The following is a 57,671-nucleotide window of genomic DNA, read 5'->3' on the forward strand; positions in this document are numbered from 1 at the left end:
AGCGCATACAAGAGAAATTAGGCTACCATTCACCAATAGAGTTTGGTCAAATGGCAGCCTAAGAGGGTGTTTTATTCGTGTCTCAAATCACTAGGTCAGTCTACTTCCATGGCTTTTTTTTATGCCTGATATTTTTTCGGCATTTTCTTCCTTACACCAATCATAATTCCAGCAATCACAATGAACACAACCCCAAAAATCGCATAGAGAATTGTGAAATTTTCTTTGTTCGATGTTTGAGAATGAGCGATTTTATTAGCAGAATCGTACTTCTTTGCAACAGTTTTTAGCTGCTTTAATTGTAATGGAACCTTTTGGACTTCTTTACCATTTGTATTCTTAATTAAAAGAATTCCGTTGTTGTCCACTTCTTTTGTTGTCCCCTTAACATCTTCTGTAATAAGCGTATCTTTATCTAAAAAATATTGTTTCTGATCTTTTCTATATACTTCCCCTTGCTTCAGAAGGGCATTTTGAAAGTGATTAAATCCGAAATCAAACAAAGTAGCCGTATCTTTATATTTATCATTTTTCAACTCAGATTTTAAAACGATTGCTGTTAATTTTAATTTGCCATTATTAGCAGTTGTGGCCAAAGTTTGCTTTGAATCGGTCGTATAGCCTGTTTTCCCACCAGTAACCCCAGGGTACGGGAGCTCCCCTTTTAACATGCGATGATGTGTAAGCAGTTTCGTACTCCATGATTGACCTACCCACATAAGCTCTTTTGTCCCAAAAATTTCTGCAAAGGTTGGATTTTTCATTGCATAATTGGTTATTAATGCTAAATCCATAGCCGTCGTATAATGATTCACATCATGCAATCCACTTGGATTCGTAAAATGAGTATTTTTCACACCGATGGTGGTTTTTAAATATTCATTCAAATTTCCGGCAAATTGTTCAACACTTCCATCAATATGCTCCGCAATAGCAACAGCGGCATCATTTCCAGAGTTGATCAGCATCCCTTGAATTAACTTTTTTAAAGGAACCTGCTCTCCTTCATTTAAATAAACCCTTGTTCCATCTTGTCTAACAGCATTAGCACTAACCGTTGCAATGCTATTTAAATCCCCTTTTTCAATCGCATAAATAGCTGTAGCAATCTTTGTAACACTTGCAGGATACATTTTTTCTTCAGCATTTTTCGCATATAAAACGGCATTGGTCTCAGAATCTAACAGGCAGGCTGCCTCACTTTTAAGTTCTAATTGCGGCTCGTCGGCTGCAAAGGCTTTCATTTGAAATGAAAAAAGGACCAATAAGGTAATGCAATAAGAAATGATTTTTTTCAATATAAAACACCCTTACATAAACTATTTCCTATTTGATTTTAACAGATTCTCTTAAAAAAATAATAGTATTTCCAAAAATTTGATATAAAAAAATAACCCGTCAGGTATCCTGACGGGTTATTAAAAATATCTCTGTTAAACTGGTCTGTTGATTTCCGCTCCAATCAACGAACTTCAAAAATCAACAATGTTCTTTAACATAGCTAAAAAGTTAAGCTCTTTTCTTCGAAATTAACAAGGTTATTTGTGCCATAGTAAAAGGTAAAGAAGTTTTTCTCCTGTAGGCTAAATACTTTGGCTCCCATACACTTGTATATTTTTCTTTAAATTTTCTTAGGCCCTGAAAATGGTAAATAAAGTGTCCATGCAGAAAAATTTGCGCAGCAATTTTTTCACTTAAAAAAGCAAATTTCGATAATCCAACATTAGCCAGAGGTGCCATTCCCATATTAAAGCGGTGATATCCCTTTTCTTTTGCCCAATCTATTAAAGAAAGAAATAGAAAATCAATCGTGCCAGGTTCTGTCTCTGGTTTAAATCTCATTAAATCTACTGAAATAGTTTGTTGGTCATCATATACATACATAATACTCATAAAGCCGTGAATTTGCTTATTTTCATCTCTTACTATCGCCAGAGGTGCCCTACTTAAATAATCTTCATCAAAGAAGCCAAGTGAAAAGCCCTTCTCTGTCCTCCCTTGAAGCCAATCATTTGAGACTTCTCTTAATTCATCGAAAAATTCATTTGAAAATGGAGGTTCCACTAATTCAAATGAGTATTGGTCTTGATTGAATTTATTTCGAAGAACCCTTAAGTCTCTCATTTTAGCCCCCGATAATGAGAAGGTCTTGAGATCAACAAAGGCTTCCTCCCCTAATTTAAAGAAGGTGAAACCGTGCCCTTGTAGAAACGGGAGCATCTGATCACTTACTTGATAGAAAACTGGCGTAAACCCATGGAGGTCGGCAATTTCCTGGAATTCTTCAATCGCACTAGATAATTCACTTTTTTCACCTATTGGATCACCAAGTACTACTAACTTATCAGCGTATTGTTGAAAAGGAATTAAAACATTTCTTTTTTTATTCCAAAAGATGTATTTATCATGTAAAAATATCAAATGAGTTAAAACCTTTCCATGATATCTTTTCAAATGTTGGATAATTTCATCTTCATAATCAGAGGACTTATCCAATTTCCATTTTTTCGGCAGGCTAATCAAATATCCTGATAAAAGAATTAATAACGCGATCACAAGGCCAATTATGGCACTCTTAAATAAATCACGGTAATCTAAAATCACGAATGGCAAGAATTTTGTTGGTATGGCTAACTTCGCTTCAGGTAAATTCAAATAACCGATTATGAGATAGGTGGAAGTGATGATTAAAATAATCGTTATATCAAAAATCGTTTTTCCCCAAGTGAGAACATAACTTTCCCGATAAAACTGTTCTTTTGATGTCCTAAGTAATAAAGCAACAATAATTAAAAAAATCGCTTCCTCGTAATCAATCCCTTTAAAAATAGAGAAAAGGGCCGCTAAAATGAGCGCAAACATTGTCAAATCGTAAGTCCTTTTCACACTGTATTCAATCCCACGCGATAAACCTAACAACAAAAACCCTGCAGCCACTGAAAGTTGATGGGATACATTAATTATCGGAAAAGATAATAATTCCTGTGCAATTCTTAACCTTGACATAATACCAGGTACACTTGCGGATAAAAGCAAGATTAACCCTGATAAAAAAACCAGCATCGTTAAGATAATATGACTTACTCCCTGAAGGATAGCCTTTGGCAAATAATTCCACGATTTGTTCCACTTTTCCCAGTACAATTTTACAAAGAAGATCAAACTGGTTAAAAATGGGATAAAGTAATAACCAATTCGATAAAACAGAAGGAGTACCAAGATTTTTTCTTCAGGGATGTGTAATTCCTGCATTCCCCATAAAAAAATTAAATCAAAGGAGCCTAGACCCCCAGGTATCATACTAATAATCCCAGCACAGGCCGCCACAATATACACTGGGAAAAGCTCTTCAATCGAAATAGTTATCCCCATTATTTTACACAAAATCAAAATTGCGATAAAAACGGCAAACCATTCGATAATCGATACAATAATAAGTTCAAAAGCAATATTTGGTGTAAAGAGAGACTGATGGTCTTTTTTTGATTTTAAAATATGTATGGTTAAAAATATCGGCAGGTATAATCCTACACCCAATACAGCAAAATAGAGCCACTTTGTATGAATAAATAATGGGAAATGATGGTATCCAATGGCTACGATCCAAGATAAAAAGGATATTCCAGTTAAATAAAATAGGGAAACTGAAGCAATCACACCCAAAAGACGCCGTTTATCCTGTTCAAACTTATGAAAGAAATAAGTTCTTAACATGGCCCCGACCAACCCGCCAAAACCAATTAAATTGGAAAAGGAATTAGCAATAAACGATTGTTCTAAAAGCTCCCTTTTTGGAACTTTAATCTTTAAGACCCGCACCAGGATAACATCATACAAAAGCATAGGTAAAACGGCACAAAAGGTTACAGCTATAATTAATAATAATTTAAAAATATTAAGTTGACTTAGTTCATTTTTTAGTAAATGTATGTTTAAATCCCCAGTAAATTTTTTCATTTCTATGATGGCAAAGATTAATAAAAATAATGGGAAGATAAACTTTATTACTTTTAGGACTTTTTCTTTTTTAATCCCCAACAAAATTACCACCTATTTTTTTCATTCCTATTTTTACTATAAACTTTTCGACAGGAAAAATAAAAGAAAATAAATTCAACTACCCTCATTGTTGACATTTTAATGGCCATTCAACCATTAATAATCATTGTTAATAATGTAAAAAAAGAGACAAGTTTTCCTACCTACTCCGCATAAGTATTAAGTAGGACAAATTATGAGGGGGTTTTCAGTTGAAATTTCTAGTATTAAAGAAAGAAACACTTCTATTCTTTCTTGCAGTGGGAGTTGTACTTGCCACCATATCTGCATGGTTTATGTTAAAGGCAGGTGATGCGGCAGTGTTTAATCAACAATCAAATAATGAAATCCGAGAAATCCATATGGTTACAGCAGAATTTAAATCAACAATGAAAAATGGAAAAGAAATTGAGGCCTACCGCTGGGATCCCGGAACCATCTCATTGGAAAAAGGTGAAACGGTAAAATTATATATTAGTGGAATAAATGGTGAAGCCCATCCTTTTTATATAGAAGGAACGAAAATTAAGGGAACCGTAAAAAAAGGTGAGGAAACGGTTGTCACACTCAAATTTAATAAAGAGGGAACTTATAGGCTTATCTGCGAGACACATTCTGATCGGTCACACAATGGTCCGATGATTGCATATATTAACGTTGATTAGAACAGGAGGCTTCCTCCTGTTTTTTTATGCTGTTTCACTAGTTTTTCCTATTAACAGGTTGATATTATTGGTTTTGTTTTATATAACAGTTTTGATGTTATAGTATATTTTTGTAGTACAGTTTTATATCTTGTTCATTAGCTGTTCAAATTTACCCCTGAAATTACTTTATAAATATTGATTTCACAATTTATTAACATTTGCTCATTGTTACACAAAATATAGCTGTTATACTTAAATTGTGATTAGAGATTCAATCTGTTATATAAATTTGTTACTAAATTTTAGAGGTGAAAAATGATGGAACAATGGAAAGAATTTACAAAAGGAACTTGGACGAAAGAAGTTAATGTACGTGACTTTATCTTGAAAAACTACACACAATTTGAAGGAGATGACTCCTTTCTAGCTGGTGCAACTGAAGCAACTAATCAATTATGGGACCAGGTAATGGAACTTACTAAGCAAGAACGTGAAAACGGCGGAGTCCTTGAAATGGACACAGAAACTGTTTCTACGATTACTTCACATGGGCCAGGTTATTTGGATGAAGAATTTGAAAAAGTGGTTGGAGTCCAAACAGATAAACCTTTTAATCGTTCTATGCAGCCTTTCGGTGGCATTCGCATGGCAAAAGCTGCCTGTGAAGCGTATGGTTACCAATTAAATCCTGAAATTGAAAGAATCTTTACTGATTTCCGCAAAACACACAATCAAGGCGTGTTCGATGCTTATACTGATGAAATGATGCTTGCACGTAAAGCAGCCATCATCACTGGCCTGCCAGATGCTTATGGCCGTGGTCGGATTATTGGAGACTATCGCCGTGTTGCACTTTATGGTGTTGATTTCCTTATTAAAGAAAAGCAATTAGACAAGAAAAATACTAGCAAGGTCATGACTGAAGACAATATGCGTCTTCGCGAAGAGATTGCTGAACAAATCCGTGCCTTAAATGAACTTAAAGAACTTGGTACTAGCTATGGTTTCGATCTTTCTCGTCCGGCTGAAAATGCACAAGAAGCATTCCAATGGTTATATCTTGGATACCTTGCAGCTATTAAAGAACAAAACGGAGCTGCGATGAGCCTTGGCCGTGTTTCTACTTTCTTAGATATTTACATTGAAAGAGATTTAGAAAATGGAACTCTTACTGAAGTGGAAGCTCAAGAAATTGTCGACCACTTTATCATGAAACTTCGTTTAGTAAAATTTGCTCGTACTCCTGATTATAATGAATTATTTAGCGGAGACCCAACTTGGGTAACGGAATCTATTGGAGGAATGGCTCAAGACGGACGTTCATTTGTAACGAAAAACTCTTTCCGTTTCCTTCATTCATTAGATAATTTAGGACCAGCTCCTGAACCAAACTTAACTGTTTTATGGTCACCGCAACTGCCTGAAAACTTTAAGAAATATTGCGCAAAAATGTCAATCAAAACTAGCTCCATTCAATATGAAAACGATGATATTATGCGCCCTGAATATGGCGATGACTATGGTATTGCCTGCTGTGTATCCGCTATGGAAATCGGTAAACAAATGCAGTTTTTCGGAGCACGTGCGAATCTAGCAAAGGCTCTCCTCTACTCCATTAACGGCGGTGTGGATGAAAAACTAAAAATCCAAGTAGGGCCTCAATACCAACCGATTACTTCAGATGTATTGGACTATAAAGAGGTAATGCAACGATTTGATCAAATGATGGAATGGCTTGCAGGTCTATATATTAATACCTTGAATGTCATTCACTATATGCATGACAAGTACAGCTATGAAAGAATTGAAATGGCTTTACATGACACGAAAATCCTTCGTACGATGGCAACAGGAATCGCTGGTTTGAGTGTTGTGGCTGACTCATTAAGCGCCATTAAATATGGTGAAGTTAAAGTTATTCGCGATGAAAATGGTATAGCAGTAGATTTTGAAATAAATGGTGACTTCCCTAAATATGGTAACAATGATGATCGTGTAGATAGCATTGCTGTTGAGATTGTGGAAACATTTATGAAAAAGCTGCGCAAGCATGAAACATATCGTGATTCACTTCATACTTTATCCGTTTTAACTATTACATCAAATGTAGTATATGGTAAGAAAACAGGTAACACACCTGATGGACGTCGTGCTGGTGAACCATTTGCACCTGGTGCAAACCCAATGCATGGCCGTGATACAAAAGGCACTTTAGCTTCACTTTCATCTGTAGCTAAAATTCCTTATAGCTATGCAATGGATGGAATCTCTAACACCTTCTCTATCGTACCAAAAGCACTTGGAAAAGAAGAAGAAAATCAGATTCGCAATTTAGTTTCAATCCTGGATGGCTATGCAATGAAAACAGGTCACCATCTAAATGTTAACGTCTTTAATAGAGAAACACTTTTAGATGCCATGGAACACCCAGAACTATATCCGCAATTAACCATTCGTGTTTCAGGATATGCGGTAAACTTTATTAAATTAACAAAAGAACAACAGCTAGACGTTATTAATCGTACATTCCATGAGTCTTTGTAATTAGAATTTTAAGGACTCCCCTTTTTAAGAGGAGTCCTGGCTTATAAATGAAAGGGGATCATCATCATGATAGGAAATATTCATTCAATTGAAACATTGGGGACTGTCGACGGACCAGGGATTAGGTATGTTGTTTTTACACAAGGCTGCCTGCTTCGCTGTCAGTTTTGCCATAATGCCGATACGTGGGAAATCGGCACTGGTAAGCAATTGACCGTTTCTGAAATCATGGATGATTTGATGAGTTATCTTCCTTTCATTCAAGCTTCCGGTGGCGGCATTACTGTCAGCGGCGGCGAACCATTATTACAGATTCCTTTTCTCACTGAGTTATTTAAAGAATGTAAAAAGAAAGGGATTCACACCACCATCGATTCATCTGGTGGATGCTTCTCCCATTCAAAGCTTTTTATCGAGCAGCTTGAAGAATTATTACAATATACTGACCTAGTATTACTGGACTTAAAACATATCAATCGAAAAAAACATATTCAATTAACTGGCATGGCCAATGATCACATACTTGAATTCGCAAAATTTTTATCAGATCGGAATGTACCCATTTGGGTGCGACATGTCCTTGTTCCAACGGTTACAGACGATGAAGAAGACTTGCAAAAGCTTGGTGAATTCATCGGCACCCTAGAAAATGTTAAAAAGATTGAGATTCTTCCTTATCATAAACTGGGTGTTTACAAATGGGAAGCGCTTGGACACGAATATCCATTAAAGCACGTGGAGCCACCGACAGAAGAAAAAGTAGCCTTCGCCTATCAAATGCTAACAGCTCATTGGAACTAAAAAAGCGGATGAATTCCGCTTTTTTTACTTTGAACGAAAGTTCAAGGTCAATGTTGATTGGAGCGTAAATCAACATTCAAATTTAAACACACCCCTACTCTAAAAAACTATTAGCAATGTCTTCATCTTTTGGTATTTAAGCAAGGATTAAATTGATTATTTAACCATTCTCCTATATACTCTTATCATTGGCTATTTAAGCGAGGTGAAAATTTTTGTTTCAATTACTGATGGATCATTCAGATATAAATGCCTTAAACGCGCTTTATGTTAGCATTTATTTAGGAATGATACTGAAATACCTTTGGGCTTGGAGCGTGGAATATTCCTTTATTGACTCACAAACAAACCCTGCGAACACAAAGATTATTCACCCTACGTTTTTTTATAAGAAAAAAAGCTGTTTAAATGTCAGTTTCATTCTAATTAGAATTGTTAAATATATTCGTAGAAAAGAATGTTCTCAGGATGAATCCGAGGAACCTATTTCCTTCTTAGTTACTCAACATTCTTAACCACATTTTTTAGGAGGAAATATGAAAACTAAACGATCTTCACTTTTAATCGTCGCTTTATTAGCCTTTACTACCCTACTATTATCTGCTTGTTCGTCAAAAGCACAGAGCAGTAATAACAATGGATTTTTCCATACTTATTTAGTGAATCCATTCTCGACTATCATCCATTCTGTTGCAGATTTTTTTGGCGGAAATTATGGGTTGGCAATTATTCTTGTAACCCTTATTATCAGACTTGCATTGATGCCATTAATGTTAAGACAATATAAGAATCAAATGGCTATGAAGGAAAAAATGGACGTCTTAAAGCCTGAAATGGACGCCATTCAAAAGAAAATGAAGACTGAAAAGGATCCAAAGAAAAAGCAGGAGCTGCAAGCAGAAATGATGGGGCTTTATCAAAAGCACGGTGTCAATCCTTTAAATATGGGGTGTCTGCCAATCCTCATTCAAATGCCGATCTTGACAGGCTTTTATTATGCAATTCGCGGATCACAGGAAATTGCCCACCATAAGTTTTTATGGTTTAGCCTTGGGCACCCCGATATCATTATCACGATTATTGCTGGGGTTATTTATTACTTCCAGTTTAAGGTATCTCAATCTAATATGCCTACTGCCCAGCAGCAACAAATGAAATACATGGGATTAATGTCACCTCTTATGATTGTCATGTTCTCATTCAGTGCACCTGCTGCACTTCCGCTTTATTGGGTAGTAGGTGGAACATTCCTAATTATCCAAACTATGATTAGCCGCAGCCTATATCAATCGAAAAAAACCGAAGTAGCCGTTAAACAAAAATAAATTTACTTAAAAAGAAGCATCGATAATCGATGCTTCTTTTTAAATTCCTTTTCCTACTATTATTCCGCAAAATGTAAAAATAAGTCCTAACCCATAAGTGAAAAATAAATATCTATAAAAAACCGAAACCTTTTTTGCTTCCCGAAGTTGTTCTGCCTCAAGCTTAAGTGTTGAAAAAGTAGTAAATGCCCCCATAAAACCAACACCAAATAAGGCATTCAGTTGTCCATTTATTTGGATACCAAATAATAAACCTAATAAAAAAGCACCTGATAAATTGACAATAAATGTACCAAAAGGAAAGCTCGTTTTGTTTCGACTTTGGATCAGCTTACTTAAAGCGAAACGGCAAATTGCTCCAAAAAAACCGCCAATTGAAACTAAGAGTAATTCGATCATGATATCTTCCTCGCTTCTTTAGTTCCCCGTTCACCCAAACCAAAGCCTAATCTAACAAACAAAAGCCCACCAATCAAACTGAGAGTTATGTATAAAAAAGCAATTAAATAATGATTTGTTTTTAATAATTTAATCGTTTCGAGGCAAAAGGTTGAAAAGGTTGTATAAGAACCAATAACACCCGTTGAAAGGGCTGTTAAAAGATATGGATGACCCTTTTTTGGCAGGATATACTTGCTTGACATCCATCCCAGCAAAAATGATCCTGTAACATTAATTAACAAGGTTCCAACCGGAAACTCCGGTCCCCACAATTGTATAGCTAAAATGGACAGAACATAACGTAGCAAGCTGCCAGCGATTCCACCCAATCCTACGTACATATAAATCATGATAACACTCCAAACTATTATGAACTTGCTTTAGGATATTTTTTTTTGATTTAGGAATCCTATTCTTGTACAGCTAAGATAAGGGAGTGCTAAAACAAATGAAAAAAGGTTTATTCCTAACAACCACCCTACTTTTTAGTCTTTATTTAACTGGTTGTGCAAATAAAAATGTAAATAATGACGTGGCTTACCGGAACAGAAATAATATAGAACCAACAAGGGTCCAAAATAATAATCTCAACCAGGGAGGCCCAGCGATAACCAGTTTGGACACAAGTGACACTGAACTGGATCGAAATAGGAATCGTACCAGTGTTGGTACAAATCGAGCAAAAATGAGGATTGCTGACAAAGCCGCCGATAAAGTAACGGACCTACCTGAAGTTGATAGCGCCAATATCATTGTAACAGACAATAATGCCTTCGTTGCTGCAAAGCTGGACAATTCAGCACGAAATAAGTTAACAGATGGTATTGAGAATAAAATTTCACGGAAAGTAAAATCAGTTGACCCTAATATCGACAATGTCTATGTTTCCGTTAATCCAGATTTTTATGACCGAATGAACAGCTATGCAGGTGATATCCGTAATGGAAGACCTATCACAGGATTAATGGATGAGTTTTCTAAAACCATTCGAAGAGTTTTCCCAGATGCACGATAACAATAAAGGACTGTAGGCTCACGCCTTACAGTCCTTTTCCTTATGCATCCTGGAAATATTCCTTGTAAAAGCCGCCTACTTTACCAGAATTATCAATAATGTAATAAAATTCTTCTGTTTCATTTTTTACATCATAAATTTTTCCTGCGGTTAAAGCGTTATTGACAAGGTATTTTTTTGCATCCGTATGAACACACTTTACCTTTTTCAACGTGTCACGATCACGCCAAGATAAATGAATCATTGCTGCCACCGTCCCTTTTCGTCATTGTCCATTTTCTAGTATAATCAAACAGGCAAGGGAAGTGCAACCACTCATGTCTTCAAATAAGGTATTAATTTTTTACCACTTCAATAGCTTTTTCTTTCAAACGATATTTTTGAATTTTTCCTGATGCCGTCATTGGATAGGAATCTGTGAATTCAATGTAGCGAGGGATTTTATGTTTAGAAATTTTTCCGATACAATATTCCCTGATTTCTTCTACATTTGCCTCCTCTCCCTCTTTTAAAATAATCCAGGCCATCACCTCTTCCCCATATACTTCATCAGGAATACCGATGACTTGGACATCTAATATTTTAGGATTGGAATAAAGGAATTCTTCAATTTCACGAGGATAAATATTTTCTCCACCTCTAATAATCATATCCTTTAAACGGCCAGTTATCATGCAATACCCATTTTCATCCATAACAGCTAAATCCCCCGTATGAAGCCAGCCATCAGCATCGATCGCCTCATTAGTAGCTGGAAGATTTTTATAATAACCTTTCATTACATGATACCCTCTAGTACAAAGTTCTCCCTGGACACCTCTTGGAACTTCTCTTGATGTACCTGGTTCCACTATTTTAACTTCAACATTCGGCAGGGCTTTCCCGACAGTTTCGACACGTAATTCAATCGGGTCATCCGTTCTTGTCTGGGTGATCACTGGTGAAGATTCTGTTTGACCATATGCAATCGTAATTTCAGTTGCCCCCATTTTCTCAATGACAGCCTTCATTACTTCAATTGGACAGTTGGAGCCAGCCATTATTCCAGTTCTTAATGTAGATAAATTATATTTTTCAAAGTCAGGATCGTTCAATTCAGCAATAAACATCGTTGGAACGCCATGAAGTCCTGTACACATCTCATCTTGAACCGTCTGTAATACTCTTTTCGGACTGAATTCCTGGACTGGAACCATTGTAGCACCCACTGTCACACAAGCCATGGTTCCGAGTACACATCCAAAGCAATGGAAAAACGGGACAGGTATACACAGCCTATCCGTCAAGGTTAACTTCATACAGTTTGCGATATTAAAACCATTATTAACGATATTATTATGGGTCAACATAACACCTTTCGGGAAACCAGTAGTTCCTGAAGTGTACTGCATATTGATGACATCATCCGGCTCAAGTGAGACCATTCTCTGATTTAATTCCTCATCCGAAACTTCATTACCAAGCTTAATTATATCCTCCCAGGAAAAAGTTCCTGGATATCGCTTGTCACCAAGGACTATGACATTTTTAAGGTAAGGGAGCCGACTGCTTCTTAGCTTGCCAGGTTCCGAAATCTTTAATTCAGGAGCAATTTCGTAGAGCATATCAATATAGGAGGATTCCTTCCAAGCATCCATTAAAATAATGGTGGTGGAGTCAGATTGTTGCAAAAGATACTCAAGTTCAGCTGTACGGTAGTTGGTGTTTACCGTTACAAGTACTGCCCCCATCTTCCCTGTTGCAAATTGCGTAATCAGCCATTCAGGAGTATTTGTCGACCAAGCAGCAAGCTGTTCGCCCTTGTCAATTCCAAGTTTGATGAATCCCTTTGCAGCCTGACGGCAAATTTCATCAAATTCTCGATAAGTCCATCTCAAATTACGATCTGAATAAATTACCGCTTGATTGTCTGGGTGTTTTTCCGCTTTCTCTTCCAAAAGCTTCCCAATGGTAACATTTAATAATGTCGTCATTCGTTCATCCCCCCTATGTACATGAAAACAAACCAATAAAACGCTTTCAAAAGTATGTTACCATATTTATAAGAATATTCAATATTTTTAAAATATAATCCCCTTTTGTGAACAAAATATGAACCTTTTATATTTTATGAATAAGGGGTTCTCAAATCAGAGCAAAACCATTACAATAATAAAAACTGAATATTCAATCCATTTTTCCAAGGAGGCATACTCACATTGAAAATTATGAGTAATGAGCAGTTGGTAGTGACGTATCGGGACGCTTTAAAGACTGGTAAGGAAAAGGAATGGATTAAGATATTAAAGGATGAAATTCAACGTCGTGGGTTAAGGCCGTTTAAGAATCGATCATAACTTATGAAATGCCAAAAACCGCTGAAATTATTTCTCAGCGGTTTTCAAATTGTAGCTAACCTTCAAGAAGCAGGCTTTCAGGATCTTCGAGCATCTCTTTGATTTTACTTAAAAAGCTCACCGCCTCTTTACCATCTACAATTCGATGGTCATAAGAAAGGGCTACATACATCATCGGACGATTCTCCATTTTCTCTTTATCAATCGCTACTGGTCGGAGCTGTATTTTGTGCATCCCGAGAATGCCAACCTGTGGGCCGTTTAATATCGGCGTTGACAGTAATGATCCAAACACGCCGCCATTTGTAATCGAAAATGTTCCTCCCTGTAAATCCATTAAGGATAGCTTATTTGTTCTTGCTTTTTCAGCAAGCTGCATAATGTCCAGTTCAATTTCTGCAAATGTTTTCCGGTCCGCATCTCTAACTACTGGAACAACAAGTCCCTCCTCTGCTGCAACCGCAATACCAATGTCATAAAATTTTTTAATTAATAAATCATTCCCTTGAATCTCGGCATTTAAATAGGGGAATTTCTTTAATGCTGCTACAACTGCCTTTGTAAAAAAGGACATAAAACCCAACCTAACATCGTGTTCTTCGTAAAACTTATCCTTTCGTCTTTTTCGAAGATCCATTACCGCTGTCATATCAATTTCGTTAAAAGTCGTAAGCATTGCGGCAGTTTGCTGTACCTCCACGAGTCTTTTGGCTATCGTCTGGCGCCGTCTAGACATCCGCTCTATGATTATAGGCTTAGAATCTTCGGACTTACGCGTGCTTTCTCCAACTGCATCAATTTTCGGAATACTATTATTTTGAGATGGTTGATAGGAAGAAACATCCTGCTTTCGAATTCTTCCTAATGGGTCCCCCGCAGGAATTTCACTTAGGTTCAGACCTTTTTCTCTCGCAAGTTTACGTGCTGCTGGGGATGCAAGTGGCCGTGCTCCACTATCTACCTTTTGTTCTTGAACTTGTGATATAGCGTTTGTTGGTTGGTTGGTTGGTTGTACGGTTGTCTCAGTTGGTTTTTGTTCAGAAACCACCTGGTTACTTTGGATGCTTTCATCAACACTAGCAATCGTTTCTCCAACTTTTACCGTTTCGCCCTCAGCAAATTTCTGCTCTGATAGTGTACCGGAAAAATCAGAAATAATTTCAATATTGACCTTATCTGTTTCGAGTTCAACCAGATAATCGCCTTTCTCTACGTGCTCACCTATATTCTTTAGCCATTTGGCAATGGTGCCTTCTGTTATCGATTCAGCTAATTCTGGTACTTTAATTTCAGCCATGGTGTAAACCTCCTTCTTCCACCCTAGTTAATGCAGCATGAAGAATTTTTGCTTGAGCTAGTTTATGAACATTCGGTTCGCCTTCCGCAGGGCTTGAGCGGCGTCGGCGTCCGATATAGTTGACCTTGATTCCTGTTGGAACAATTTCATTTATTCTTGGCTCTACAAAATTCCAGGCCCCCATATTTTTCGGTTCCTCCTGAACCCAGGCCACCTCTTTTACATTCTCGTATTTTTCAAACATTTCTTTAAGTTCTCCAGTTGGAAAGGGGTAAATTTCCTCGATTCTAATAACCTGGAGCCATTCATGACTGTTCGAATCTTTTAATTGCTCTGCAATATCTATCGATATTTTTCCTGTACATAGAACAATTCTTTCTACTTTTTTATTGTCCCTCTCGACTTGGAATTGCTCCCATACAGGTTTAAATTCTCCTTCACTTAGTTCAGTGCCTGTAGATGAAACTAGAGGATTTCTCAGGAGGCTCTTTGGCGACATAATAATGAGCGGCCGTACCTCTTCTTTCATTAGCATAGCCGCTTGTCGTCTAAGTAAATGAAAGTATTGGGCAGCATTTGAAAGGTTTGCCACTGTCCAGTTTTTTTCAGCGGCGGATTGTAAAAACCTTTCCATCCTGCCGCTCGAATGTTCTGGGCCTTGTCCTTCATAACCATGAGGAAGCAGTAACACAAGCCCTGACTTTTGTCCCCATTTTGCCCTTCCGGCTGCGATGAATTGATCAAAGATTACTTGGGCAGCATTGGCAAAATCACCATATTGCGCTTCCCAAATAACTAAGGTTTCTGGTGAAAACACATTATAACCATATTCAAAGCCTACTACAGCCGCTTCCGTTAATGGGCTATTATATACCGAAAATGATGCTTTGGCTGACGAAAAATGATGAAGTGGCGAGTAGGTTTCCCCTGTTTGACTATCGTGCAGTACTAGGTGGCGATGGGCAAAAGTACCTCGCTCTGAATCCTGTCCGGTAAGTCTAATTGGTGTGCCATCAGCTAATATCGCAGCAAAGGCAAGTGTTTCAGCTAAAGCCCATTCAATCTTCCCAGTTTCACCTAGTGCCTCTTCCCGTCTCTTTAAAATTTTTTCAAGTTTGTGAAATACAGTAAACTCTTTTGGCCATTGAAGTAATTCGCTGTTCAAACTTTGAAGAGTTGCTAAAGGAACTTTTGTATTGATTGATTCATGTTCCTTTTTAAATTTTGGAGGATCAGGGACAATTACTTCCTCATCCTTTTTGATCATCGAAACCTTTTGATTAGCAGTTTCTAATCGTTGATGAATTTGATTTTCAATTTCTACTAGTTCTTCTTGATTTATTATGCCTTGGTCAATCAAACTTTTTGCATAGATTTCTTTGACCGTAGGATGTTTATGAATCAGTGTATACATTTGTGGACTTGTGGTCATTGGCTCATCCATTTCATTATGGCCAAACCTTCTATATCCAACTAAATCGATTAGAAAATCCTTTTGAAAAACATAGCGATATTCAGCAGCGAAAATTGCTGCTGCTATACACGCCTCCGGATCATCGGCATTCACATGGAGGATGGGAATTTCAAATCCTTTTGCTAAATCACTTGCATACCTGGTTGATCTTGAATCAGCTGATTCCGTCGTAAAACCAATCGTATTATTCGAAATAATATGAACGGTTCCTCCTGTACGATACCCCTTTAATTTGCTTAAATTTAAGGTTTCTGCAACAATCCCTTCACCAGGAAAAGCAGCATCACCATGGATTAATATAGCCAGCGCCGATTTACTGTTATCTTCTGCATACCCAGGTTTTGTACGATCATCCTGTGCCGCCCGAGTAAACCCTTCCACTACTGCCCCAACATATTCAAGGTGGCTCGGATTATTTGCAAGTGAAACCCTTGCTTTGACCGAGTGTTCACCATCCAGTTCTCTGTTAAGTCCTAAGTGATATTTGACATCGCCAGTCCAGCCAAAGTTTATTCCAATCGACCCTTCCGATGGGACAAGTTCTTTATTTGGAGCATGTTGAAATTCGGCAAAAATCATTTCATATGGTTTATTTAAAACATGTGCCAGGACATTTAATCTGCCACGATGGGCCATGCCAATATTAATATTTTCGGCGCCATCTACAACAGCCTCAGAAATTATTTCATCAATAAGCGGCACCATGGCATCTAGTCCTTCAATCGAAAACCGCTTTTGGCCAACAAAGGTTTTATGGAGGAACTTTTCAAATTCTTCTACTTCAACAAGTCTTTTTAATATTTTCATTCGTTTTTCTCTAGTAAAATTTGTGCGAAACCGGCTGTTTTCAATTCTTTCAATTAACCAGTTTTTCTCTCCTACGTCATGAACATGATCAAATTCAAAGGCAATCGATTTTGTGTAAACTTCTTTTAAATATTCATATGCTTCGAGTGCGGAATGGTAATTTGCCGGGCAATTTTTTGTGAGGATTTCTGCTGGTAATTTCTTTAAATCATCCTCACTGATGCCATGACTTTTAAGTTCTAAATGGGTGACATCTCGCTTTTTATTCCCTAATGGATAAATATTTGCTGCAAGATGGCCGTAAGTGCGAATATTTTCTGCAAGCTTTACAGCAGCTACGATCTTTTCACTCTCCATTTGTGGCGCATATTGATTAAGTACGGGAACAGGAATGCCCGCCTCGATAAAGTCAGCCTCATTTAGTTGCTCAAAAATCACTTTCATATCCTGTTCAACAGACGAAGGGTTCATTTTATATTTTTCAAATTGATCCATTAAATAACCTAGATTGGGACCAAGAAAGTTATTTAGAAAATCTTTTTTATCAGCATTTGGCCTATTCATTCATCAATCCCCCTTTATCGTATGTATGATTTTCACTTCAATGTAATCTCTATATCTTTACGTAACGAACCATGTTTAGTGTGTGTAATTTTGAGCAAATAATTTCATGTTAAAAACAAAAAAGACCGAAAACGGTCTTTAAAGGAATATTTTTTTTATGGATATGTGCTGTGAGTTGTTATGTTTTATAATTCGTTTTTCCATTACATTAGGAGGATCCAATATTTCTTTTACTTCGGGTGTCAATTCCGTATGTCCGCAATTTAAACATGTTTGATTATTTATATTCACTACAAACATATTGATCCCATCTTCAAAGATAAAAGCACCATGTTCTTGGCGATCAACTAACCGACGATAACTTATCTTCGATTCCCTCATTGCTCACAACCCTTTCTAAATCTTGTTCTTATGTCTATTATAATAAGAAATCGATAAAAATATTTGTGTTAAAATTTAGAATTTTCTATGGATTGGAAGAATGATGTTGACTTTTGTTCCGGCCCCTTCTTTACTATCAATCGAAATGGATCCATTATATTTCATGATTAAACGCTTGGCAATCGACAAGCCCAAACCCGTTCCTCCATTTTCCCGGCCACGCGCTTTATCAACTCGATAAAAACGGTTAAATACTTCTGGAATATGTTCATTGGAAATACCGATACCGCTATCAGTAACCGATAATAGGATTTCATTTCCAATTTGTTTTGCAGAAATCCATATCTTTTTATTTTCCGAAGAATACTTGATTGAATTATCAATGAGTATGATTAATATTTGTTCTAAATGTTGTTCAGATATTCTAGCCAAGGGAAGTTGGCTTTCTAAATCAAGTCTAAATTGGTAATCTGGATGAACAATCTCGATATTTTTTATCAATGGCGGCAATATATGATGGATATTAGCCTTGTCCTCTATCTTTATCCTTGGATTCTCAGCCCGTGTTAATAAGAGTAAATCATTTATTAGCTTTTTTAATCTTGATACTTCTTGTAAGGAAGCATCCAGTGATTCATCAAGAATCGCAGGATCTTTTTTCCCCCAGCGGTTTAATAGTGATAGATGTCCTTCCAGGATTGAAACAGGAGTCCTGAGCTCATGTGATGCATCCTCCACAAATTGTTTCTGTTTCATAAATGACTTCTCAATTTCATCCATCATTTCATTAAAGACATTGGTAAGGTCTGTTAATTCGTCTTTTTGGGCATAAAGCTCCATTCTCCCTTGAAATCCATTTTCTTTTATCCTTTTCATGGCACGAGCTAAATCCCTTACAGGCTTTAACAACTGTTTCGACAGAAAAAAACCGCTAATCGCACTAAAGAGGATAGCTGCTGAGCCAAATATAGTCATGACCCAAAAAAGGTTGCTCATCATTTTGTGATAGTTATTTAGTTGTCGGACAATCTCTAGTGTTCCTTTAAACTTTTGACCAATTAAAGGGTATCTCGAAACGATCGCTTCATTACCTTCTATCGAAACCTTTTCAGTCGTTCTAATTTTTGCAGGAGTTGGCTCTAGAACTGAAAAATCACCATTTTTATCGGAAACAAGCAGTTCCCCATTTTGATTGTATACCCGTATTAACTGATCTTTATCATTCATTTTTCTTAAAAAATATTCACTATTTTCAATATCCTGCTGGGTCAATGGGCCTGGTTTTACCTTATAGAAGGCAGCAATATCGGTAATAGTCCTGTTTACAGCAATTTCTTCGCGATTCATCATCCATTTTGAAACTGTATGATATTCTAAAAAGCTAAACAAAAAAAAGGTTAGGAAAATAGCTGTTGAACTACTTAAAACCAATTTTGTCTGCCATGGAAGCCGTTTTAAAAAATTGCCTATTTTCCTTGTCATCTCATTACATATCCTGTTCCACGGACTGTTTGAATGTAGCTGATGTCATTTTGATCATCAATTTTATTTCTTAAATAACGAACATATACATCCACAACATTCGTTTCAACACCGGTGCTGTATCCCCAGACTTTATTTAACAGGACTTCTCTTGTTAGAACAATATTAATGTTACTCATAAAAATGACTAAGAGGTCATACTCGCGCTTGGTAAGGGCGATCACTTTTTCTCCTTTTTTAACAACACAGGATTCAAGTTCAACCACAATGTCTTTATAAGTTATCGTTGTTAATTCCGATGTTCCTAAAGCCTCTACCCTTCGAAACAAAGATCTTAATCTTGCTAATAATTCCTCGATTGCAAAAGGCTTCACAATATAGTCATCGGCCCCGCTGTCAAGACCGGAAACACGATCAAGAACATCATCTCTTGCTGTAATCATAATAATTGGTATCGTTTTATTTGACTGTCTGATCCTTCTGCAAACTTCTATCCCATTTAATTCTGGCAGCATTAAATCAAGGAGAATGGCGTCCCACGCTTCAGAAAGAGCTAATTGTAACCCGCTTCTACCATCAGAAGCAATTTTTGTTTCATACCCTTCATAATTCAATTCCAGCTCAATAAATCTAGCTAAATTTTTTTCATCTTCAATAATTAATAATTTTGGCATACATCCACGCTCACAATATATTTTACTTTTATTTTAACTGATGTTTGTCATGAAAAAAATTAATGACTGCATGAAAAATTTCTATGGACTGGTACGACATTAGTGAAAGTGCAGTTAGTGAAAAGAAGCCAACAATGACAAAACGGACCCAAGGCATGTTGCATTCCTCCTATTTCAGCAGAATGAGCACTTATGAAATGAATACACTCATTATAGCCGCACAAAAGGAAATCACGATGAAAACCAGATGAGAAACTGGTTAAAATAAGTAAAAAAGAAAAAGCACACGCTTTGAAGACGTGTGCTAATGTCCTGAGAACCTTCATCATGGTTAGGCTTGTTCCTAGCAGCAAGAAAGAAGCAATCCTAAGCAAAATGAACTCAAATAATCTCCATTATTATTAAGCTGGTTCTCCAAAATATTATTCATACAAGCCAATCATACAAGAGAAAGAAAAAAGATAAATGAAAATATCATTAGAAATAGATTAGAAATTATTATTTACTGCCACATTAGGGCTTATCGACAACTCCTCAAGCTTTGCTGCAATCTTATTAGCAGCATCAATCGGATGCTCTGCATGGATATCAAAAAATTCTCCTACATACTCTTGTCTGGCATGATCATAACGAGGGTCATAGTAGTGTTCGAGTAAAAGCTGAATCATGTCAGGATAATTTCGTTCAATAAGAAATTGATTAAGTTTATTTCTCACTTCATTATCTTTAACTCGCCGTAACACTTTTTCAAGCCCCAATGAAATCTTTTCAATATACCATGATTCTTCCTTATATGGCTCCACATATTCAGTTACAAGTTGTTGGACCCTTTGTTCTATAGGTGTGTGAAGATGAATATTGATGCCCGTAAACTTACTAATCATTAATTCCTCAGGCTGAACAGCTTTACCGATTCGTTTACTTTCTGCCTCGACAAGAAAATAGTCGGAGCCTTGTATTTCTTGAAGCCCTTTAAACAAAAGACCGTCAAAAGTTTTTTGGTTATGACCTTCACCAAGACCAATCGTTCCAAAAATCGAGCCCCTGTGGCCCGCCATTTCTTCAAGGTCTAAAATAGAAAAGCCTTTCTTTTTCAAAATCTTTAATACTTCTGTTTTACCAACGCCGGTCAATCCGTGTAAGACAACAGCTTTGTTTGGGAGCATCGTCGGAAGCTTTTCGAGGATATAATTTCGAAATGCCTTATAGCCTCCAACTAAACGCCAGGAAAAAAGACCGGCAAATTCTAAAAACGTAACTACCGCCTTGCTGCGCATCCCTCCACGCCAGCAATGGATGACTAACTCACCATCAGCTTTAATGGATTTAATTGTTTGAAGCAGATTAGGAATTTTGGGAGAAACTAGTTCCATTGCTCGCCATTTAGCGGCCGCTTGTCCTTCATGCTTGTAAATGGTTCCGATTTCTTCTCGCTCTGAATCAGAGAATAATGGAACATTGATTGCTCCTGGTATGGCGCCATCATTAAATTCGATCGGTGAGCGTATATCGATAATGATTGGATTTTTCATCCTCATTAATTCTTCAACCTGTATTTCCTTCATATACACTTCACTCCTAACAAATAAATATATAAACAAAACAAAACTTCCACATAGGGAAGTTTCACACGAAGTCATTCATCTTTTAAAATAGTTATTTTATCATATTACGAGTATATACATATTATAAAGGAGTTAATCATCGCTATCAAGAATTTCAGCATTCCTGTCAGCATTTAACACTTTATCTAGCCGATTTTTGACTCTTGTTTGAAAACGGACATCAATTTTTCTAGCTCAGCTAAATTATTTTTTTCAAATAACTCAACAATTTTACTTCCCACAATAACTCCATCACAATTAGTGGTTAATTCTAATGCTTGTTTTTCGTTAGATACTCCAAAGCCTGCCAAAACGGGAATCGGACTTACTTGTTTTACATCGTTTAAGAATCGATTCAAATCACTGTCATACTCATTTCTTGTCCCTGTTATCCCCTTAATCGTAACAGAATATAAAAATCCTCTACCCTTACTCGCAATTGTTTTTATTCTATCCATTGGTGTCGTAAGCGTGACTAAGCGAATCAATTCAACATTTGCTTCTTCAAGTTGCGGTGCAATCATTTCCTCTTCTTCTATTGGCAGGTCCGGAATAATGCATCCGTCTACACCTGCCTTCTTAATATCACGGACAAAATCCTTAACCCCATAGCAGTAAATTGGATTTAAGTAGGTCATAAGGATGATTGGAACAGAAACTTCCTTTCGCGCTTTTTCAATTTCGGAAATAATCGCTTTTAAGGTTGTTCCATTTTCAAGTGCTCTGATCCCTGCACGTTGGATAGTAGGCCCATCTGCTACAGGGTCGGAAAAAGGAACTCCCACCTCAATAGCGGTTGCTCCGAATTTTTCCAACAAAGTCAGCCGGTCTTTTAAACAATCCAAGCCTCCATCTCCTGCCATTATGTAAGGCACGAAAGCTTTTCTGCTACTTTCTTTTAATAAAGAAAAAGTTTGTTCAATCCGATTCATCTTATTTCTCCTCCAGTCTTCTTTTAACGGCATCTACATCTTTATCACCACGCCCGGATAAACAAATGACGATATTTTGTGTTTTAGCTAATTCTTTTGCTAGCTTTACGGCAAATGCAACAGCATGTGAGCTTTCTAGTGCCGGGATAATTCCCTCGAGTTTTGATAATAGCTGAAATGCGTCAAGTGCCTCTTTATCTGTAATAGATTGATAGTTTGCTCGTCCAATATCCTTTAAATAGCTATGTTCCGGTCCAACGCCTGGATAATCGAGACCAGCTGAAATCGAATGTGCTTCTTGAATTTGACCATCCTGATTCTGCAGTAAATACATTAAAGAACCGTGAAGAACCCCTGGTTTCCCTTTTGTTAACGAAGCAGCATGATATTCAGTATCAACCCCGCGTCCGGCCGCTTCCACTCCGTATAGACTGACCTCTTCATCCTCTATAAATGGATGGAACATTCCCATCGCATTGCTGCCTCCGCCAATACAAGCAACCAAAGCATCTGGAAGCTTTCCTTCACTCTTTTGAAATTGGTCTTTTGTTTCCTTTCCAATTACACTTTGAAAGTCTCTTACCATCTGTGGAAATGGATGAGGCCCCATCACAGACCCTAATAAGTAATGGGTATCATCTACATTAGCCACCCAATACCGTAAAGCCTCGTTAACGGCATCCTTTAAGGTTGCACTCCCGGACGTTACACTCACAACCTTTGCACCGAGTAATTCCATCCGAAAAACATTCAATGCCTGCCTCTTGATATCCTCTTCACCCATAAAAATGATGCATTCAAGGTTCAATAACGCACATACGGTTGCAGTTGCCACACCATGCTGTCCGGCACCAGTCTCAGCGACAATTTTCCGTTTTCCCATTCTCACTGCCAGTAGTGCCTGACCAATAGCGTTGTTAATCTTGTGTGCACCCGTATGATTTAGATCTTCTCTTTTTAAGAAAATTTTTGCACCCCCAGCATACTTTGTCAGATTTTCAGCAAAGTATAATGGTGTTTCTCTCCCCACATAGTGTTTTAACAATCTGTCAATTTCAGCTTGAAAGCTTGCATCTCTTTTAGCGTCCTCATATGCTTCACCAAGCTCGATAACTGCCTTCATAAGTGTTTCCGGTACAAATCTTCCTCCAAAAATGCCAAAGTGGCCTTTTTCATTTGGTAATGTATATGAATTCATTTTGTATTTCCTCCAATTAAACTGACTTTAGCTTTTTCAATAAATGATTTAATCTTGTTAAGATCCTTTTTCCCCTCAGTTTCTACGCCCGAGCTAACATCAACCATGCAGGGTCTAATCCTATTGACAGCCTCATCGACATTATCTTCATTCAGTCCCCCAGCGAGGATCACTTTTCTATGATTAAGCATATTGAGATTTACCTCACCCCAATTAAAAACAGTTCCATTTCCGCCTCGGTATTTTCCTTTCGGACTATCGAGGAGAATATACTCACATGGGAAATCTCCAAATGCCTCTAAGTTTTCATTTCCTTGAAAGCTTATTGCTTTAATGACAGGCAAGGATAACGATTCACTAAAGGCGGCAGTTTCGTCTCCATGTAATTGGATATGAGTAAGACCCACAACGGATGCAATTTTTTCTATTTCATCCCTTGATTCATTTACAAATACTCCGACCTTTAATACTTCATTAGGCAGCTTTGAAGCTATTTTCTTTGCCTTATCGATAGATACTCTCCGCTTACTTTCGGCAAAAACGAATCCAATTGCATCCGCACCATATTCTGAGGATGCAATGGCTGTTTCAACATCAGTTATGCCGCAAATTTTCACCTTCATCTTCTTGCCCCCTCATTCAGTGGCAGGCGAAAGTCCAAAAAGGATTGTTTCACATCATCACTTTTCATGAAAGCTTCGCCGACTAAAATTCCATTTGCTCCTGCATTTCGAACACGTGCTACATCCTCTTGATGGTGAATCCCACTCTCGCTTATTAGGAACGCGCCACTGCCCTTTACAATTGCAGCTAGTTTCTCTGTTACTTCAAGCGAGACATGAAAGGTTTTAAGGTCGCGATTATTTACCCCAATTAGCTTTGCACCAATCTTCAGCGCTTCCTCCAACTCCTGTTGATTATGAACCTCAACCAATACCTCCAAACCTAATCCTTTTGCATATTGGTAAAGTTCTTTCAAGTTTTTTTCATCCAATGCTGCAACAATTAATAAAATGATATCCGCCCCATGAGCAGCAGCGAGTTCAATTTGCAGTCGATCAATGATAAAGTCTTTGCATAGAACGGGAAGGTCCACCGTGCCCCGAACAGCATGTAAATCGGAAAAATCTCCTTTGAAAAAGGTTTGGTCTGTAAGGACTGAAATAGCTGAAGCACCAAATTTTTCATATAAACCAGCTTGATAGGCAGGATCAATCATATTATTAATGATTCCTTTTGAAGGCGATGCCCGCTTGAATTCAGCTATAATGGAAATTTCATTTACTTGATGAAGTTTTTCGATAAATGACCTTCTAGGATATGCCTTTGGTTGAATTTGAAGTTCCCCTTCACGGAGTAAAAGGACCTCTTTTTTCTTTTGGTCAATGATTTTATCTAGGATTGTTTCCATTTATATCGCCTCTTTCTGACTTGCTGCTTTGGATTTTTCTATCAGCTTGGTTAATTTTTCATAAGCTGCACCAGAGTCAATTACTTCCCTAGCCACTTGGATACCATTTTTAATCGAATTTGCCTTACCCGCAGTAAAAATTCCAAGTCCTGCATTCAGTAATACCGTATCACGGTAAGCCCCTTTTTCTCCTTTTAACACATTGATTAATATTTCTGCATTCTCCATTGAATCTCCGCCTTTTATACAGCTATTGTCATATTGCGGGAGATTCACTTCTTCTGGAATGAACGACTGATTAGAGATCGATCCATTCTCTAAAATGGTTAGATGGTTTTCCCCTTGCAGGGATGCCTCATCCATAAAGCCTGCACCATTAATGACTATGGCACGTTTACGACCAAGTTTAAGCAACACTTCTGCAAATACATTTAATAAATCTCTCCGATATACACCCAGATATTGATAGTCCAGATCAATCGGATTTGTTAGTGGTCCAATAAAATTAAAGATAGTTGGTATCTTTAGTTGTTTTCGTACTGTCATTACTTTTTTTAGTTTTGGATGTACATTGGGTGCGAATAAAAAGGATAATCCAATATCCTGGAGGATTTCTTCCGTTCTTTCCGCTGTTAAATTTAAATTCACTCCTAAATACTCAAGAACATCTGCACTGCCTGTTTTACTCGAAACACTTCGATTTCCGTGTTTCGCAACAGGAATGCCAGCACCAGCTATAACAAATGCGGAAGTGGTACTCACATTAAAGCTTGAAGAACCGTCTCCACCTGTTCCACAATTATCAAGTACTCCAGAGAATTTCTCTTTAAACTTCAGTGTATTTTCCTTCATCGCTTTTACGATTCCCGCTATTTCTTCCACGGTTTCTCCCTTTGATTTTAACCCCATCAAGAAGGCAGCAATTTCAGATTCTGAAACCTCTTCACCTAGGATGAAGTCTACCGCTTCCTTCATCTGATTTTCAGAAAACGATTCACGTTCAGCTAACTGGAGTAAAAATTTCTTCATTTGTCTTCATCCCTTCTATTTCGAGTAAAAAATTTTTCAATATTTGTTTTCCGGACGGTGTTCCAATTGATTCAGGGTGAAACTGTAGGCCAAAGACCGGATAATCACGATGTTTAATTGCCATAATCTCCTTGTCATCAGTTGAAATGGCCATACACTCTAGGTGTTCGGGAATGGAATCTTTCTCGATAATTAAAGAGTGATAGCGCATCACATCTATGGAGGATGGAAGACCCGCAAACAAGCCTTCGCCATTATGAGAAATGATTGATGTTTTTCCGTGCTTTATTAAGGAAGCCCTTTTTATTTTTCCGCCAAATGCAGCCCCAATCGCTTGATGACCTAGACAGATGCCTAAAATCGGAATCTTCTCAAAGAAGGTCTGAATTACCTCAATACATATTCCTGCATTTTCTGGTCTTCCAGGTCCAGGTGAGAGGATAATCGCTTTTGGATTCAATTCCTTGATTTCTTCAAGAGTAAGCTGATTATTTCGATAAACCAAAGTTTTTTCCCCTAATTCCCCTAAATACTGATAAAGGTTAAATGTGAATGAATCAAAATTATCAATCAGTAAAATCATTTTTCACCCTCCAAAAACGAATTTAATTTATTAAGGGTTTCTTGATATTCAGACTCTGGATTCGAGTCATATACAATCCCTGCTCCCGCTTGTATAAAGGCAGACCCTTCTTTTAAAATCATTGTTCGAATAGCAAGGGCGAAATCCATGTTTCCATTTGCTGAGACATAACCAATTGCTCCTGAGTATAGCCCTCGTTTTGATTTTTCCAAGTTGTTGATGATTTCCATCGCTCGAACCTTCGGAGCACCAGATACCGTCCCTGCTGGCAGACAGGCTGCCAGGGCATCGATTGCGGTTTTATCGGCGCCTAAATTGCCGCTAACTTCTGAAACAAGATGCATGACATGACGGTATTTTTCAACCTCCAAATACCTCTCTACTTGAACGGTTCCAAAGTCGCAAATTTTGCCGAGGTCATTCCTGCCAAGATCGACCAGCATCTTATGCTCTGCAAGTTCCTTTTCATCATTTTTCAATTCATTTTCGATCACCAAATCTTCTTCACTGTCTCTACCTCGTCTTTTTGTTCCAGCAATTGGATTCGAAACAACTTTATTTCCTCTTGTTTTAATTAGGCTTTCAGGTGATGATCCGATAACAGTATAAGCATCAAATTCGATATAAAACATATATGGGGTTGGATTATGTGCCCGATGCTTTCGATAAAGTGACAAAGGATCTCCAGTAAAGGCCGATTTCATCCTTCTTGAAAGGACAACTTGAAAAATGTCACCCGCTAAAATATGTTCTTTTGCCCGCTCAACGTTTTTGATAAACTCTTCTTTTAATGTTTCAGAGTTAAATCCTGAGAAATGAATTGGCTCCTCTGTTTGGTAGAAGGTAGGCTGTTTTAGTTCTTCAATCCTTTGATTTATTCTCGTTTCAATTAAAGCTTTATCGGTTTTGTCGGTGAGCGGATATCCACAAATCAAAACCTTTTCTTCCAGATGGTCAAAAACTATGACTTCTTCATAAAACATTAAATGTACATCAGGCATTACCAATCCATTTGCGTATTCTTCTCCAATGGTTTCATACTGCCGTATGATGTCGTAGCCTACATACCCCACTGCGCCTCCAATGAACGGAAAGGGATACTCATCAAAGCCCTTATTCGGCAGAAGATCTTTTAAAATTTCAATCGGATTCTCGTGCAAAAGCTCCTTTTCACCTGTCCGATGAATGATTTCATTTTTTTCTCCTCTTGATATAAGTTCAAAGGCGGGATCGGCACCAATAAATGAATACCGACCTGAGTCATTGTATTTATGAGAACTTTCTAATAAGAATTTTTTGTTGCCGCTAATTTTTTGTAAGATGGAGATTGGTGTGAGTGTATCCCCTTTTATTTCCTGTACGAAAAAAGTTGTTTTAGTTGCCATCTAAAGGCTCCTTTCTAAAATAAAAAAAATCGTCCTCTATATGCGCATAAAATATGCACATATAGAGGACGATTCTTTGACCGTGGTGCCACCTCCGTTTGAAGCTGGTGTAAACCCGCTTCCTCTTTCAAGTACAGAACAATAAGTTCGATACCCTATCCTTTTAACGGTGGAATTCCGTGCATCCCTACTTATATTTTCAAGATGCCTCTCACAAGTCCATTCCACAAATCTTTTCTTATCGGGCTCCCACCTTCCCCGACTCTCTGGAAAGAAACAAAAATGTGTACTCCTCTTGTTCAACGATTTACTTTATTTTTTTCAAAAAATACAAAAAGGGCCCTCCATCCAAAAAGGACGGAAGACCCGTGGTGCCACCTTCATTAGCTGAAAAATCAGCTCACTTTACCGATATCGAAGCGTAATGCTTAATATCTGTCTCTTGTAACGATGAGATGTTCGCCAAAGCCTACTTGACCCATTAAGGTGGTTCGGTTTGGAGGCTCGGAAGTCCATTCACTTAAACGTCAACACTGATTTGCACCAACCATCAGCTCTCTACAGAATCCGTAAAAGTTACTACTCTTCGTCATGGCCTTACGTTCATATTATTGTTTATTATGTTATATCACTTCACTAACGATTGTCAAGGGAAAAATTTTTTCAATCTTCTAAATCATATATTTTAAGCGTATTTTTAACTTCCATTTAAAGGATAGGCATTTTTAGATTTTTAAATCTGATTAAGTGAATATTAACAGTAGAAAATAAATTAAGGCGGGATCGAAGATTAATGGAACATATTGAACAGTTAAGCCAAAATCCACGAGCTGCAAAAAAGAAGCAGTCTCGAGCAGGACAGAAAAGGTCCAATGAGGTTTCAAACCAAAAGTGGGCAATTGTCTCGCTATCTTCCATTCCTTTAGTCATGACCTTAGGAAATTCCATGTTAATCCCAGTGTTGCCATCAATGGAAAAAGAATTATCAATAACATCTTTTCAAACCAGTATGATCATTACGGTATATTCCATCGTTGCCATCTTTTTAATTCCTGTTGCAGGATATTTATCGGATCATATCGGCAGGAAAAAAGTGATAATACCAAGTCTTATTATTGCCGGAATTGGCGGGATCCTTTCCGGCTGGGCTGCCTGGAAATTAGATAATGCCTATTGGCTAATATTACTTGGGCGTGCCCTTCAAGGCGTTGGTGCAGCTGGGGCAGCACCAATCGTTATGCCGCTCGTAGGCGACATGTTTAAAAATGAGGATGACGTTAGTTGTTGTTTAGGACTAATTGAAACCTCCAATACCTTTGGAAAAGTTTTAAGCCCCATTTTAGGAGCATTTCTTGCTGGATTTATTTGGTTTTTACCTTTTTTCTCCTTCCCAGTTTTTTGTGGGATTTCTGTATTGTTGATGATTTTTTTAGTAAAAAGTCCCAAATCTTCTGCAAAACCCATTCCATTTAAGGATTTTTTTATGAATGTAAAAAAAACCTTTACGGAAAAAGGACGTTGGCTATATGCCATCTTTTTTATTGGCGGTATTCTCATGCTTGTCCTGTTTGGAATTTTATTTTATTTATCGGAAATATTTGAAACCAAATATGGAATCAAAAATATTAAAAAAGGGTTCTTTTTAGCATTACCACTCGGAGCTCTTTGTTTAGCTTCCTTTATCAGCGGCAAGGTGATTAAAAAAAATAAAGTATTAATGAAATGGCTAACATTTTGCGGTATGGTTGCTGCTGCTGTCTCCATTGCCGCACTCTGGTTCTCCACTAATCTATGGTATATGCTCTCGATGTTTTTTATAAGCGGTGTGGGAATTGGAATTGGACTCCCCTGTCTTGATGCCTTGATTACCGAAGGGGTGGAAAAAGAGGAACGAGGTACCATCACTTCCATATACAGTTCCATGAGGTTTATCGGAGTGGCGGCCGGACCTCCGATTATTGCTTTGTTTATGAAACATTCTAACCATTGGATTTTTATCTTGCTCAGCAGTCTAAGTGTTTTGGCTGCAATTGTTGCGTTTAAAGCCATTAAACCTAAAGAGAGCTGAAATTCTTTCTCAGCTCTCTTTTTACTCTTCTTTACTCCTTCAATCTAGGTTTTGTTGGATCACAATTTGGCATTTCCTTTTTCGTGGATTCCGCAATTTTCATGAGGTAATAACATTCTTCACGTGTCATATGATCGGCCATTAATGGAGAAAACGTTCCTAATGCTTGAGCACTAAGCTCTAATTCTTCAATATCATGAAGGAAATTTTGAAATAATTTTATTTCTAATATGGCGTCAGCATTCATTTTATCCAAGGCTGGAAATGCAGTTACGTTAGTCCTTAAATAACCAGCCAATTCAACAGCTTTTAAATAAAAATCTTCAAAGTGCTTTGTATACAAATCACTTTTTTCTTTTAGCCGTTTTTCGACTCCATCTAGGTTGGAGGAAATAGCTCCGGCATGCCCTGCTGCATCAAGTAACCATACAAGATGATGATGCAATTCATGATAAATAGGCGGCATATTGCCGGTTTTTAAGTATTCTAATATTCGTAAATATTCCTCTAGCTCATTTATCATATGGTTAAGAAATGTTGGGGAAAGATGAATTTTTATCTTACCGACCAAATGTCTTTTAATCAGGCTTAGCTTAAATTCACGAAGTTTTAAAGCCTCTGCTTCTGCTTTAACCGTAATTTGTAATATCTCTACTGTTTTTACCTGACCTAGAAGAGTGTCAAATATTTGAATGAATGAAGCTGCTTTATCAATTTCTTCTTTTTCAACTGGTGCTAAAGCATCTAGAATAAATCGGGAATGATCACCTAAGATTTGGAGCCAGAACCGATGTTCAAATCGTGCTGTTTTTTCAAACTCGCCATTCATGAATACGCCCCCTAAGAAAAAATACACATACCAATCTGATTTGTATTCCCGATTCATCATCCTTATGATAAAAAAAGCCGGTAAACGATGTTTACCGGCCTGTAATAATTATTTCACTGGTTTCTTAAGGAAACCGATTAAAAGGGATGAAACTACTGAACCAATCAATATGGCAAGAGCATACTTAAGTGCACCATTTTCAACCAATGGGACTACGAAGATTCCTCCATGCGGCGCACGGAGTCCAATCCCAAATGCCATAGAAAGCGCTCCTGCAATGGCCGAACCTGCCATTACGGAAGGAATAACACGGAGTGGATCAGCTGCAGCAAATGGAATTGCACCTTCAGTAATGAAGGATAATCCCATTACATAACAAGCTTTACCAGCGTCTCTGTCTTGATCGCTAAATTTATTCTTAAAAATAGTTGTAGCAATCGCGATTGCAAGCGGCGGCACCATACCCGCTGCCATAATCGCCGCCATTGGCTCATAAACACCACTTGCTAATAATCCTGTACCAAAAACATAGGCTGCTTTGTTAATAGGCCCCCCCATATCAAAAGACATCATTAAACCAAGAACAACACCTAATAAAACAGCATTTCCAGTTCCAAGACCTGTTAACCAATCAGCAATTTCCTTGTTAATCCACGCTACAGGATTGTTAACAACATAATGCATCAGAAATCCTGTGATTGCAATCCCGAAAAGAGGATAAATTAAAATACTTTTAATTCCTTCCAGTGACCTTGGCAGTCCGGCAAATACTTTTTTCAATAGAAGGACAACATAACCTGCGAGGAAACCAGCAATTAAACCGCCAAGGAAGCCTGCCCCTCCATGTGCTGCCATCATTCCTCCGACCATACCTGGTGCGAAACCAGGACGATCTGCAATGCTGAGAGCGATAAATCCAGCAAGAACCGGTACAATAAGGGCGAATGCATTATCACCGCCAATTGCCTTGATTACTGCCGCAATAGGATTGTAGGTTGGATCATCCGGATTAGCAGAGTTATAGCCAAACATAAAGCTGATTGCGATTAAAATCCCGCCGCCGACAACAAACGGAAGCATGTTGGAAACTCCGTTCATTAAGTGCTTATAAAATCCGGTACGTGACCCCTTTTGATCAGATGCCTTTTCACTTTGTCCACTATTTCCGCTGTAAATGGGAGCGTCTTGTTTTAGTGCGCGATTAATTAACTGTTCTGGACGGCGAATTCCCTCAGCAACGGCTGCTTGAATGACGTGTTTACCTTTGAAACGTTCCATTTCTACATTGATATCGGCTGCAATCACTACCGCAACGGCATTATCAATTTCCTCTTTAGTAAGGACATTTTTTGCACCGCCTGAACCATTGGTTTCAACTTTAATGTCTACACCCATTTCAGCAGCTTTTGCTTTTAATGAATCTGCTGCCATATAAGTATGGGCAATTCCCGTTGGGCAGCCAGTTACAGCAACGATTAAGTTTTTCTTATCGGAAACTTTCTGTTCTTGCTTTTCTTCCTTATCAAAGCGATTAATGGTTTCTAATACTTCTTCTGCTGACGTTGCTTTCAATAGTTCATAGCGTACTTCCGCTTTCATTAACATTCCAGATAGACGAGCTAATGCTTCCAAGTGCGTATTATTAGCACCTTCAGGGGCAGCAATCATAAAGAAAAGGTGTGATGGTTTTCCATCTAAGGATTCATAATCTACCCCGGAAGCTGATTTACCGAAAACAATGGCTGCTTCCTTAACAGCTTTTGTTTTCGCATGAGGAATGGCGATTCCATCACCAATTCCTGTGGTACTTTGTTCTTCTCGTTTTAAAATTGCCGCTTTAAAATCAGCTTTATCACTAATTTTTCCAGCATTATATAAGACAGCAACTAATTGATCAATGGTTTCTTCTTTTTGATTGCCTTCAATATTTAATAGAATCGTATTATTAGATAACAATTCAGTAATTTTCATGTTTGTCTCTCCCCTATAGAATCTCTTTTATAGTCACCTGTGTAAGAAGCTCTTCTACTTTTTCTTTCGTACACAATCCCAATGAAAAAGCGGTCGCACTGCCTGATGATACACTATATCGAAAGGCTTCCTTGAGGTCTCGTGTTCGCTCATATGCTGCCAAGAATCCAGCGACCATCGAGTCACCCGCTCCAACTGAGTTTTTCACCTCGCCACTAGGCACTTTTGCCAAATAGGCGGTATGTTCGTTAATCAATACAGCACCTTTGTCAGCAAGGGATACAATCACATTTTTAGCACCCATATCTACAAGTTTTTTCCCATATGGGATTACTTCCTCAGCAGTTGTAAATGTAGTACTAAAAAGCTCGCCAAGTTCATGATGATTAGGTTTGATCAAAAATGGTTTATATGGAAGGACTTTTTTTAATAAATCCCCTTCAGCATCGACAACAAATTCTGCCCTATTTTCCCCACAAATTTTCACAAGCTCTTCATAGGTTGTTTCGGGTAATGAAGAAGGAATGCTACCCGCCAAAACTAATAGATCCTCTGAACCTAATTTCTGGATTTTTTCCTTTAGCAGCTGGAAGTCGTAATCAGAAATATTTGGACCCTTTGCATTTATTTCTGATTCTTTTTCTGTTTTTAGCTTGATATTAATCCTAGTATCTTCAGCTACTTTAACGAAGTCTGTAGCAATTTCCTCATTTTGTAGATATTGTTCTACATATTCACCTGTAAAACCGCCAACAAAACCTAGCGCTTTATTCCCTGTATCAAATTGTTTTAGAACCCTTGAGACATTAATGCCTTTTCCTCCTGGAAACTTTGCTTCTCTTACAGATCGATTTAACTCACCTAATTGAAAGCTTTCCAACTGCACTATATAGTCAACAGATGGGTTTAAGGTCAATGTATAGATCATGCTGTCACTACCTTTACTGTCGTCTTATTTACATATTGTTCAAGTGTTTCATTTTCTATTTCGTTAGTAATGATGGCTGCTTCATGAATATCGCCAATCTTTGCGAACGATATTTCTGCAAACTTTGTGTTATCGGCCAAGACATATGCTTCTCTTGAAAGAGAAATAGCCTTTTGTTTCACCATTGCTTCCTCTTGGTCGGGAGTCGTAAAGCCAAACTGTGGATGAATACCATTAACGCCCATAAAGCATTTATCAAAGCGATAAAGATCAAGGCTGGTTAAAGCCCCTCTTCCGATAAAAGCATTTGTATTTGGTTTTACTAATCCACCTATTAGAAAGGTGGAAATCCCTTTATTTAATAGTGGATTTAAATGCATCAATCCATTTGTTACAACAACAATATTTTTTTTCGGTAAAAAATCAATCATTTCGATCACGGTTGAACCAGCGTCAAGATAAATCGAATCTCCTTCCTCCACCAGACTTGCTGCATACTGGGCAATCAATCTTTTTTCGTGAAGGTTTTTGGAAGATTTCTCAACCATGCTTGGTTCTTGAAGTTTCCCCTGTAATCTTGAAGCTCCGCCATGGATTCTCTTGAGAAACTTCTGCTCCTCTAATTGTGATAGATCCCTGCGTATGGTTGATTCCGAGGTATTTGTTAACTCCATAATTTCCTGGATTTTAACGACATTCTTTTCTTTTAATAACTGAAGAATAATGCGATGACGTTCTGGTGTTAACAAGTAATCACCACCTAAATTTCATTTCCTGTTATTATCATACTGAAACCGATTGCAAAAATCAATTATTTTCTTTCAAAAACATTCAACGCGTGAATGTTTTTGAAAGTTTTTTGACTATTTGTCATAATTACCAATAAAAAAAGCACCATCGATGGGTGCTTTTATTTATTATTCACCTAAAAAGGACTTAACCATTCAGGGTCTCGGTTTATGCAAATATGACATTTTTCCCTATCTGGTTGAAAGGTGCTGAAGGTTTTCCCACAAACACAACATTCTTTTTGCTGAAAAGTTATATTGGTTTGATTTTTTACCTTTATTTCGGGCTTAATTTGAATTGCCTGCTCAGGACAAATATCACGACATGAATGACAATTTACACATTTTTCATGGTCAATTTGCAAAAATGAGTCAACTTGAGAAAATACAGCCTCTGAACAAAAGGAGATGCAAGCCTTACAAAGACTACATTTCTGATTATCTATATCTACAGTATAAAACTGATAATCATGATAATAGTTTGCTATCTTCCACTCGCCAGCCTCCATTCTCCAGGAAGTTGGTGTCATGCTTTTTGTTAGCTGTTTCCCCTCTCTTTGGACTGAGGTAAAAAAAGCTCTCCTCGTCAGTTTATCCTCATTACTCTTTTGAACAACATTGATTGGACTCAAACCCATGCATTCTAGAATCTCGTTCGTTTTATTTAAAATCGTTTCCCATTGTTGATTAAGTGTGGATTGACCAATTTGAATGGTCTTTATGCCTCTTTTGTTATAAATTAATAATTCTTTCACAGTAGGAGTGATCACATCTTTATAGATAAGTGAACTCTGTTCAAACTCTCTTCCGGTCGTTGCCCCTGTAATTGCAGATAATGGACATGCAATGATACATTCTCCACAAGAATTACATCGCACGGAATCAATTTCAATGGATTGTTCAATGCTAGTAATAGATGAATATTTACATGTTTCCAAACAAATTGAGCAGGTGGACCGGAGATTGGAAATTTTTGAACAATTATTTGTTACTTTTACATCTATGTGCATGCTTTCTAGCCAATCAATAATCAAAGACACTCAATCACCTTCTTTACGAACTAGGCAATTTTGCATCTTTATGGGGGGTAATCACAATGTTTGGATTAGTGATTGTGTCTCTTGGCATCCCTTTTATCTGACTGATATTCCCGTATTTTTTTCTTAATTCTTTGACCGGCCCAAATTCAATCGCACGCATTGGACAGGTGGCTACACAGACAGGATCCTCACCCTTTTCTTGTAGGTCAAGGCAAAAATTACACTTATCTGATTTAAACACCTTTTTATTATATTGTGGGGCCCCATACGGACATGCCTTTACACAAAGCTGTGCACCTTGACAAACTTCCTGATCAATCGTAACAACGCCATTTTCTTTGCTCTTTGTTATCGCTCCAGTAGGACAACTAGGTATACATTTCGGATGAGTACAATGATTGCACGCGATGGAAAAGTAAAAAGACTTTAGGTTTTGAACGAAACCTCCTGTCGGCTGCTTAATAAACGTTCCTTCCTCATAGGTGTAAACTCTGCGAAAATTTATTCCTATATCAGTATTATTTTTATCTTTGCACGATATACTACACGCCTTACAGCCGGTACAAAGACTTTGATTTATATAAAACCCTAATTGCGCCAACTTCCTCACTCCTTACGCTTTTTTCACTTCAACAAGGTTTGTTTGCTGTGGATTTGCTTTAGCTAGTGGTGTTGGCTTCTGTGTTGTCAGCACATTAAGTGAACCCCTTTGATCCAGCCCGTTTTTATCTGGGGTATACCAGGCACCTTGCGGTATTCCGGTGACACCTGGAGTAATGCGCGGTGTCACTTTTACATCAATAAAGAGCGAGCCACGATCATTAAAGACCTGTACGCGATCCCCATTTTTTATGCCTCTTTTTTCAGCATCCGTAGGATTCATCCACATTTCTTGCTTCGCTGCTTCCTCCAGCCATTCCTGGTTATCATAAGTAGAATGGCATCTGCGCTTATAATGCCAACCAATAAGCTGCAAAGGATATTTCTCTATTAAAGGATCTTCAGGCCCTTCCCAAGAAGATATATATTTTGCAATTGCTGGAATTTCATCATGTTGATTCATATCCCACAATGCTTTTGAGAATAATTCGATTTTTCCTGAAGGGGTTTCAAATGGTTTATTCTCGTCAATTTGTTCTTTAAATCCAATAAGTGGATTATCATATTTAAAATGATAGACACCCTGTTTACGGAATTCCTCAAAGGTTGGAAAATTTGGGTTTAGTTCTTTGCGTGTTCTATCCACACTTTCCTTTACCAGGTCTAATGTTGTTCGCCCATTGGTAAATTGTTCTTTTAATCCCAATTTGCCTGCCACTTCAGCAAATACATCATATTCATCGCGGCATTCATACAATGGTTCAATTGTTTTTTCACCAAAAACTACATAATCACCAAAGCACCATGGCATTCCTATGTCATAACGTTCAAAAAAGGTGGTACCAGGCAGTAAAATATCCGCATACCGAGCACTTGGGGTCATAAAGAGGTCACTGACTACAATAAATTCCACTTTGCTTTCGTCCTCAAGAAGTTTACGGGTTTTATTAATATCCGAATGCTGATTTATGAGCATATTTCCAGCCATATTAAATATAAGTTTAATATTTGTTTTCAGCTGGTCTGTACCCTCAAGACCATCAGCCGCTGTCAATTCTATTCCTTTTTCCACTGCCTTCGTCCAAAGGAAACATGGAATAGAGGCTTTAACGGGATTTTCGTATGAGAAGGGGTAGACAATGTCTGAACGGCTCCAATATCCTGTTCCTCCTGCCCAGCCGCCTAGTTTCCCTACATTTCCTGTAAGACAGGCCAGTTGGGCTCCCCCGCGCATAAATTGTTCTCCATATGCTTGCCGCTGTGCGGCCCAGCCTTGAATTAGAGCAGCAGGCTTTGCTTTTGCATAATCCCTAGCGATTTCACGAATTTTGCTTGCAGGCACTCGGCAAATTTTTTCAGCCCATTCCGGAGTTTTTGCTACACCATCTTTTTCCCCTAGCAAATAGCTTTTCAGCGATTCCTTTTTTGAGACTCCTTCCGGCATATGAGCACCGTCAAACCCTATACAATATTTATCTAAAAATGCCTGGTCTTGCAGATTTTCTGTGATTATGACATAGCCCATTGCATCCATCATAGCGTTATCGGTAGTAGGCAAAATCGGAATCCATTCGTCAGCAAAGGCAATTGCTGTATCTGTATAGCGCGGGTCGATAACCACGATTTTTGCTCCATTTTTCTTAGCCTGCATTAAATATTCACGATAAGGTGTAGAAAAAATCATTTCAGATGGGTTCTGCCCCCATAGAATGATATATTTCGAATGTAATAGGGAATCAAAGCTACTTCCTGAATTGTTCGTGCCATATGTATAAGGGGTCGCAATATTGCCTGCTCCAGAACTATAATCATTCCGGTAATTTAGGAAGCCACCTGTGAGTGAAAGCAGCTTCCTGGCCGCATTCTTGCCGCCATGTAAGCCCCAGCTTTGTCCGGATGCATAGTTGACATACCTTGATTCCGGTCCATATTGATCACCAATTCGCTTTACTTCCTTTGCAATAGTCTCAATAGCCTCATCCCAGGTAATTCGTTCAAATTTTCCTTCTCCACGTTTTCCAACCCTCTTCATTGGATACTTTAAGCGATCAGGATGATAAAGCAGGCTTCGATAATTTCTTCCTCTGACACATGCACGAAGCGGTGGGGTAGAAAGGTCACCTCCCTGTTGTGTATCGGTACTGACACGAACGACGACACCATCCTTAACATGCGCTTTAATCACACATCGGCCTCCACAGTTATTAATGCTGCAAGTGGAAATGATTTTTTCTGCCTCTTTAGCTTTTACTACTTTTGTCTCTTCTTGTTTGCTAACCAGCATTTTTGTACCTATCCCACCTGCAATCACGGGTACTCCAATCGCACTGGACCATTTCAAGAAAGTCCTCCTCTTCATTTTATCGTTTAACAAATTCTTCAATGGGTTCGTTTCAAACATGTGCAACTACCTCCTTCAGCTCTGAAATTGTTTGTAAATCGAAATGTAAAAAGTCTTCTAGCAACAATGCTGCCCCAAGATATAATTGGCTCGTGGTATTTTGTATTACGCGTTCACAAAAATATGGAATCCAGACTGTTAGATGTTCTGATAAAAACCTAACCTGAGTTATGAGTAGTTCTGCTATTATTGCAGTTTCGGTTTCTTGCAAACATAAATCTAAAAGAAATATCATAAATTCCAATTCGAGTAAGAGATGATCGTCCGGCTCATTGTTTTCCTTGATCGATTTGAGACCAAATTGATGAAATTGTTCCCTGACTTGATCATTCCATTCCTCAAAAAGTAATTGTTCTTTACTCCTGTAAAAGGATTCCCAAGGTGGTGCTACTAATGGGCCAGGTCCAATGAATAGACGTTGAAATTCCTCTTGCACCTTGTTATATTGGCTGCAAGACAAATGTTCAAAAAAGGCAGCAAGAATTTTTCCACCTTCATGTATTTCTTTTATTTCTTGAAGATTGCCGTTTGATTGAATTTGCTCAAATACTTCCATATTGGGTTCCGAAAATAGCAAATAAATCATTTGATAAAAATTTTTCCTCAATAATAAAAAAGGCAATAATTGGATTTGCAATGATTCTGTTTTTGTCATGCATAAACACTCCTATTTTGTGAAGTATTTCACAAATAATCTTAAACTTTTTCACCTACTTTTACTTTCTAACATGATTACAATTCCATATTACCGCATTCTACCAAATTAGGAATCAACTTTGTGCAACGTTTCACATTATATTCAAAATCAATCTTATTTCTCGGCTTTTCTTTAAAAATGTGTATAATAGTAAGGACTAATAAATAGTAAAGGATGATCCCCTTGAACATAACTGGCCATACAGTTGAAAAACTAGAAGACCCTTTTGGCTTATTATCAGGAGAGCGCTATGAATATTTCCTGGATTTAAATGTAGATGAAGAGGATGAACTCTTTTCTGATAAGGGGGTTGGCTTAAAGGTCATTTTCGTAGTCGATGAAAACGATGCAAAGCTTTCCACCTATCATTTTTACGAAAAAGGAAGCGAAAAGGTCCTTGACTTTGCCCTTGAAGAAGATGAAGAAGAACTAGTTCTTACATATTGTAAAGAAAACATTTTGGAATAACAAAAGCAGGGTGCATTCATTCACCCTGCTTTTCGTTTGACTACATAAAATTCTTACTATGATTATGAATAACTTGAAGTTCTTTTGTTGTTTGTGTCATTTCACTTTTACAAATTGGACATCGGGGCACATCACTGCTTTTAAAATTGTCGCGAATCCAGCATTTACACTCACCTGAACTACAAACCCAAATCTTTGTTTCCTCTAATTTGATTTCTTCGTCATTTCTCCTACCAAATGCCACAACATATCACCCCTTGTACTTTGTACGTTTTTAAAGTGAATATATATTTAAAAAGGTGATGCCAAAATTAAAGCATCACCTTTTTATTTAACAAAATTAAGCTTTTTGAACGTTAGCAGCTTGTGGTCCACGAGCGCCTTCAACGATTTCAAAAGAAACTGCTTGGCCTTCTTCTAATGTTTTGAAGCCTTCTGTTTGAATAGCTGAGAAGTGAACGAATACGTCTTGACCGCCTTCAGCTTCGATGAATCCAAAACCTTTTTCTGCATTGAACCATTTAACTTTACCGTTTTTCATGGATATTACCTCCAACATTTTGTTCACTTTAAGTCAATTTTACATTTAAACAAAAAAAGTCATAATTGCACTCTTGGGTAATAGACATCACCCACAGCTTTCGTGCAGTTACGACTACTTAATCCAATAAATATTTAACGAACATTAAAGCGTAACTTAATATTATCCCCAAATCTGTCATTTGTCAATCAAAATAATCTTTAGCTGCCCTTTCCACGCATAAAAATTTCCATAAAATTTACAGTGAACTTTTGATAATCAGCTTCTACACCAATGTAATCAAGTGATTCTGGTGGTTCTTTATCCGGTTTCGGTCGAAAATCAGCGATACTTTTTCCCTTTGCCTCTCCGAATTCTTCCACTCTGACTCTTCTCGGAATATATTTAACTAAATCTGGTTCGGATAAAGCCATTAACGGTACTACATCATGAAGCGGAGCACCTTTTATTCCAGGCACATTTTTTTGATAAGCTTTAAAATAATAATCAAATGCCGGAACTAACAACGGTTTAAAAGGTGTTGGACTGTTTTCACCGAGAAAACGAATAACATCGGGGGTAATGAGGGCATTATTTGTAATATTTAATGGATGTAAATAGATATTATGGGCTTTCTCCATGACCATATTGGCTGCAATCGGATCGACATAAAAATTTGCTTCCGCCTCAGCCGAAATATTCCCAGGGACTAAAAAAGCTCCTCCCATAATATAAAAAGCAGAAACGTCTTTTAACGCATTATTTCCATATAAAATAAACATTAAGGCTAATTCTGTCAGTCTTCCAACCGACACGATGACAATATTATTTTTATACTGAGAGACAATTTCTAAAATTTTATTAATATCATAAACCTTTGCATCCTTAATGGTATCAGGCGGTCTAATCGGTCCTAAGCCTTCTTTCCCATGAATCTCTGGATAATATTGTACAAGTTCACCGGATAAAGGCCCTGCTGTTCCAGCAATAATGGGGATATCCACCCTACCCCCTAAATTTAATAAATAGGCTGTATTTTTAATCGATTTCTCTTTTGGAGTATTTCCATAACCACTGACAATTCCTACTAAGTTTATTTTTGGATTAAGTAAGGCGTACATGATGGCAAAAGAATCATCGATACCTGGATCGGCAACCATGAGCACATTATATGCCATTACCACTCCTCCGTTTAAAGTGTTTTTACTATTACTTATTAAAACTATGCAATGAATACGTATGTAAGAACAGACTGAAAAAAGCTGACCCGAAAAATTCGAATCAGCTTTGGCTGGGTTAAACTTGATAATTGATGTCCGCTTCAAGCACGTGCGGTTCGCGGGCGTTCAAACTTTTTATGCTTGCTTCTTTACTTTTACGGTTGTTTTTTTCTTTGGAGCAGCCGCCGTTTTAGTCGGCTTTGTTCGATCGATAGAGGCCTGTAAAGCAGCCATTAAATCTGTCACATTAGAAGGAGCCTCTTTCGCTGCTGCCGTCACCGTTTCTTTTCCATTCCGCTTTGATTCAATTAATTCTAATAGGGCTGTTCGGTATTCATCTGTATATTTTTCCGGATTAAATTCAGATGTCAACTGATCAATTAACAGAATAGCTGTGTCGAGTTCTTTTTTAGTTACCTTGTCCTCTGATGGAACATTTGGCACATCCCCTGCTTTTCGAACTTCGTCAGGATAATGAATGGTTTCCATTACCAATGTATTTTCAAATACCCGAATGACGGCCATCTGCTCTTTTGAACGAATGATGATTTTCGCAAGTCCTACTTTCTCCGATTCCTGAAGTGCTTTTCGTAGCAGTGAATAGGCTTTCCCGCCTCCTTCATTTGGAGACATATAATAACTTCTGTCATAATAAATCGGATCAATCTCATCCATTTTAACAAAATCAATAATTTCTACAGCTTTGTCCTCGTTTTCCTTTCTAAGCTTTTCAAGGTCCTCATTATCGAGTACTACAAATTTTCCTTTTGTATATTCATATGCCTTCACGATATCCTCAGGTTTTACTTCTTCTTCACAAACCGAGCAAATCTTTTCATATTTAATTGGTGCATGACACTTATTATGAAGGGTCCGAAGCTTAATATCTTTATCTTCTGTTGCCGTATGAAGCTTGATGGGAATGTTCACAAGCCCAAAACTGATACTTCCTTTCCACATCGTATGCATAAGTATTTCTCCATTCTTTTTATTATTATTGTTTGATTCCGCAAAGATTGCATTCCTAAAAACAATTGGAAATGGATGAAGTTCACCATATAAAAACAAAATAAAGAAAAACGAAGGGAATTATTTTTATGAAACCAATGCTGCCAAGTCTAACCTTCGACCTTCATGTTCATGCAGAATGGTTCTATGAGGTTAAATATGATGGGTTCCGTGCTATTTTGGACTGGGATTCTAACGGTATTCAATTAACGAGCCGAAACGGGAAATCATTATTACCTCAATTCCCAGAAATCCAAGAATTTTTGCTGCAATATGAAGAGCAATTCCGACCCTTTCTACCATTGCAGCTTGATGGAGAACTGGTTTGGCTGGAAAATCCTTATAAGGCTAATTTCGCAGCCATTCAGGTTCGCGGTCGCTTAAAATCAATAAAAAAAATAACGGAACAAGCGAAATCATCACCGTGTCGACTGATGGTTTTTGATTTACTTTATAAAAAAGGAAAATCGCTTTACTCAATCCCGTTCAATAAGCGAAAGGATGAACTAATTAAATTATTTCAAACAGTCGGTCTAGGGCTAGAGGTAGACCCTACTAATGACCTTCTGCTTCAGCCGATAATGGCCTTTCATACATTTGATGAACTATGGGAAAAGGTGGTTTTATATGACGGGGAAGGTATTGTCGCCAAACAAAAAAACAGCCTTTGGGAAGAAGGAAAACGGTCCTTACAATGGCTAAAGTACAAAAATTGGAAATATGTCACCTGCTTTATTACCTCTTTTGAAAAAACGAATGGATACTTTTATATTAGTGTTTATAAAGATAACCAAATTTATGGGATTGGCCAAGTGCTTTTCGGATTTAAACCAGAAGAAAAGCAGGCACTTCAGCAAACAATCAAACAAAATATGATTCGCGATGATGGGCAGTTTATTCATGTGGAACCTGCCATATGCCTCGAGGTTAAATACTTAGAACTATACGAAAACCAACTGCGTGAGCCCCATTTTGACCGGTTTCGTTTTGATGTTGAACCGTCCGACTGTACATATGAAAAGTTCCTGTTTGGACAAAAAAATTTACCAACTAATCTGGAAATTACACATCCAGATAAACCTCTTTGGGAAAAGCTAGACATTCAGAAAGCTGATTATATCCTTTACCTACGGGAGGTTTCTCCCTATATGCTTCCATTTTTGTATAACCGCTTGTTAACGGTGATCCGTTATCCACACGGAATGTTTGGCGAAGCTTTTTACCAAAAAAACTGCCCGGACTATGCTCCGGAATTTGTCCAAACACATTTAGCAGATGGAATCGACTATATCCTTTGCAACAATCTTAAAACCCTGATTTGGCTAGGAAATCAATTGGCTATTGAATTTCATGTGCCTTTTCAAACGATTACCAGCAAAGGTCCTAGTGAGATAGTATTTGATTTGGACCCACCATCCAAGGATGACTTTTATCTGGCGATACGAGCTGCTTTATTAATTAAAGAAGTACTTGATCAATTAAATTTAATCGGTTTTATTAAAACCTCAGGCAATAAAGGGCTGCAAATTTACCTTCCTCTACCGGAGGGCGAATACACCTACGATGATACAAGACTGTTTACTAGCTTTATTGCCGAGTACTTAATTTCAAAGGATCCTGAATCCTTCACAATTGAAAGAATGAAAAAAAACCGCGGAAATAGGCTTTATGTAGACTACGTTCAACATAGTGAAGGTAAAACGATTGTTGCTCCCTATTCCATGAGGGGAAATGAGCATGCTGGTGTGGCCACTCCGCTTTATTGGGAGGAAGTGGATGAAAAGCTAGATCCTAAAACATTTACATTAAAATATGCCTTAGCACGCATTCGGAAACAAATAGATCCATTCAAGAATTACCAGCAAACAAAAGCGATTCAGCCCTTTGCACCCGTTCTGGAAATATTAAAAAAAGAAACAGCAAAAAAAGGATAAGGGGCGTCCTTATCCTTACAATGCTTCCTGCAAGATTTGTTGTGCTTCAGTTTGCAGTTTCTCATAGGCATTCTGTTCAGTAATATCGTTTCTTGACTCCACCGTAAACATCCGATTGTTTAGATCAACGTTAATCGTACCATTGAAAAGGTAGGTTGCATTGCCAATCAAGTCAATGTAATAGGATTCATCGTTTTGGTGAACAACACATTGTACTCTTCCCCCATTATTGTAAACCTTAATAACCTTTTCGAAGTCATTAAAGCCTTGTAAACAGGTAACCAAAGTGGAAGCAGACATAGCTGTACCGCAGGCATTTGTAAAACCTACACCCCGTTCAAAGGTTCTAACATAGATGGCATCAGTATCTATTATTTTTACAAAACTAACATTGACTCCGTCCGGGAACAAGCGATTTGGACCATTCACTTTTTCACTAAGCTGTTTTTGGATGTCTAATTGAAGCTGGTCCCTATCAACAATCGTAATTAAATGTGGATTGGGCACTGCTAGTGCTGTAAAAGTCAATTCACCTGAAAGCTCTTCTATTTTTTTGTTGAGCAATGATGGCTGATTTAAATTTAAAGGCAGCGCGGATAATTCAAACAGTACTGGGGATATTTCCACCTGATAAGTATGAACCTCGGAAACTAAGTCCTCCTGTTTACTCACCTTCAAATCAGCTTTCATTGTTTCAATAATTGCTTCATTTAGTCCCTTTAATTCACAAATATATCGGGCTACCAGGCGAAGTCCATTACCGCACATAGAAGCTTCTGAGCCGTCCGCATTAAAGACCCTCATTCGTCCATCGGCATGGTCGCTTTCCATTACAAATAGAATTCCATCAGCACCTAATTCTGACTCCCGATTGCATAATAAACGGGCAAGTTCCGCTCGGTCATTTTCCGAGAAAGTATAGCTATTCGATATTTCATCAATGATTAAAAAATCATTTCCAGATCCATGTCCTTTTATCAAATTAATTTCCAATATAATTCCTCCCACAATGGCATTATATTGTATCATATCATCTTTCGACAAAGAATTCATGAATTAAAAATGATAACCCTAGGAGCTTGTCTCTTTCAGATTTAAGACCCTGTAATGAAAGCACAGGAGTATTGGGATTTGGAAACAAAGGACTCCATTCAAGCGGCATCCATCCCCTTCTGAGACGTCCCACTTGCTGATTTTTTTTATTTATCACTTCCTCATCCATATAAATGGAAGATCCTTCAACCGCCCCCAAATATCTGCCTGCCCCATCGAGTAATTCTTTTTTGTTTTTATTCCAAGTAAGCTTCTTAATCTCCAAGCAGCCAAGATAACTTCTGCATGGGCTGTACACATCAACAGTTACCACTTTTCTTCCATTAACTTTAAAATAACCAATCGCCTCCTTCTCACAATTGTAGAGGACATAAACATTTCGTTGGTATTTCTCAATACTACCTGCTAGGTATCCATTCGGAAAATAAAATAGTAAATTTGGTGATTGTGTATTCATAAAAAACACTAATAATTGGTTGGCATTGAAAAAGGAATTTACAGTGTTATTAGTACTAGACATGTTCCTAGCAATTGTGATTGACTGTTCTCTTCTAAAAAGATAGAGTTGAAAACTGAGAAAACTATAGACAAAAAATGGTATCGTCAATAGCATTATTTTTTGATTGTTAATAAAGGAAATATTTCCAAAGACAATTAGACTAGCGGGTAACAGTGCTGCAATACTACCATTTAAGCTAATATTGGCGGCATCTCGGTAATATTCGTATATTTTCATATTGAAAACCCCTTATCGATTGCTCATTTCTAGTTTATTTATCAACTGACAAAAAAATGATAGGAGATTTTCGATTTAATAGATAAAAAAGAAGAGTCCTTCTAAAAAGACTCTTCCTCTTAATGCACGTATGTTAAAATCTTTTGCATTGATTTTCTAGCATCTTCATAGCCCTGATTATAGAGTTCTTCTAGTTTTAACGGATTCCTTTCCATCCGACCAACCTTTAATGGGTGTGTGGGGCGAATAATCAGCACCTTCCCCTTCTTCTCTTCTTCCTCTAAGTAGGCTACCGTATTATTATAAATTTCGTATCTCTTCCTAAGTGACTGCTGGAGGCCCTTATACTCGGGATACTTCCGGTCAACAAGAAAGTGAAATTTTGAAGGTTTTTTTAGATAGCCTGAATTTCTAGTTAAAATCACCACATTTTTAGAGAAACCATCCTGTTGTGCTTTTTTAATAGGAATCGGATCAGTAATCCCGCCATCTAGCAAAATTTTATCCTTAAATCGCACTTCAGGAGCTATAAACGGCAGGGAACTCGATGCCCGAATTACTTTTAAAAAATCATCCCCGTAATCCTGTTTATTGTAATAAACAGGCAGGCCAGTCAAACAATCAGTTGTACCCACGACAAATTCGGTTGAACTGTTATAAAATGTATCATAATCGTATGGTACATGTTGATTAGGTATTTCATCGAAAATAAAATCCATCCCGAAAAATTGACGATTCTTAAAAAAATTTCTCCACGATATATATCTTGGGTCAGAAGCATAATCTATCGTGACAGTCTTATTTCTTCCTTTTTGCTTTGACAAATAGGAGGCGGCATTACATGCCCCTGCCGAAACACCGATTACATATGGAAAAAATAATTCATGCTCCAAGAAGTATTCAAGGACACCAGCTGTATAAACGCCACGCATCCCGCCGCCTTCTAATACCAAACCGACTTGATTTGCCACATTGTTTCTTCCCTTCTATCAAAGCTGTTAAGATAATTGCCATTATAGAATAACAACAACTATTTTCAAAACGAAATGACTTTCCTAAGCGGCAAGTTCTTTTTTCCTAAAAATCATTATACTTACTCCTAACAGTATTAAAATACAGGCTGCAGCCAATAAACTAGTAGGTAAAAGCTGATCCGAGACTCCCTTATCTAAAAGGAATTGATTCGCATAGGCCGATAATTGAGCAGGACTCCACTCAAGCCACTGTGATAAGGAGCTTGATACTATAGTAACCACTATGATAACTGCAAGTGAGATAAAACCAGCAATACCAGCTGTTCTTAACAAAGAACTAAAAAACACTGTAACGGTTAAAATCAGGGTAAACCATATGGCATAATAGAAATAGGATTGAAAAAATTCATTGATCGGAACCCATTCAAATAACAAACCCGTATAGTACCAAGTCGCAAGATAACCAATAAAAAAAGAAATCCATAATAACAGGGCACCTCCGGCCCACTTAGCTGTGACGTAGGATAGAAAAGAAACCGGCTTTACCAAAACTATCGCGGCCACACCGCTTTTTCTTTCCGCAGCGATAATACCCATCGTTGAAAGAACGATCACTAAGACTCCGAGAGTAGCATATTCCCCAAGGCTTTGGATTAATACTTCAGCTGCGGTTGGCTTTGGAATTTTGATAACCGCCCCTTCAGGCAAGTCCCCAAGCGAATCAATAATTTGCGGCAGGTAATAAGAAGAGATTGGATTTTTTACTCCTATTAAAATAAAGGTAATCGGCACCCAAATCCACTTAAAATTCCGCCACATTTCCAATAATTCTTTTTGCAGAAGCGTCAACCACTGACTCATTTTCCCACCACCTTCATAAAGACATCCTCAAGGGTCATGCTGCTAAGTTCAAATTTCTCAAGCGGCCAATTTTTCTCAGAAATCTGTTGCAAAAAACTTCTTCTTGCCAGTTCAATATCTTTAACGTTGATACTAAGGCGGTTACCATCCATGTTTACTGATTGTGTTAGTTCATGATTAGTGAAGAACTCCCCATATTCATCCGAATGAGTTTTAAAAATGAGATCAATTTTGGATTGCTGGTGCCTGTCGCGCAGCACCTCCATCGTCCCTGACTCGACAATTTTTCCATTATGTAAAAACAAAATCTCATCACATACTTCTTCAGCGTCATTTAATATATGAGTAGAGAAAAGGATTGTCGTCTCTTTCTTTAACCCTTCCAATAAATCCAGTACTTCTCTTCTCCCAATAGGGTCAAGTGCAGATACTGGTTCATCCAGCATGATAAGTTCTGGGCGATGAATAAGCGCTTGAGCAATTCCTAATCTTTGCTTCATCCCTCCGGAGTATTTCCCTACTCTCCGATTTTTGGCATCCAAAATTCCAACAAGCTGTAAAAGATCTAGCGATTGTTCTTTCGCTTGTTTATGAGATAATCCTGCAAGCTTGCCAACGTATGTTAAGAATTCGAAGCCTGACATCCATTCATAAAAGACCGGAAACTGAGGGAGATAACCGATGAATCTGCGAATGTCTTCACCTTTTTTGGCATCTGTAAAAGTGATTGTTCCTGATGTCGGTGCCATCAAGCCGGAAAGCATCCTTAGTGTGGTTGTTTTTCCCGCTCCATTTGGTCCTAAGAGAGCAATGCACTTCCCTTTCTCTAGAGAAAAATCAAGTCCATTAATCACTTCTGTTCCTTGAAAACTCTTTTTCAGTCCAGATATTTGAACAAGGGACATTAGTTATTTCTCCTTCCAATCACAAAATAAAGGATTGGGCCGATCAGATTAACAAACAAAATAATAATGGCCCAAAGCCACTTCGGACCATTCGTTTTTTCAATCCTTACTAAGTCAATAATGGCAACAATTAATAAAATAAGTTGAATAATGAAAATTGGCATTAAAATAGGTAAATGTTGGACTATAGCATCCATGTTGTTCTCCCCCTTTGTTTTCAACTGATATATCTATATGACGCTTGAACGTTAAAAACGTTCAAAAACCCAGCAAAAAATTTTGCTGGGTTCATTGTTACCTATCTATTTAAGCAGCCTGAAAATTAACGGGAATTGATATTGATTGCCTTCGTAAGCCTTGACTGCTGCAATAATGGTAAAAATAAATGCCGCAATCCCCAGTGCCCACAATAAGAAAATGCCAATTACAACTATTACTAAAATGCCAGAAATGACAGAGTAAACAGCATAAGATATGGCAAAATTAAAATATTCTTTCCCATGATAATCGATGAATGAAGAATCATCCTTCTTTATTAGCCAAATTATGAGTGGTGCTAAAACTGGAAAAAAAATACTTAACACATAAATCCCAGCCGCCAACAACCTTTCTTCACTTTTAACCATTTTCATTTCCCCCATTGGAAAATATTTTTTATCTACCTTACTATTTACGCTTTACCTTTTTAAAGGTTTCATAAGTCACAAAAAAATCCGCTTTTTTTTGAAAAAGGCGAAAATTCCCTACTTTTCTCTAGGCACACTAGTTGGTAAAATAGATAAAATACTATTATCAAGATATAGAAAGGTTTAATTATGACAAACTTACTTTTAAAGAATGCAACTATTTACCCGATTACATCTAATCCAATCAAATCCGGCGATGTACTCATTGAGGAGGGAAAAATTAAAAAGGTAGGCCGAAATATCGTTACCGATTCCAACGTAAAAATCATGGATTGCAGCCAACTATACCTTTTTCCAGGCTTCATTGATGTGCATACTCACATAGGTCTTTATGATGAAGGTACAGGCTGGGCAGGTAATGATGCAAATGAAACAGCTGAAGCATTAACACCCCATATCCGAGCAATGGATGGTGTTTATCCACTAGATCCAGCTTTTTCTGATGCAATTAAGAACGGAATCACCACGGTCCACATAATGCCTGGCAGCGCAAATGTAATTGGTGGGACCACTTCCGTCATTAAAACATCTGGAAAAAATATCAAGAAAATGATTATCCAAGATATTGCTGGTTTAAAAATTGCTTTAGGAGAAAATCCGAAAAGAATCCACTCTCACGGAAATAGTGATTCCATTACCCGAATGGGGATCATGGGGATGCTTAGGGAAGCTTTTTATCAGGCCATTCATGCCGATAACCCCGATGACTTGAGAATCAGTCCCTTAGTAATGGCATTAAAACGAGAGATTCCAGTACGAATTCATGCTCACCGTGCTGACGATATTATTACAGCTTTACGGTTTGCAGAAGAATTTAATCTTGACCTAAGAATTGAACATTGTACTGAAGGTCATTTAATCGCAGGTGAATTGGCAGGTATAGGTTTAAAGGTGTCTGTAGGGCCCACCTTAACAAGAAGGTCAAAGGTAGAATTAAAGAATAAAACATGGAAAACATATCAGGAATTGACAAATCATGGTGTTGAAGTATCGATTACGACCGATCATCCTTATACACCCATTCAATATTTAAATATTTGTGCGGGCATTGCTAACCGTGAAGGATTACCTGAACAAAAAGCACTGGAAGGGATTACGATTTTACCTGCAAGAAACTTAAAGATAGATGCGCATGTTGGCAGTATTGAAGAAGGCAAGGATGCTGATTTGGTGTTATGGAGCCATCATCCTTTCCATTACTTAGCAAAACCAAAATGGACGATGATAGCAGGCGAAATGATCTATTCAGAGGTGTAGAACATTGTAGAAAATTGGAATAAAAATTTGCTGAAAATGTGCAAAAAACCTATTTCTTTTTCACGAAATTTCTTGTATCATACTCTAAGTGAGACTGTTTAAGACCTGAAAATCTTGGGGGTTTATGAACAAATTCTGTATAACCAAAAAATAAAATAGGGAAGGCAAATGGTGCGCCACCAGTTATCCTGGTTCTAGTGGGTTCGATTCCCACCCCGAAATTTTTTACGCAACTTTATAAAAAATTTCGAGGGTGGACCGCTTCTTTTGACATGGGATCGGAATGCCCTAATGGAGGGATATTCATGCTAAAGAAACGTGATCTTCATGACAGCCATACATTATTCGAATTAATGACGCATCCAGATGTCTTCCCTTTTGTGCGCCACAAAGCAGCTTCTTATGATGAATTCTTATTTATCACGAAACAAACGCTTGAAGCTGAAGAGCGAGGAGAATTAATTTCCCGAACTATTCTTGATGAATGGGGTGCTCCAATCGGGACAATCAATTTGTTTGATATTGAGGATAATGCCGGATTTTTAGGTACTTGGCTCGGGAAGCCCTATCATGGGCAAGGCTATAACAGCCCGGCAAAAGAAGCTTTTTTCCAAGAACTCTTTTTCGAATTAGGTATCGAAACTGTTTTTATGCGGATTCGAAAAATCAATATAAGGTCTATTAAGGCTGCCGAAAAATTGCCTTACGTAATTAAAGCGAATGAGTCTAGAAAATCTCTTTATGATCAATTGAATGCAAATGAGGACGTTTACGATTTATATGAAATACCAAAAGACCTGTACAATTTGCATTTCCTAAGAAGTGGTTCTTCTCAAGAAGACACTTCACACTTATTGGAAGCTTAGAAGCAATCGGTTAATCGCCGATTGCTTTTTTTATTTCATAAAAAAGACCAAGACGCAAAAAATCGCCTTAGTCATTTTAAATTAGCAATAAAATATTATTAATCCGTGACATTTTGTTCAAGCGATTCATTTACCTCACTAAGTCCCATTTGGAGCAAAAATTCTTCTAATTCCTCATTGGTTAATGTTTCAAATCGGCCATCATGAAAAAATATTTGAGTTTGATTAGGGTTTATTCTGTTGATATTAAAACTCATGTTCTTTGCTCCTTTCATCGATGATTATTTCCTATTATCCACAAAATAACCCCTTTTCATTCCAGATAAACCATAAAAAAGACCTGATTTCAACCCAGGCCTTTTCACTTTCACTATTTAGTATTCCCGATTTTTTCAAGATATAAATTTCTTAAAATAAAGGTTTTATATAGCTCGATTTTCCGACGTTCCACTGGATGTTTCGTAATGCCGATCTTTTTTAATTCCTGAACATACCATCCTTTTGACCCCTGATAAGCCACCGCCCTATCCCCTTTCATAATTGCTTGTCGCTACAATCTATGAAAGGCTAAGGGCTCACATTCCTTTTTTCATACTTTATATCTTATGTATTTTGCCAAGTACGTCCACTCCGCCCGTAACAGGTATGATACTTCCTGTAATAAAATCAGACTTTTCCTCGGCAAGAAAAGCAATGACTCGTGCGATATCCTCACCGGTCCCCTGCCTGATACTGGTGGTGGCGCTATCTACCGCCATCAATGCATCCGCTATTTTCTTTTCCTTCCATTCGTTTATGATATCTCCAGGACAAACCATATTGGCGGTAATTCCATTTTGAGCCTCTTCTATGGCAATCGTTTTTGTCAGTGAGGCTAAACCAGCCTTAGCTGCAGCAAACGCTGAACGATGCACCCAACCAGGGGCAGTTTCGACTCGATCATAGCCAAGAGTAATAATTCTTCCCCACTTTTGCTTTCTCATCGTAGGAATAAACAGCTTTGATAAATAAAAAACAGCACTCAAATTTCCATTTATCAGGTAGTTCCATTCCTCAAAAGAGTAATCCGTCATTTTTTTCCTTTCATGAATATAGGGCCCGGCATTATGAACGAGCACGTCCACTGTTCCGTAGGCAGTAAGAATTTGATTAACCATTCGGTTACAGTCTTCCTGACTGGCAACATCAGCTTGCACGGCCATGTTTTTTGTACCAAAAGTTTCGTTTAAATGTTGTGCTAACAAAACAGCTTCTGATTCACTCGTTCTATAGTTAATGACAAGCTGATATCCTTTTTCTGCAAGCAGAAGGGCGGTCATTTTTCCAAGTCCTGAGGCTCCGCCTGTAATCAAAGCCGTTTTTTTATTCACGAACCATTACCTCACTATATAAAAAATTTCTCTCTTTACTATATGTTAAAAAGATTCAATTATATATGCAAATTTTAAACTTTAATAACGGATGGGCAGGTTAATGCATAGTATGAGATGAGATATCAATAAAAAGGATGTGACAGGATGCAGACTGTAATCAACATTTTCAGCCTGAAAATTAACAGTGTCTCTAACAACGGGTCTGTCAACATCGGTGAAGCCCTTCATAATGCCCATACAGCTAATACAAAATCTCAGGGCCAAAATGCAGCCTATGGAGATTTCGCTCCGCCGAATGCTGCAATGGAAAACGTATTTATTGATCCTGACGTCAATGATATGGGAGATATCGCAAATCCGTCCAACGTGTTTAGTAATCCGAGATAAAGGACTGAAAAATAATGCCTTTTCAGATAAATGTTTTTAACATTAAAACAAATTCAATCGCTAATAACGCCAATATTTCTCTTGGGCCTGCCGTCCAAAACAGCCACACAGCCAATCAAAAATGGATTGGTGCGAATTATGCGCTGGGAGACTTAGCACCCGCAAGCTCCTGTTCCTTTAATGGATTCGTCGACCCTGACGTAAGTGATCAAGATCAAATCGCTAACCCTTCCTTCCCGATATCAACCCAATTCTAATCTATAGAAAGGAGGAAACTGGATGTTCCCTTGGAATATGTTCCCTTTTAATAAAGGTATGAAAGATGCCATGAAAAATATGAATCCAGAGCAGATAGATACATTCGTCCAGGATTTAATGGGAAAAATCATGCCCCAAAACATGGGGGGAATGATGAATCCTCAGGAATTAATAAACGGCTTCCAATCATCAGGATTACGGCAGCCGCCAGTAGATGGTGTTCTTAATTCCACAGCCTTTGAAACCCATGATTTTGTTTTTGTTAGAATACCAATTAAAAGTGAAGACTGGCTTAAACAGCTCCGCATTTATCATACATCAAACAAACTGATCGTCGAAGGTATACCAGAACTTGAGGATAAACATACCATAACATTGCCCGCCATTGTCAGGAAGAAGGGCGCAGCCGCAAATTATAAGGATGGAATCCTCGAAATTAAAATTCCGAAAAACATTGATATGCAATATTCACAAATCGACGTGACAGAAATCATGTAGCCGTCGATTTTTTTTTGCATGTTTTTGACAAGAAAAAATATGATGAGAATAGGAATGATCATAAATGAGGTGGTATGATGGAAGTAGATAAATTAAAAAAATGGCTGGATGTTGCCCAGCAATTTCAATCAGAAAAATTTTGGAATCAAATCTTTAATGAACATAACCAACCTTCTGCTCCCAACACTCAATCACTTAATCCCCTTACAGCTGGCAAAGAATTTTTCCCTAAATGTGATCTTTACGAAACTGAAAATGAGCTCATTTTCGAGGCAGAAATTCCCGGTGTGGATAAAGAAAATCTTCATATCTCCATTCAGCAGCAGGTTCTGACAATCAAAGGCGAGTTTAAAGCATTACAGCAGAATCGAAAATATTATCTCAAAGAACGGGCCAATCGATCGTTTAAAAAGGAATTAATTTTACCATATCCGATTTTAATTCAGAAAATAAAATCGGAAATCCGCAATGGGGTATTGACCTTATCTATGCCTTTGAATCGAGAGGAAGTCGAAAATATTCCCATTACTTTCGATCAATCTAATCCTGAATAGAGGGCTCATATGCGATTCCTTTTTCGCTTTTTTATCTCAAAGAAAGCTTTTACACAAAAAATCTCGGAATTAGAAAAAAAAATAGCAGATCTTGAAGCCAATTTTCATGGATCTAACACAGCGTCAGAGGAGCCATCGAATAAGGAAAGTCAACCTACCATTAAAATTGAACATCTACAGGTTGATAAAATTATTATTGAGCATTTAGATTACGCTAATAATTTTGGTCAATTGGGAATTAGAGAATTATCAGGTAAATTAAATATTGGCACAAGCTATGAAGGCGATTTAACTAAATTAGTGGATCAAAAGATTGCGGAAAAGTTGGAAAAACAGGCAAAAGTAAATTTAAGAGCTAAAAAAGAAAATTAAGACAGCCAATTGGCTGTCTTTTAATGACCTTCATTATGGTCCTTCATGTCCATTCCTTCCATAGAACCTTTTGAACTTGAATCCTCTGGTTCACTTGGAGTCCCAACAACAAATTCCTTTTTGGGCATATTATGCATATCTCTTGCTGTAACATGTGAAATGATATAATAGGTTCCCTCTTGGCCGAAGGACTTCTCAAGACTGTAAACGCCATTCTTCGCGTGTTTAATGGCAATTTTTTGGTGGTTTTCATCCTTTGCACGCCAGATCTCAAAGATAACTTCATCGGCATCATTAACTTTTTCTTTCCCTTGAGTTACTTTCGCTTCAAATTTAACAGGTTGATTTAATTTTGCAGGTTCTGGAGTTACTGTTAAATTTACTTCTAGCATCTCTGGAACATCGGATGACTGCCCGTTTTCCTTACTGCAGGACACCACCGTTAGTAGAACTAGAACAGACATAATACCAAATAAAAGCTTTTTCATTTTGGTCACTCCTAACTTAATTCATCCATAATCTCGTTATGGAGTTCTATTAAAAGCAATTTTGCTTCTCCCGCGATTGATGAATCGATAACTCTTCTAATAGCAGAATAGTATTTTTCATACTTACTTTTCCTAATTCTCGGATGGGAATTTTCATCCAAAAGCTCCCTTTTAATTGCCTCTAATAATATTTCTTCACTACTTTTTTCATCTGCACCTAATAATCGATTGTTCCAAATCGAGCGGTATTGTTTTAATAATTCGTCAATGTTTTTAGGCAAAGATATCCCCCCTCTTTCCTACCACTGCCATTGTTACATATTTACTATCATTATTGCAAAAAATAGATTTTAACATTACAAAGAAAGGAGAAAACTATGTCTACACCGTATAAATGCCCAAACTGCAAGACAAATCGCAGCCGTTTTAATATTATTCAACAATTATCACATTCGGTAAAACTCGACCCCCAATCCGGAGAAGTTGTCCGGGAATATGGCGAAAATGATTTAGAACCCTTCCATCTCCGTTATAATGGACCAGAATATCGAGTCCAATGCGGTGCATGCGGCCTAATTGAGGATGAACGTACTTTTATAAAGTTTGGTGAACAGCCTATATAAACCGAAAAAACACCTTTTCAAAGGTGTTTTTTCGCTAACTGAAGATTATTTTCTTTTAAAAAGTCCTCAGAATCTACTTTCCAAGCATCTGCTGGAGAAAAACGAATTAAATGAATGTTACCACTAAATGATTGACTTCCTCTATTTTTTATAAACCAATCCACTACAACTGGAACATCTAAACTTATTTCTTCAGTTAAATCCTCCGGAGGCAGCTCCTCCATTCTAGAAATTCTAACATTTTCTACTTTTACTAAAATTGGCTTCCACTTAATTTTTTGCAGGGAGGCCTCAGCGGTAATCCGTCGATCCTGCTGCTTAAAGCCCGCTATATAGGCATTAATTACATCGTATGGATTCGCTTTTCCTAAATAATCATCTAGTTTCCCAGATGCTTTTAACACCATAAGCATATGTGATAAGTCCATTGAATTGGTCCGATGAGTTGTACTGCCATAAAAATGAATACAAAAATGGCCAGGAAAATTATTCTGAAGTGCACCTGCTCCATGAGGCATTCCATGCATGGAAGCAGCAATCCATTGATCTTTATGCATGACAATAATCGCACGACGCTTCCAGCTCCACTTTCCTCCATAGATTTTTTTCATGATTTTTGTATCTTTTTCCGTTAGTGGCTGTACATCCGCATGATGACTTCCTGCTCTTCGCTGTACTTTAAATTGTTTTCCCGTTTCAATATCCATGACGGTGAATTTGGTGTACTTGGGTAAAATGTGATTGACTTCTTTCCAATTAAGCATTTCTATTTTATAGCTAAGATCTGTGGCTGCTTGAACACCTTGTCCATGTAGGAGGATGATAATTAAACCGACCAGTATTGATACTCTCTTCATGAAATCCCCCCTTTAATGTGAAGTTTTCTACATTAAAAGAGTTACCTGTTTAAGAAATTATCATTCATCTATTTATCGATTTTTCACTTCTTTTTCAAGGTTAGAAAGTTGTGCCTGAATTTGAGCCCATTCAATGTTCTCACCAATAAAAACAAGATTTAACGGTAAATTCATGTATTCTCTCATATATAAAGGCATGCCATATGAAAATTGAAACAGAAAAGGCTGATCAGAATAGTCAAATTTAAGATACCCTTTTATTCGATAAATTGTATCAGGTAAACCTTTCAAAAACTCTTCAAACTCCGTCTGGCTTATTGATTGCTTAAATTGGTAAACAAAAGTGGTCAAATTTAATGGAATCCGTTGTGATTCTTTATCAAATGAAACCGAAAGATTTCTTAAAAGGGTTACTGAAATCTGTGAATAATTCGTCAAAAGACATCTAGCCTTTGAATTAAGAGCCTGCATTTCAAATGTAAT

Annotated in this window: 62 protein-coding genes and 2 other annotated features (1 of these 64 running past the window's edge); of the genes, 17 read left to right on the plus strand and 45 right to left on the minus strand. The window is 37.6% G+C overall.

What is annotated here, in order from left to right; translation table 11 throughout:
• Positions 1–119: 119 nt before the first annotated feature.
• Both ABES02_RS21585 and mprF read right to left on the minus strand, forming a co-directional pair.
• Complete coding sequence (locus tag ABES02_RS21585) at positions 120–1,298, minus strand: D-alanyl-D-alanine carboxypeptidase family protein (protein ID WP_430139483.1); 1,179 nt, start codon at positions 1,296–1,298, stop codon at positions 120–122.
• Positions 1,299–1,509: 211 nt separating this feature from the next.
• Complete coding sequence (gene mprF / locus ABES02_RS21590; RefSeq protein ID WP_430139485.1) at positions 1,510–4,038, minus strand: bifunctional lysylphosphatidylglycerol flippase/synthetase MprF; 2,529 nt, start codon at positions 4,036–4,038, stop codon at positions 1,510–1,512.
• A gap of 212 nt (positions 4,039–4,250) precedes the next feature.
• Here mprF and ABES02_RS21595 point away from each other — a divergent pair, with 212 nt between their 5' ends.
• From ABES02_RS21595 to yidC, 4 genes are all read left to right on the plus strand, one after another.
• Positions 4,251–4,703 carry a cupredoxin domain-containing protein gene (locus tag ABES02_RS21595; RefSeq protein ID WP_430139487.1) on the plus strand — a complete coding sequence of 151 codons (453 nt, stop codon included), beginning with the start codon at positions 4,251–4,253 and terminating at the stop codon, positions 4,701–4,703.
• A gap of 300 nt (positions 4,704–5,003) precedes the next feature.
• Positions 5,004–7,229 (plus strand): formate C-acetyltransferase, encoded by a 2,226-nt coding sequence (gene pflB, locus ABES02_RS21600; RefSeq protein ID WP_430139489.1) that lies wholly within the window; start codon positions 5,004–5,006, stop codon positions 7,227–7,229.
• Positions 7,230–7,295: 66 nt separating this feature from the next.
• Positions 7,296–8,030 carry a pyruvate formate-lyase-activating protein gene (gene pflA / locus ABES02_RS21605; RefSeq protein WP_430139491.1) on the plus strand — a complete coding sequence of 245 codons (735 nt, stop codon included), beginning with the start codon at positions 7,296–7,298 and terminating at the stop codon, positions 8,028–8,030.
• Between the two features lie 536 nt (positions 8,031–8,566).
• Positions 8,567–9,355, plus strand: a complete 789-nt coding sequence (gene yidC / locus ABES02_RS21610) for a membrane protein insertase YidC (protein ID WP_430139493.1) — start codon at positions 8,567–8,569, stop codon at positions 9,353–9,355.
• A 39-nt stretch (positions 9,356–9,394) separates the two neighbouring features.
• On the opposite strand, the gene crcB (ABES02_RS21615) is transcribed toward yidC, so the two are convergent.
• Together crcB (ABES02_RS21615) and crcB (ABES02_RS21620) are read right to left on the minus strand one after the other, a co-directional pair.
• A complete protein-coding gene (crcB, locus tag ABES02_RS21615; RefSeq protein WP_430139495.1) occupies positions 9,395–9,754 on the minus strand; it encodes a fluoride efflux transporter CrcB in 360 nt (119 codons plus the stop codon).
• Entirely contained in the window at positions 9,751–10,146 is a 396-nt protein-coding gene (crcB, locus tag ABES02_RS21620) for a fluoride efflux transporter CrcB (protein WP_430139497.1), read from the minus strand. The genes crcB (ABES02_RS21615) and crcB (ABES02_RS21620) overlap by 4 nt, the downstream gene beginning before the upstream one ends.
• Positions 10,147–10,244: 98 nt before the next feature.
• Here crcB (ABES02_RS21620) and ABES02_RS21625 point away from each other — a divergent pair, with 98 nt between their 5' ends.
• Positions 10,245–10,811: a YhcN/YlaJ family sporulation lipoprotein gene (locus tag ABES02_RS21625; RefSeq protein ID WP_430139499.1), complete on the plus strand. Its 567-nt coding sequence runs from the start codon at positions 10,245–10,247 to the stop codon at positions 10,809–10,811.
• A gap of 40 nt (positions 10,812–10,851) precedes the next feature.
• On the opposite strand, the gene ABES02_RS21630 is transcribed toward ABES02_RS21625, so the two are convergent.
• Both ABES02_RS21630 and ABES02_RS21635 read right to left on the minus strand, forming a co-directional pair.
• Positions 10,852–11,055 (minus strand): DUF6501 family protein, encoded by a 204-nt coding sequence (locus ABES02_RS21630; RefSeq protein ID WP_430139501.1) that lies wholly within the window; start codon positions 11,053–11,055, stop codon positions 10,852–10,854.
• A gap of 91 nt (positions 11,056–11,146) precedes the next feature.
• Positions 11,147–12,784, minus strand: coding sequence for an AMP-binding protein (locus ABES02_RS21635; RefSeq protein WP_430139503.1), 1,638 nt, complete (start codon positions 12,782–12,784; stop codon positions 11,147–11,149).
• A gap of 234 nt (positions 12,785–13,018) precedes the next feature.
• Between ABES02_RS21635 and sda the strand changes: the two genes are divergently transcribed.
• On the plus strand, positions 13,019–13,147 hold the full coding sequence (gene sda, locus ABES02_RS21640) for a sporulation histidine kinase inhibitor Sda (RefSeq protein ID WP_430139759.1): 129 nt from the start codon (positions 13,019–13,021) through the stop codon (positions 13,145–13,147).
• A gap of 55 nt (positions 13,148–13,202) precedes the next feature.
• On the opposite strand, the gene odhB is transcribed toward sda, so the two are convergent.
• The 13 genes from odhB to trpE form a co-directional block, all read right to left on the minus strand.
• Entirely contained in the window at positions 13,203–14,444 is a 1,242-nt protein-coding gene (odhB, locus tag ABES02_RS21645) for a 2-oxoglutarate dehydrogenase complex dihydrolipoyllysine-residue succinyltransferase (protein WP_430139505.1), read from the minus strand.
• The gene (locus tag ABES02_RS21650) at positions 14,437–17,289 is read right to left on the minus strand and encodes a 2-oxoglutarate dehydrogenase E1 component (RefSeq protein ID WP_430139507.1); all 2,853 of its coding nucleotides are present in this window, start codon (positions 17,287–17,289) and stop codon (positions 14,437–14,439) included. Before ABES02_RS21650 ends, odhB begins: the two co-directional genes overlap by 8 nt.
• Positions 17,290–17,745: 456 nt before the next feature.
• The gene (locus ABES02_RS21655) at positions 17,746–19,152 is read right to left on the minus strand and encodes an ATP-binding protein (RefSeq protein ID WP_430139509.1); all 1,407 of its coding nucleotides are present in this window, start codon (positions 19,150–19,152) and stop codon (positions 17,746–17,748) included.
• Entirely contained in the window at positions 19,149–19,826 is a 678-nt protein-coding gene (locus ABES02_RS21660) for a response regulator transcription factor (protein ID WP_430139511.1), read from the minus strand. The genes ABES02_RS21655 and ABES02_RS21660 overlap by 4 nt, the downstream gene beginning before the upstream one ends.
• Before the next feature lie 28 nt (positions 19,827–19,854).
• Positions 19,855–19,983, minus strand: a complete 129-nt coding sequence (locus ABES02_RS21665) for a hypothetical protein (protein ID WP_430139513.1) — start codon at positions 19,981–19,983, stop codon at positions 19,855–19,857.
• 331 nt (positions 19,984–20,314) lie between these two features.
• A complete protein-coding gene (gene mnmH, locus ABES02_RS21670; protein WP_430139515.1) occupies positions 20,315–21,391 on the minus strand; it encodes a tRNA 2-selenouridine(34) synthase MnmH in 1,077 nt (358 codons plus the stop codon).
• A 185-nt stretch (positions 21,392–21,576) separates the two neighbouring features.
• Positions 21,577–22,362, minus strand: coding sequence for a tryptophan synthase subunit alpha (gene trpA, locus ABES02_RS21675; RefSeq protein ID WP_430139516.1), 786 nt, complete (start codon positions 22,360–22,362; stop codon positions 21,577–21,579).
• A 1-nt stretch (position 22,363) separates the two neighbouring features.
• The gene (gene trpB / locus ABES02_RS21680; protein WP_430139518.1) at positions 22,364–23,560 is read right to left on the minus strand and encodes a tryptophan synthase subunit beta; all 1,197 of its coding nucleotides are present in this window, start codon (positions 23,558–23,560) and stop codon (positions 22,364–22,366) included.
• Entirely contained in the window at positions 23,557–24,183 is a 627-nt protein-coding gene (locus tag ABES02_RS21685; protein ID WP_430139520.1) for a phosphoribosylanthranilate isomerase, read from the minus strand. Before ABES02_RS21685 ends, trpB begins: the two co-directional genes overlap by 4 nt.
• Complete coding sequence (gene trpC, locus ABES02_RS21690) at positions 24,180–24,971, minus strand: indole-3-glycerol phosphate synthase TrpC (protein WP_430139522.1); 792 nt, start codon at positions 24,969–24,971, stop codon at positions 24,180–24,182. Before trpC ends, ABES02_RS21685 begins: the two co-directional genes overlap by 4 nt.
• On the minus strand, positions 24,972–26,000 hold the full coding sequence (gene trpD / locus ABES02_RS21695; RefSeq protein ID WP_430139524.1) for an anthranilate phosphoribosyltransferase: 1,029 nt from the start codon (positions 25,998–26,000) through the stop codon (positions 24,972–24,974). It lies immediately after the preceding gene.
• Positions 25,972–26,583 (minus strand): anthranilate synthase component II, encoded by a 612-nt coding sequence (locus tag ABES02_RS21700; protein ID WP_430139526.1) that lies wholly within the window; start codon positions 26,581–26,583, stop codon positions 25,972–25,974. The genes trpD and ABES02_RS21700 overlap by 29 nt, the downstream gene beginning before the upstream one ends.
• Positions 26,580–27,968: an anthranilate synthase component I gene (trpE, locus tag ABES02_RS21705; RefSeq protein ID WP_430139528.1), complete on the minus strand. Its 1,389-nt coding sequence runs from the start codon at positions 27,966–27,968 to the stop codon at positions 26,580–26,582. Before trpE ends, ABES02_RS21700 begins: the two co-directional genes overlap by 4 nt.
• A 61-nt stretch (positions 27,969–28,029) precedes the next feature.
• Positions 28,030–28,280: a binding site (T-box leader), on the minus strand.
• A 38-nt stretch (positions 28,281–28,318) separates the two neighbouring features.
• Positions 28,319–28,570 (minus strand) — a binding site (T-box leader).
• Between the two features lie 191 nt (positions 28,571–28,761).
• Here trpE and ABES02_RS21710 point away from each other — a divergent pair.
• A complete protein-coding gene (locus tag ABES02_RS21710; RefSeq protein WP_430139529.1) occupies positions 28,762–30,036 on the plus strand; it encodes an MFS transporter in 1,275 nt (424 codons plus the stop codon).
• Positions 30,037–30,067: 31 nt separating this feature from the next.
• Here the strand turns inward: ABES02_RS21710 and ABES02_RS21715 are convergent, their stop codons facing one another.
• The 8 genes from ABES02_RS21715 to ABES02_RS21750 form a co-directional block, all read right to left on the minus strand.
• Positions 30,068–30,865, minus strand: a complete 798-nt coding sequence (locus ABES02_RS21715; protein WP_430139530.1) for a DUF2935 domain-containing protein — start codon at positions 30,863–30,865, stop codon at positions 30,068–30,070.
• Between the two features lie 108 nt (positions 30,866–30,973).
• Positions 30,974–32,836: a PTS fructose transporter subunit IIABC gene (locus ABES02_RS21720; RefSeq protein WP_430139531.1), complete on the minus strand. Its 1,863-nt coding sequence runs from the start codon at positions 32,834–32,836 to the stop codon at positions 30,974–30,976.
• 13 nt (positions 32,837–32,849) lie between these two features.
• A complete protein-coding gene (gene pfkB / locus ABES02_RS21725) occupies positions 32,850–33,764 on the minus strand; it encodes a 1-phosphofructokinase (protein WP_430139532.1) in 915 nt (304 codons plus the stop codon).
• Positions 33,761–34,513, minus strand: coding sequence for a DeoR/GlpR family DNA-binding transcription regulator (locus tag ABES02_RS21730; protein WP_430139534.1), 753 nt, complete (start codon positions 34,511–34,513; stop codon positions 33,761–33,763). The genes pfkB and ABES02_RS21730 overlap by 4 nt, the downstream gene beginning before the upstream one ends.
• Before the next feature lie 176 nt (positions 34,514–34,689).
• The gene (locus ABES02_RS21735) at positions 34,690–35,586 is read right to left on the minus strand and encodes a 4Fe-4S binding protein (RefSeq protein ID WP_430139536.1); all 897 of its coding nucleotides are present in this window, start codon (positions 35,584–35,586) and stop codon (positions 34,690–34,692) included.
• A 19-nt stretch (positions 35,587–35,605) separates the two neighbouring features.
• Positions 35,606–36,193: a DMSO/selenate family reductase complex B subunit gene (locus ABES02_RS21740; protein ID WP_430139537.1), complete on the minus strand. Its 588-nt coding sequence runs from the start codon at positions 36,191–36,193 to the stop codon at positions 35,606–35,608.
• Positions 36,194–36,205: 12 nt separating this feature from the next.
• Positions 36,206–38,593: a DMSO/selenate family reductase complex A subunit gene (locus ABES02_RS21745; RefSeq protein ID WP_430139539.1), complete on the minus strand. Its 2,388-nt coding sequence runs from the start codon at positions 38,591–38,593 to the stop codon at positions 36,206–36,208.
• Complete coding sequence (locus tag ABES02_RS21750) at positions 38,586–39,248, minus strand: TorD/DmsD family molecular chaperone (protein WP_430139541.1); 663 nt, start codon at positions 39,246–39,248, stop codon at positions 38,586–38,588. Before ABES02_RS21750 ends, ABES02_RS21745 begins: the two co-directional genes overlap by 8 nt.
• Positions 39,249–39,464: 216 nt before the next feature.
• Here ABES02_RS21750 and ABES02_RS21755 point away from each other — a divergent pair, with 216 nt between their 5' ends.
• Entirely contained in the window at positions 39,465–39,758 is a 294-nt protein-coding gene (locus ABES02_RS21755; protein ID WP_430139543.1) for a DUF6509 family protein, read from the plus strand.
• 40 nt (positions 39,759–39,798) lie between these two features.
• Here the strand turns inward: ABES02_RS21755 and ABES02_RS21760 are convergent, their stop codons facing one another.
• The 4 genes from ABES02_RS21760 to ABES02_RS21775 form a co-directional block, all read right to left on the minus strand.
• Positions 39,799–40,002 (minus strand): cold-shock protein, encoded by a 204-nt coding sequence (locus ABES02_RS21760; RefSeq protein WP_430139545.1) that lies wholly within the window; start codon positions 40,000–40,002, stop codon positions 39,799–39,801.
• A 96-nt stretch (positions 40,003–40,098) separates the two neighbouring features.
• Complete coding sequence (locus ABES02_RS21765) at positions 40,099–40,299, minus strand: cold-shock protein (RefSeq protein ID WP_223593178.1); 201 nt, start codon at positions 40,297–40,299, stop codon at positions 40,099–40,101.
• Between the two features lie 200 nt (positions 40,300–40,499).
• Entirely contained in the window at positions 40,500–41,456 is a 957-nt protein-coding gene (locus tag ABES02_RS21770) for a nucleoside hydrolase (protein ID WP_430139547.1), read from the minus strand.
• Between the two features lie 177 nt (positions 41,457–41,633).
• The gene (locus ABES02_RS21775) at positions 41,634–42,467 is read right to left on the minus strand and encodes a Ku protein (RefSeq protein ID WP_430139549.1); all 834 of its coding nucleotides are present in this window, start codon (positions 42,465–42,467) and stop codon (positions 41,634–41,636) included.
• A gap of 128 nt (positions 42,468–42,595) precedes the next feature.
• Here ABES02_RS21775 and ABES02_RS21780 point away from each other — a divergent pair, with 128 nt between their 5' ends.
• Positions 42,596–44,440, plus strand: a complete 1,845-nt coding sequence (locus ABES02_RS21780) for a DNA ligase D (protein WP_430139551.1) — start codon at positions 42,596–42,598, stop codon at positions 44,438–44,440.
• Between the two features lie 15 nt (positions 44,441–44,455).
• Here ABES02_RS21780 and dapF read toward each other — a convergent pair whose 3' ends face one another.
• From dapF to ABES02_RS21815, 7 genes are all read right to left on the minus strand, one after another.
• Complete coding sequence (gene dapF / locus ABES02_RS21785; RefSeq protein WP_430139553.1) at positions 44,456–45,433, minus strand: diaminopimelate epimerase; 978 nt, start codon at positions 45,431–45,433, stop codon at positions 44,456–44,458.
• A gap of 37 nt (positions 45,434–45,470) precedes the next feature.
• Positions 45,471–46,229 (minus strand): hypothetical protein, encoded by a 759-nt coding sequence (locus tag ABES02_RS21790; protein ID WP_430139555.1) that lies wholly within the window; start codon positions 46,227–46,229, stop codon positions 45,471–45,473.
• A gap of 119 nt (positions 46,230–46,348) precedes the next feature.
• Complete coding sequence (locus ABES02_RS21795) at positions 46,349–47,200, minus strand: patatin-like phospholipase family protein (RefSeq protein ID WP_430139557.1); 852 nt, start codon at positions 47,198–47,200, stop codon at positions 46,349–46,351.
• 84 nt (positions 47,201–47,284) lie between these two features.
• Entirely contained in the window at positions 47,285–48,064 is a 780-nt protein-coding gene (locus ABES02_RS21800) for an ABC transporter permease (protein WP_430139559.1), read from the minus strand.
• The gene (locus tag ABES02_RS21805) at positions 48,061–48,969 is read right to left on the minus strand and encodes an ATP-binding cassette domain-containing protein (RefSeq protein WP_430139561.1); all 909 of its coding nucleotides are present in this window, start codon (positions 48,967–48,969) and stop codon (positions 48,061–48,063) included. The genes ABES02_RS21800 and ABES02_RS21805 overlap by 4 nt, the downstream gene beginning before the upstream one ends.
• A complete protein-coding gene (locus ABES02_RS21810) occupies positions 48,969–49,166 on the minus strand; it encodes a PLD nuclease N-terminal domain-containing protein (RefSeq protein WP_430139563.1) in 198 nt (65 codons plus the stop codon). The genes ABES02_RS21805 and ABES02_RS21810 overlap by 1 nt, the downstream gene beginning before the upstream one ends.
• Before the next feature lie 105 nt (positions 49,167–49,271).
• A complete protein-coding gene (locus tag ABES02_RS21815) occupies positions 49,272–49,595 on the minus strand; it encodes a DUF4870 domain-containing protein (RefSeq protein WP_430139565.1) in 324 nt (107 codons plus the stop codon).
• Between the two features lie 189 nt (positions 49,596–49,784).
• Here ABES02_RS21815 and ABES02_RS21820 point away from each other — a divergent pair, with 189 nt between their 5' ends.
• Positions 49,785–50,912: an amidohydrolase gene (locus ABES02_RS21820; protein WP_430139567.1), complete on the plus strand. Its 1,128-nt coding sequence runs from the start codon at positions 49,785–49,787 to the stop codon at positions 50,910–50,912.
• A gap of 305 nt (positions 50,913–51,217) precedes the next feature.
• The gene (locus ABES02_RS21825; protein WP_430139569.1) at positions 51,218–51,778 is read left to right on the plus strand and encodes a GNAT family N-acetyltransferase; all 561 of its coding nucleotides are present in this window, start codon (positions 51,218–51,220) and stop codon (positions 51,776–51,778) included.
• 98 nt (positions 51,779–51,876) lie between these two features.
• Here the strand turns inward: ABES02_RS21825 and ABES02_RS21830 are convergent, their stop codons facing one another.
• The 3 genes from ABES02_RS21830 to ABES02_RS21840 all read right to left on the minus strand — a co-directional run bounded on the left by ABES02_RS21830 (position 51,877) and on the right by ABES02_RS21840 (position 53,148).
• Positions 51,877–52,035, minus strand: a complete 159-nt coding sequence (locus ABES02_RS21830; protein WP_430061402.1) for a hypothetical protein — start codon at positions 52,033–52,035, stop codon at positions 51,877–51,879.
• Positions 52,036–52,148: 113 nt separating this feature from the next.
• Positions 52,149–52,298: a YflJ family protein gene (locus ABES02_RS21835; RefSeq protein ID WP_430139571.1), complete on the minus strand. Its 150-nt coding sequence runs from the start codon at positions 52,296–52,298 to the stop codon at positions 52,149–52,151.
• Positions 52,299–52,374: 76 nt separating this feature from the next.
• The gene (locus ABES02_RS21840; RefSeq protein ID WP_430139573.1) at positions 52,375–53,148 is read right to left on the minus strand and encodes an SDR family oxidoreductase; all 774 of its coding nucleotides are present in this window, start codon (positions 53,146–53,148) and stop codon (positions 52,375–52,377) included.
• 147 nt (positions 53,149–53,295) lie between these two features.
• Between ABES02_RS21840 and ABES02_RS21845 the strand changes: the two genes are divergently transcribed.
• The 5 genes from ABES02_RS21845 to ABES02_RS21865 all read left to right on the plus strand — a co-directional run bounded on the left by ABES02_RS21845 (position 53,296) and on the right by ABES02_RS21865 (position 55,220).
• Entirely contained in the window at positions 53,296–53,538 is a 243-nt protein-coding gene (locus ABES02_RS21845; RefSeq protein ID WP_430139575.1) for a spore germination protein, read from the plus strand.
• A 14-nt stretch (positions 53,539–53,552) separates the two neighbouring features.
• Positions 53,553–53,795, plus strand: coding sequence for a spore germination protein (locus ABES02_RS21850; protein WP_430139577.1), 243 nt, complete (start codon positions 53,553–53,555; stop codon positions 53,793–53,795).
• Between the two features lie 22 nt (positions 53,796–53,817).
• On the plus strand, positions 53,818–54,294 hold the full coding sequence (locus ABES02_RS21855) for an Hsp20/alpha crystallin family protein (RefSeq protein ID WP_430139579.1): 477 nt from the start codon (positions 53,818–53,820) through the stop codon (positions 54,292–54,294).
• A 77-nt stretch (positions 54,295–54,371) separates the two neighbouring features.
• Positions 54,372–54,848, plus strand: coding sequence for an Hsp20/alpha crystallin family protein (locus tag ABES02_RS21860; RefSeq protein ID WP_430139581.1), 477 nt, complete (start codon positions 54,372–54,374; stop codon positions 54,846–54,848).
• Between the two features lie 9 nt (positions 54,849–54,857).
• On the plus strand, positions 54,858–55,220 hold the full coding sequence (locus ABES02_RS21865) for a hypothetical protein (RefSeq protein ID WP_430139583.1): 363 nt from the start codon (positions 54,858–54,860) through the stop codon (positions 55,218–55,220).
• A 20-nt stretch (positions 55,221–55,240) separates the two neighbouring features.
• On the opposite strand, the gene ABES02_RS21870 is transcribed toward ABES02_RS21865, so the two are convergent.
• Both ABES02_RS21870 and ABES02_RS21875 read right to left on the minus strand, forming a co-directional pair.
• Complete coding sequence (locus tag ABES02_RS21870) at positions 55,241–55,708, minus strand: FixH family protein (RefSeq protein ID WP_430139585.1); 468 nt, start codon at positions 55,706–55,708, stop codon at positions 55,241–55,243.
• Between the two features lie 11 nt (positions 55,709–55,719).
• Positions 55,720–55,989 (minus strand): hypothetical protein, encoded by a 270-nt coding sequence (locus tag ABES02_RS21875; protein ID WP_430139586.1) that lies wholly within the window; start codon positions 55,987–55,989, stop codon positions 55,720–55,722.
• 96 nt (positions 55,990–56,085) lie between these two features.
• On the opposite strand from ABES02_RS21875, the gene ABES02_RS21880 reads away from it, so the two are divergent.
• Entirely contained in the window at positions 56,086–56,331 is a 246-nt protein-coding gene (locus ABES02_RS21880; RefSeq protein ID WP_430139588.1) for a DNA alkylation repair protein, read from the plus strand.
• Positions 56,332–56,348: 17 nt separating this feature from the next.
• Here ABES02_RS21880 and ABES02_RS21885 read toward each other — a convergent pair whose 3' ends face one another.
• Entirely contained in the window at positions 56,349–57,188 is an 840-nt protein-coding gene (locus ABES02_RS21885; RefSeq protein ID WP_430139590.1) for a hypothetical protein, read from the minus strand.
• Between the two features lie 72 nt (positions 57,189–57,260).
• Positions 57,261–57,671, minus strand: the 3' end of a protein-coding gene (locus tag ABES02_RS21890) for a CobW family GTP-binding protein (protein ID WP_430139592.1). 510 nt of this gene lie beyond the right edge of the window; only the last 411 of its 921 coding nucleotides appear in the window; its start codon lies off the right edge, out of view; it ends in the stop codon at positions 57,261–57,263.

Source organism: Neobacillus pocheonensis (assembly GCF_050477905.1).
Taxonomy (GTDB): Bacteria; Bacillota; Bacilli; order Bacillales; family Cytobacillaceae; genus Neobacillus; species Neobacillus pocheonensis_A.

Coding starts and splice junctions, on each gene's coding strand:
- pflB (WP_430139489.1), top strand. CDS start 5,004: ATGGAACAATGGAAAGAATTTACAAAAGGAACTTGGACGAAAGAAGTT.
- pflA (WP_430139491.1), top strand. CDS start 7,296: ATGATAGGAAATATTCATTCAATTGAAACATTGGGGACTGTCGACGGA.
- yidC (WP_430139493.1), top strand. CDS start 8,567: ATGAAAACTAAACGATCTTCACTTTTAATCGTCGCTTTATTAGCCTTT.
- crcB (WP_430139495.1), bottom strand. CDS start 9,754: ATGATCGAATTACTCTTAGTTTCAATTGGCGGTTTTTTTGGAGCAATT.
- crcB (WP_430139497.1), bottom strand. CDS start 10,146: ATGATTTATATGTACGTAGGATTGGGTGGAATCGCTGGCAGCTTGCTA.
- ABES02_RS21625 (WP_430139499.1), top strand. CDS start 10,245: ATGAAAAAAGGTTTATTCCTAACAACCACCCTACTTTTTAGTCTTTAT.
- ABES02_RS21630 (WP_430139501.1), bottom strand. CDS start 11,055: ATGATTCATTTATCTTGGCGTGATCGTGACACGTTGAAAAAGGTAAAG.
- ABES02_RS21635 (WP_430139503.1), bottom strand. CDS start 12,784: ATGACGACATTATTAAATGTTACCATTGGGAAGCTTTTGGAAGAGAAA.
- sda (WP_430139759.1), top strand. CDS start 13,019: ATGAGTAATGAGCAGTTGGTAGTGACGTATCGGGACGCTTTAAAGACT.
- odhB (WP_430139505.1), bottom strand. CDS start 14,444: ATGGCTGAAATTAAAGTACCAGAATTAGCTGAATCGATAACAGAAGGC.
- ABES02_RS21650 (WP_430139507.1), bottom strand. CDS start 17,289: ATGAATAGGCCAAATGCTGATAAAAAAGATTTTCTAAATAACTTTCTT.
- ABES02_RS21655 (WP_430139509.1), bottom strand. CDS start 19,152: ATGACAAGGAAAATAGGCAATTTTTTAAAACGGCTTCCATGGCAGACA.
- ABES02_RS21660 (WP_430139511.1), bottom strand. CDS start 19,826: ATGCCAAAATTATTAATTATTGAAGATGAAAAAAATTTAGCTAGATTT.
- ABES02_RS21665 (WP_430139513.1), bottom strand. CDS start 19,983: ATGCCTTGGGTCCGTTTTGTCATTGTTGGCTTCTTTTCACTAACTGCA.
- mnmH (WP_430139515.1), bottom strand. CDS start 21,391: ATGAAGGAAATACAGGTTGAAGAATTAATGAGGATGAAAAATCCAATC.
- trpA (WP_430139516.1), bottom strand. CDS start 22,362: ATGAATCGGATTGAACAAACTTTTTCTTTATTAAAAGAAAGTAGCAGA.
- trpB (WP_430139518.1), bottom strand. CDS start 23,560: ATGAATTCATATACATTACCAAATGAAAAAGGCCACTTTGGCATTTTT.
- ABES02_RS21685 (WP_430139520.1), bottom strand. CDS start 24,183: ATGAAGGTGAAAATTTGCGGCATAACTGATGTTGAAACAGCCATTGCA.
- trpC (WP_430139522.1), bottom strand. CDS start 24,971: ATGGAAACAATCCTAGATAAAATCATTGACCAAAAGAAAAAAGAGGTC.
- trpD (WP_430139524.1), bottom strand. CDS start 26,000: ATGAAGAAATTTTTACTCCAGTTAGCTGAACGTGAATCGTTTTCTGAA.
- ABES02_RS21700 (WP_430139526.1), bottom strand. CDS start 26,583: ATGATTTTACTGATTGATAATTTTGATTCATTCACATTTAACCTTTAT.
- trpE (WP_430139528.1), bottom strand. CDS start 27,968: ATGGCAACTAAAACAACTTTTTTCGTACAGGAAATAAAAGGGGATACA.
- ABES02_RS21710 (WP_430139529.1), top strand. CDS start 28,762: ATGGAACATATTGAACAGTTAAGCCAAAATCCACGAGCTGCAAAAAAG.
- ABES02_RS21715 (WP_430139530.1), bottom strand. CDS start 30,865: ATGAATGGCGAGTTTGAAAAAACAGCACGATTTGAACATCGGTTCTGG.
- ABES02_RS21720 (WP_430139531.1), bottom strand. CDS start 32,836: ATGAAAATTACTGAATTGTTATCTAATAATACGATTCTATTAAATATT.
- pfkB (WP_430139532.1), bottom strand. CDS start 33,764: ATGATCTATACATTGACCTTAAACCCATCTGTTGACTATATAGTGCAG.
- ABES02_RS21745 (WP_430139539.1), bottom strand. CDS start 38,593: ATGTTTGAAACGAACCCATTGAAGAATTTGTTAAACGATAAAATGAAG.
- ABES02_RS21750 (WP_430139541.1), bottom strand. CDS start 39,248: ATGACAAAAACAGAATCATTGCAAATCCAATTATTGCCTTTTTTATTA.
- ABES02_RS21755 (WP_430139543.1), top strand. CDS start 39,465: ATGATCCCCTTGAACATAACTGGCCATACAGTTGAAAAACTAGAAGAC.
- ABES02_RS21765 (WP_223593178.1), bottom strand. CDS start 40,299: ATGAAAAACGGTAAAGTTAAATGGTTCAATGCAGAAAAAGGTTTTGGA.
- ABES02_RS21770 (WP_430139547.1), bottom strand. CDS start 41,456: ATGGCATATAATGTGCTCATGGTTGCCGATCCAGGTATCGATGATTCT.
- ABES02_RS21775 (WP_430139549.1), bottom strand. CDS start 42,467: ATGCATACGATGTGGAAAGGAAGTATCAGTTTTGGGCTTGTGAACATT.
- ABES02_RS21780 (WP_430139551.1), top strand. CDS start 42,596: ATGAAACCAATGCTGCCAAGTCTAACCTTCGACCTTCATGTTCATGCA.
- ABES02_RS21790 (WP_430139555.1), bottom strand. CDS start 46,229: ATGAAAATATACGAATATTACCGAGATGCCGCCAATATTAGCTTAAAT.
- ABES02_RS21800 (WP_430139559.1), bottom strand. CDS start 48,064: ATGAGTCAGTGGTTGACGCTTCTGCAAAAAGAATTATTGGAAATGTGG.
- ABES02_RS21805 (WP_430139561.1), bottom strand. CDS start 48,969: ATGTCCCTTGTTCAAATATCTGGACTGAAAAAGAGTTTTCAAGGAACA.
- ABES02_RS21810 (WP_430139563.1), bottom strand. CDS start 49,166: ATGGATGCTATAGTCCAACATTTACCTATTTTAATGCCAATTTTCATT.
- ABES02_RS21815 (WP_430139565.1), bottom strand. CDS start 49,595: ATGGTTAAAAGTGAAGAAAGGTTGTTGGCGGCTGGGATTTATGTGTTA.
- ABES02_RS21820 (WP_430139567.1), top strand. CDS start 49,785: ATGACAAACTTACTTTTAAAGAATGCAACTATTTACCCGATTACATCT.
- ABES02_RS21825 (WP_430139569.1), top strand. CDS start 51,218: ATGCTAAAGAAACGTGATCTTCATGACAGCCATACATTATTCGAATTA.
- ABES02_RS21830 (WP_430061402.1), bottom strand. CDS start 52,035: ATGAGTTTTAATATCAACAGAATAAACCCTAATCAAACTCAAATATTT.
- ABES02_RS21845 (WP_430139575.1), top strand. CDS start 53,296: ATGCAGACTGTAATCAACATTTTCAGCCTGAAAATTAACAGTGTCTCT.
- ABES02_RS21850 (WP_430139577.1), top strand. CDS start 53,553: ATGCCTTTTCAGATAAATGTTTTTAACATTAAAACAAATTCAATCGCT.
- ABES02_RS21855 (WP_430139579.1), top strand. CDS start 53,818: ATGTTCCCTTGGAATATGTTCCCTTTTAATAAAGGTATGAAAGATGCC.
- ABES02_RS21860 (WP_430139581.1), top strand. CDS start 54,372: ATGGAAGTAGATAAATTAAAAAAATGGCTGGATGTTGCCCAGCAATTT.
- ABES02_RS21865 (WP_430139583.1), top strand. CDS start 54,858: ATGCGATTCCTTTTTCGCTTTTTTATCTCAAAGAAAGCTTTTACACAA.
- ABES02_RS21870 (WP_430139585.1), bottom strand. CDS start 55,708: ATGAAAAAGCTTTTATTTGGTATTATGTCTGTTCTAGTTCTACTAACG.
- ABES02_RS21880 (WP_430139588.1), top strand. CDS start 56,086: ATGTCTACACCGTATAAATGCCCAAACTGCAAGACAAATCGCAGCCGT.
- ABES02_RS21885 (WP_430139590.1), bottom strand. CDS start 57,188: ATGAAGAGAGTATCAATACTGGTCGGTTTAATTATCATCCTCCTACAT.